This is a genomic window from Embleya sp. NPDC050154, from assembly GCF_044460165.1.
Lineage (GTDB): Bacteria > Actinomycetota > Actinomycetes > Streptomycetales > Streptomycetaceae > Embleya.
In genome coordinates, this window is the sequence record NZ_JBITJP010000012.1 from 1 (window position 1) to 56324 (window position 56324).

Consider the following 56324-nt stretch of genomic DNA (forward strand, 5'->3'; position numbering starts at 1 on the left):
ACGCCCGGTCTCATTCCGAACCCGGAAGCTAAGCTCTCCAGCGCCGATGGTACTGCACTCGAAGGGGTGTGGGAGAGTAGGACGCCGCCGGAATCTACGTGTGAAAGGCCCGCCCCCTTTTCGGGGGGCGGGCCTTTTGCGTTTTTCGAGTGCGGCGGTATGGTCGTGCGCATGCCTGACAACGAGATGGATCCCGCAGCCAGCACTCAGATGTTCCGGGCTTTCGTCAACGAGGACCGCCCCGCGGCCCCCGGCGAACCGGCCCGACGCAGCACCCCGCCGGTGTTGTTGATCGCCGGTGTCGTGGTCGCGATCATCGTGGTCGCGATTGCCGTGCTCATTGCCGTGAGCTGACATACCGACGGGCGGGCCCCAATTGTTCGGGGTCCCGCCCGAGGTACGCGGTATGCGGTGAATCGATATTCATCGCATTGATGTTCACCGCCCGAAATGGCGCGTCAATGCGTCAAGGGGTCACGCCGAGGGCCAGAGTGCGACGACGCAACCGTCGTCCTCGCGCAGGCGAAGACCCTCGTCCACGTCGCGCAGGTAGTCGAACAGCGATGGCGGAGTACGCCAATCCTCGGCGAGGCGTGGGGCGAGCCCGGCCGTCGGTTGACCGAGAGCTTCGGCGAAGCCGCCGGTCATCATGACCAGGACGTCGGTCGGACGCCAGGTGGTCCGGCAGATGCGCAGCTGATCGTCGCCCGCCTGGTCGGGGATGGCGGCCGGGGCGGTCTCCGCCGTCGTGTCCCGGATTCCCAGCGGCGCGCGCCAGCCCCCCTGGGCCAGGCGGAGCACGGTGCTGTCGCCGAGCACGGCCATGTCGACCCGGTCGTCCTCCAGGGGATCCGCGGCGGTGACCAATATCGCCAGGCGCGTCGCGGGTTCGGAGCGGCCCAGCTCGTGCGCCCGGTCCGCGGTGGCGGCGAGTCGGGTGCGCAGGTCGTCCTCGACCTCGGCCTGCACGCCGGCCCAGTCCCAGTTCTCGTGTCGCTCGCGGGCGACCATCCTGGCGACGGTGCGGTAGGCGCTGCGGACCGCGATCTGGGCGGCGAGTTCGGACGCGTGCGCGTTGTCGACCCCGTCGCAGACGATCGCGATGGTCCAGCGCGCGCTGGGGTCCGGGCCGACCGCGAAGCAGTTCTGCCGCGGCAGGCCCTGTTGCTGGTGCAGTTCGCCGCGGACGCCGGCGGCGCGGACGTTCAACCGGCCGAGCCGGCCACCGTCGACGACCATGCCGCCGCCGTCGGCGAGGGCGGGTGGGGGCAACATGCGCAGCATCCTTCGCGGTACTTCGTCCCCGGCACTCTCGGCCGCCGGCCCGGGGCGGTAGGGGACGCGGGGGGCATCGGGCACCGGGATGAACGAGGTTCCCGGCTCGTCGTCGTCGTCCGATTCCGGTGCGGTCGCGGAGTCGAGCCGTCGAACATCGTCGGCGTCACCGCGGGGCGGCACCTTGTCGAGGGTGGTCGGCCGGTCGGACTCGGCCGCCGGGGCCGGCCTGTGCTTGGGGATCGGCGGGTAGGCCGGGCGGCGTTCGGACGACGGGCTCGGTCCCGGGTCGAGCGGATCGACCGGGTCCATCGGATCCGCGGGGGCGATGTCGTCTTCGGCGTCGGGCTGCCACCGGGGCGTCGGGTCCTCGCGGCGTCCCGGACGGGTGCTTCCGCGTGACGGCGGGAGTACGCCCTGCGGCCCGCGGTGCAGTCGGTCCGGTGGCATCGTGTCGCCGGGAATGGTGTCCGACATCGGCGTGCCGGGTGACGGCGACGAGCCGAGCATCACGTCTTCCCAGTGCGAGGAGCCGGTCCGCCGCCGAGTGCGTCCCGACGTCGGGGGCGGCGCCGAGTCATAGTCGGTGTCGTAGTCCGGGCCCTGGTCGTACACCCCGGCATCGGCCTCGTACGGATCGCGCCGCCCGAAGCCGGGCCGGCGGTCGTACGGATCCGGCTCGTCCTCCTCGGCCGGTGCGCCGAAGCCGAACCAGTTCGCGACCCGCCGCGCGCGGCCGGATCGGCGGCCGGGCTGATCCGGCGCCGAGTCCGGGTAACCGATCGGGCCCTCGGACGAGGCCCCGTTGCGGTCGTACTCCGAGTCGGGGCGGCGGTCGTAGTCCGGGTCGACCCGGCGGTCGTAGTCCGGATCCGGTCGGCGATCGTAGTCGGGATCGGGACGTTCGCGACCGACCGGTGCGGGACGTCGTGGACCCTGTGCTCGCGGGATGGGCTCGGCCGGCGAACCATCGCCGGGGGTGTGGCGCTTGCTGGTACCGTCCGGCACGGCTTCCTCCTTCGCCTCGGGCCGGCCGGCGAGCCGGTCCCGTCGTGTCGCCGGTGGGCGTGCGTCCTCCCACCCGTGCGACAAGTATCAACAGGTATAGCGTGCACGGCCCGTGCCCGTGTGCCCACGCGCGCGCATTGGTCCCCACTTTGCCCCAGGGTCGTCCCGACCACCGTGCGGACGGCGGGCTCCTACCCGGAATCCCGGTGCTCGGTACCTATTTGACGGCGTATCAGGGAAACTCCCGAGCACCGTGTCGGCGTTCCCCGTCCTGGCCGCGGATGTCCCGGATGCGGCGGTTGCGTCGGCCGCGTCACCAAGTGGGCGGGAAATACGGTCGGTTGGAGATCCCCGTGGCCGCCGGCAGCGACGAGCCGGCGGTGCCGGCGATGATGCGTTCGTCTCTCCATACGCCACCGTCTGGAGTGGGTGACCCGTCCTCACTACAGTGGTGCCCGGCGCGCGGTAGCAACGACCGGTTGTTTTCCAGGTGGTTCCCGCGCGCTTACGAGCACTTCCTCTTCGGGAGCACAACCGCATGCGCATACGCACCACCCGCCTCGCGACCATCGCCGTCACGGCGGCTCTCACGCTCGGCGGCTCCGTCGCGGTCACCTCGGCCCAGGCCTCGGCCGGCACGGGCGACAGCGACGCCAACGTCTCGGCCCGAGGCGGCCTCGGCATCGTCACGAGTGCGTCGGCCACGGCCAACGCGGACGGTACGTACACGGTCACCTGGACCGACCGCCGGCCCGGCCCGATGCACGTGTACGCGTCCACCGACGTGGACCGCTTCACCTCGCTCGTCGGGACCACCAACGGCAACTCGTTGACCGTGTCCGGCCTGGACCCGGCCAAGCGCTGGTACTTCAACATCACCCCGACCGGCCCGTTCGTAGGCATGGTCACCGCACCGCGCTCGCTCGGCCTGCAGAGCGCGCCGAACGCCCGCGACATCGGCGGCTACCGCACGAGCCGGGGCCTGACCGTCAAGTACGGCCAGGTCTTCCGCACCGACGCGCTCGGCAAGGCGACCGACGCGGACGTGGCCCGCCTCGCGAGCCTGGGCCTGGACGTGTCCGCGGACTTCCGTACGGACACCGAGATCGCCGCCAACGGCGTGAACAAGCTGCCCGCCGGCACCGTGGTCGAGAACCTGCCGATCGCCGACGGCAACCTGACCAACATCACCAACGCCGCGGTGGGCAGCCGGGATCCGATCAAGCAGCAGGAACTGCTGGGCAACGGCAAGGCCGCGGCCGCGCTGGAGAACATCTATCGGGGCTTCGTCGACGACCCGGCCCAGCGCGCGCAGTTCGCCACCGTGCTCCGGGACATCGCGGACGGAAAGTCGGTGATCTACAACTGCACGGCGGGCAAGGACCGCACCGGCTGGATGACCGCGGTCGTCCTGAAGGCGCTGGGTGTCGACGACGCCACCGTCTACGGCGACTACCTGGCCAGCAACGACAACCTCCGGGCCCGCAACGAGGGTACGAAGGCAGGTCTGAAGGCCGCCGGTCTGATGCAGGACCCGACCCTGATGGACCCGCTCCTGTACGTGCAGAAGTCGTACCTGGACACGGCGTTCGGCCAGGTGCGGAAGAAGTACGGCTCGTTCGACAACTACCTGCGCAAGGGTCTGAACATCGACCCGATCACGGAATACAAGCTCCGGGCCCGGCTCCTCGCCCTCTGAGCGACGCGACGCGACGCCCGGGCGGGTCCGAGCCCCCGGCCTCCGGGCTCGAGCCGGCGCCCGGCAAGGCCGCTGACGGATCGTCAGTGGCCTTGCCGGGCATCGGTCGAGGCGCGGGTCGAGGTCGGGACCGCTCAGGCGGACAGATCGGCGCGCAGGCGCGCCAGCGCGCGGGCCAGCAGGCGGGAGACGTGCATCTGCGAGATGCCGAGCCGCTCGCCGATCTGTGACTGCGTCATGTTGCCGAAGAAGCGCAGCATGATGATCTGCCGGTCGCGCGGACTCATCCGGGCGAGCAGCGGTCGCAGCGCCTCGCGGTACTCGACGCCGTCGAGCGCCTCGTCCTCCTGGCCGAGCCGGGCGATCAGCGCGTTGTCGCGATCGTCGTCGAGGTCGTGTGCGTCCAGCGACGCGGGGGAGTAGGCGTTCGCCGCCTCCATGCCCTCGAGGATCTCCTCGACCGTCAGGTTCAGGTGCTTGGCCAGCTCGACCACCGTCGGGGCACGGTCGTACTTGTGGTTGAACTGCTCGGTGGCCTCGGCCAGGGCCAGGCGCAGCTCCTGGAGCCGGCGGGGCACCCGCACGCTCCACGAGGTGTCCCGGAAGAAGCGCTTGATCTCGCCGATGATGGTCGGCACGGCGTAGGTGGGGAACTCGACGCCGCGATGCGGGTCGAAGCGGTCTATCGCCTTGATCAGCCCGATGGTGCCCACCTGGAGCACGTCCTCGTACTGGTCCGTGCGACTGCGGAAGCGGTTGGCCGCGAAGCGCACCAGGGGCAGGTTCAGCTCGACCAGGGTGCTGCGCACGTAGGCGTGCTCGGCCGATCCCTCGACGACATCGGTGAGGCGGAGCAGGAGGGTTCGGGACAGCGTGCGCGTGTCCTGAGGGGTGTCGGTGCCGGAACCCCTGACCGCGCGGGCGCGGGGGATGCCGGTACGGGGAAGGCGCGCGGGCGCGGCGCGGTCGGCGGTCGAGCCGGCCGTGCCCTCGTGGGAAGCATCTCGCAGCAGCACTGGAGAGCCCACCTCCTCGTCGGTCCTGGAGCGGAACCTGGCCGCTGCCGGCCATGGTGGAACGGCAGCCGTCGTTCGGTAGCCCCTTACCGGCGAGGGGAACCGCCCCAAACCCCTTGCGACATCCCCGATTTGTCAGGTGATGCGGGTGTATCTAGCGGCATGTCGACAGTACGAAAGCCGCGAATCACCGCAAAGAAAATTCGAGGTTTTACCAGCCGTTTCGCGTTACTCGCCGGTTCTGCCGATTAGTCGACACCGGGATCGACGCCGGGACCGAACAGCTGATCGCACACTTTGAGGTAGACCGCGTCGGGTCGGGGGACGAACCCGACCTCCTTGAGAGGTTGATCCTGCCCGGCCGACTCCATCACGAACGTCCCGTGCCCGAGTATTCGGCCGCCCGGTGTGCGCCGGTAGCTCATGTCGGTCACCTTGGTCAGCGGCATCATGTTGACCTTCTTGGCGATCAGCCCGGTGGTCAGGATGATCCGCTTGTCGGTCACGATGAAGTAGTCGTTGCGCCAGGTGAGCACGTGTACCGAGCACCACAGCAGGAGCCCGGCCCCGATCGGCCACACGCCGTAGTGCACGGCCAGGTTCTCGGCCGGGAAGTACACGAGCAGCGCGATGAGCAGGATCAGTCCGAGCGCGGTGGTCGCCAGCGGGCGCAGGATGATCGCCCAGTGCCGGCGCACGGCTATCGCGCAGATCTCGGTCGGCAGCAGGTAGCGACGTATCGCGTGCGGGTCGATGGTGGAGCCGGTGACCGGCCCCGCCCCCACCTCTCGACGTGCGCGCCTCAGCTCGCCCAGCCGCTGATCGTGTCGCCGCACCACTTGGCGGCGGACGACATCGCCTGGAACCACTGCGCGACGAGGTCGGAGGCCTTTTCCGGCGTGGCGATGATCGTGTAGATGACGAAAACGATCAGGAGCAGCGTCAGGATCCTCTTGGTCTGCGCCTGCATGTCCTCGCCTCCCCGATTGAGGTATCGGGGAGAAACAATAGGGGAGAGGGAGCGGCCGCGGGGGGACCGGCCACTCTCTCTCCCCTGTGGGACCCCCGCCGGAGCAAAGGTGGGTCGTACCTTCGCAGCATCGGCAAACAGTCCCGGGGTGCCTGCGGGGCTCCTGCCCAGCCCCGGGCACACCTCCAGCATGCGCCGAGGCATGCCGCCGCGCATCCGGCGTTCGGCCTGACGGGGAAGGGCCTTGCTCCCGTGCGGGAACCGCGAGCGGGATCGACCTCGGACGGCGGTATGCCAGGCCGGTGCCGCTCTAGCCGGCGGTGCCGTACAGCCGGTCGCCGGCGTCGCCGAGGCCCGGCACGATGTAGCCGTGCTCGTTGAGGCGTTCGTCGATCGAGGCGGTCACGACGGTGACGTTGGCCTGCGTGTCCTGGAACGCCTCCTGCATCACCTTGACCCCCTCGGGGGCGGCGAGCAGGCAGATCGCGGTCACGTCGTGCGCGCCGCGCTCCAGGAGGAGCTTGGTGGCCGCGATCAGCGTGCCGCCGGTGGCCAGCATCGGGTCCAGTACGTACGCCTGCCGGCCGCTGAGGTCGTCGGGCATCCGGGTGGCGTAGGTCGACGGTTCGAGGGTGTCCTCGTTGCGGATCATGCCGAGGAAACCGACCTCGGCGGTGGGCAGCAGCCGCACCATGCCGTCGAGCATGCCCAGGCCGGCCCGCAGGATCGGCACCACCAGGGGCCGCGGGTAGGAGAGCTTGACGCCGGTGGTCTCGCTGACCGGCGTGCTGATCGCCACCGGATCGACGCGTACCCCGCGGGTCGCCTCGTAGGCGAGCAGCGTGACCAGTTCGTCGGCGAGCCTCCGGAAGGTCGGCGAGTCGGTGCGCCGGTCGCGCAGGGTGGAGAGCTTGTGGGCCACCAGAGGATGGTCGACGACGTGAATCCGCATGCTGCGACATTAGCCGTTTGGCCTGCCCGGCGGCCCTGCGGGGTTGTCGGATTCGGGCTGTCTTCGGCGGCATTCGTCGGCCGTGCGGACGGTCCGACTCGGGTGCATGCGGGAATGTCGGGCGAATTGTGATTGTTACACCCATTTGTGAATGCCCTTCCGGTGTGGTCTGCCGGAGGGATGACTGAGCCGGCGTGTCCCGGGAACTACAGCCACGTCGGTTTCGGCGGCCTTTCGAGTCCTGGGGCGTGGTGATGGAGAGTCGGGAACCTCGAACGACGGCGGCCCAGCGTCGCGAGGAGGAGGCGGCCCGGCGGCGCCGCCGCACGCTTTTCCTGCGCGAACTGGCCGAGGCGCGCGAGTTGCGAGCCCGCATCCAGCCGCGACGCGCGCGCAACGAGCGGCTACGACAGATGATGCGGATGCGTACGTTCCGTTACTGAATGCGAGCGATCCTCGATCGTCTCGGCGACCTTGTTCGGCAACGTGCGCCAATTCCCGTCGTCGTGGTCCGGTATCTGCCACGATGCGAGGGACAACGCCGAAGCGAACGATCTTGGAGAGTCCCGTGGCGTACTTCGCCGCAGTGCTCGTACGTACAGACGAGCAGTGGGAGGCCCGTGAAGCCGACCTCGACGATGTCGAGGACTCGGCGGGGATGACCGCGCTGGCACGGTCGGCGGCGGTGGACGACGAACCGGTGCTTCTGTTCGTCGAACAGGAGGACACCTGGTTCGCGGTCGTCCGAGTGGACGGTGAGGAGGACCCGCGAATCTACGTCTCCGACGTGGCCGCGGTCTCCCGCAGCGCCTACGCGGACGCGTTGCTGACGGCCGACGTGCTGGACGGCCTGGAGGAGGACGACGAGGCCGTGCTGCCGCCCGGCCCCGCGGGCGACGAGACGGTGCTCGTGGACCTGGGGGTGTCGGCCCAGTTGCTGGCCGACCTCGCGGGCGAGGCGGGTCTGCCGGCGGACGCGATCGCGGTGATAGCGGAACGTCTGGGCTGCGCGGACGAGTTGGAGACGGTCCGCTGAGCACGATGCCCCTGCCGGTGCCCGAGCCCCCGTTCGACCCCGCGCTTCGTCGGTACGAGCCCGCCATGCGGCTGGCCCTGGCCGAGGCGGCCCTGGCGGTCGACACCGGGGATGTGCCGGTGGGGTGCGTGGTGCTCGGCCCGGACGGCGCGGTGCTCGGCCGCGGCCGCAACGAACGCGAGGCGCACGGCGACCCGACGGCGCACGCGGAGATCCTCGCCCTGCGCGAGGCCGCCAAGGCCGTCGGGGAATGGCGCCTGTCCGGCTGCACCCTGGTGGTCACCCTGGAGCCCTGCACGATGTGCGCGGGCGCGATCGTGCTGGCCCGGGTGGACCGGGTGGTCTTCGGCGCCTGGGACCCCAAGGCCGGCGCCGCAGGCTCGCTGTGGGACGTGCTGCGCGACCGGGGCCTGAACCACCACCCCGAGGTGGTCGGCGGCGTCGCGGCGGCGGACTGCACCGCCGTCCTGCGCGACTTCTTCACCCACACCCGCTCCCCGGAATCCGGTGACGAAGCACAGCCCGGCATCCGGTAAGCTCTCTCTCGGTAGCGTGTCCGAGTGGCCTAAGGAGCACGCCTCGAAAGCGTGTGATGGTGCAAGCTATCCGTGGGTTCAAATCCCACCGCTACCGCTCTTGAGCAGGACATACGAAGGACCCGACCGCACGCGGTCGGGTCCTTCGTCGTTCGTGGTCCCGGGTTTGGGCTCGGTTCGTCCTCGTGGGCCTGCGGTCAGGCGGGGACGGACTCCAGGTCGGTGCCGTCGAAGGGTGGGTAGTTCTCGTCGCCCGTTCGCTCGGCCGCGTCGATGTAGGCGGCGAGCGCGTCGCGGGACTGGGCGAGTCGGTCCATCTGATCCTCCAGGCGCCGCAGCCGGGACCGCATCGCGGTCAGCAGTTCCATACACCCGGGCAGCTCCGGGGCCTCGCCGACCGCGCAGGGCAGCAGGTACGCGATGTCCTCGGAGGACAGACCGGCGCCGAGCAGGTGGCGGATCTGCTTCACCCGCAGCAGGGCGTTCTCGTCGTACTCGCGGTAGCCGTTCGCGCGGCGGTCCGCTTCCAGCAGGCCCTGGGCCTCGTAGTAGCGCAACTGATGGGCGTGGACGCCTGTGCGGCGACTCAGTTCTCCGATCCGCATGAACACCTCACTTGACCTTCACACCGGTATCAACGTTGACGATGCTGCCATGAACAACGAAACCGCTGCCCCCGTGACCGTCATCGGACTCGGCCTGATGGGCCGGGCACTCGCCGGCGCGTTCCTGAAGGCCGGCCATCCCACCACCGTGTGGAACCGTACGACCGCCAAGGCCGAGACGTTGGTCGCCGAGGGTGCCCGCCTGGCGCCGACCGTCGGCGACGCGCTCGGGGCGAGCCCCCTGACGATCGTCTGCGTCACCGACTACCCGGCCATGTACGAACTGCTCGGCGCGAACGAGGCCGCGTTGCGCGGCACGATGTTGATCAACCTCACCTCGGGCGACTCGGCCCAGGCCCGGGAGGCCGCCCGGTGGGCCGAGTCGCGTGGCGCCCGATACCTGGACGGCGCCATCATGGCCATCCCGTCGGGGATCGGGACCGCCGAGGCGATGATCTTGCACAGCGGGCCGCAGGCGGACTTCGAGGCGCACGAGACGACGCTCGGGGCGCTCGGCACGGTCACCCACCTGGGCGCGGACCACGGGTTGGCGTCCCTGTACGACGTGGCCGGCCTGGCCATGATGTGGAGTGTCCTGAACGCCTGGCTCCAGGGCACCGCGATGCTCAGGACGGCCGGTGTCGACGCCGCGACGTACGCGCCGTTCGCGCGGCAGATAGCCGCCGGGGTGGCCGAATGGTTGCCCGGGTACGCCGAGCAGATCGACCGCGGCTCCTTCCCGGCCGAGGTGTCGGCCCTGGAGACCGACGCGCGGGCGATGACCCACCTGATCGAGGAGAGCGAGGCGCTGGGCGTCAACGCCGAGCTGCCGAAGTTGTTCAAGGCGATGGCAGACCGCTCGATCGCCGCCGGACACGGCGGGGAGCAGTATCCCGTGCTGATCGAAGAGTTCGGCAAGCCCGGCAACGGCTGACCGACGCCGGCCCCGGCGCGCCGCTGCCGCCCTCGTCGGGTGCGGGGCGGCAGCGGGTGAGGCCCTCGGACGGGGCCTTCGGGTGTCGTCGGGTGGTCAGCAGCCCGGCGGGGCGCTCGCGGGCGGTGGGGGCGGCGGGGCCAGGATCGCGGCGGCCTGCTCCGGGGTGGCCAGGTCGGTCCACCCGTCACCGATCACCAGGTCGACCGAGCCGTCGGTGCGCTGGTCCTCCTTGTCGGTGCTCGCCGCCACCTGGGCCGCGACCACCTTCGCCGGGGTGGCGCCGGGGAAGCCGTGGCGGATCTCGGCGGTCGCGGCGATCGGCTGGTTCAGCGGATCGTTGGTCACCTTGCCGATGGTGAAGCCGCGTACCTTGAGCGCGTCGGAGACGGTCTTGGCCAGGCCCGTGCGCTTGGTCGCGTTGTAGACGTTCACCGTGATCGTCTTGGGCTCGGGCAGCGCCTCGGGCGGGGCGGTCGGCGGGGCCGAAGCCGTCGGGGACGGGCAGGCGGCAGCCTTGGTGTCCTTGTCGTCGGACGTGAAGTGGTACACGCCCCAGCCGGCCGTGGCCAGTACGACCAGCCCGACCACGATCGCGATGACGACGGGCATGCGTCGCCTGCGCCGCGTCATGCGCGGATACAGCTTGCCAGTGATCTTGTACTGGCCTCCCATGCCGCGGGGAGTGAGCATGCTCATCGATGTGCCCCCGTCCTCCTCCTGCACGGCATGGCCGTGATCCCGGTCGCCATGGAGTCGAGGTTAGCGCCGACCTGGCGCCTTGCGTATCGGGGCAGGGCCGTACGCGCGACGACCACCTGATCGGGCCGCCGAGGTTGCGCGCTCAGCCGAGTTCGAGCACGCGCGCGTGCAGCACCTGGCGCTGTTGTAGGGCGGCCCGGACCGCGCGATGGAGTCCGTCCTCCAGGTACAGGTCGCCCTCCCATTTCACGACGTGCGCGAAGAGATCGCCGTAGAAGGTCGAGTCCTCGGCGAGCAGCGTGTCGAGGTCGAGTTGCCGCTTCGTCGTGATGAGTTGGTCCAGACGCACGGGCCGCGGGGCGATGTCGGCCCATTGCCGGGCACCCGACCTCCCGTGGTCCGGGTACGGTTTGCCGTCACCGATCCGCTTGAAGATCACAGGCTCAGCCTACCGGGATCGAGGTCCCCGAACCCCCACCCGGCGCCGATGAGAGGGATGGAGGGTGCGGATCGGGCCGGCTCGGATGGCCGATCGGCAGGGGCAATCGGGATATTTCTTGTCCTATCGGTGTATTCGCCTTCCGCATCTCGGCGAGCGGAGGAGCGGATGAGCGAGCAGGACGACACGATCGCGACCATCGCGGCGGGGTACACCTTCACCGGACCCGCGCTGGAACTGGGCGCGGCCGTCGTCGAGGGCGTCGCGCACGCGCAGGCTCCGGTACGCGTCCCGCTCGCGGTGCTCAATCGGCACGGCCTGGTCGCGGGCGCGACCGGCACCGGCAAGACGAAGACGCTGCAACTGATCGCGGAGCAACTGTCCGCACAGGGCGTGCCGGTCTTCCTCGCCGACATCAAGGGCGACCTCTCCGGCATCTCCGCGCCGGGCGAGCCGAGCGACCGGACCGCCGCGCGCGCGGCCGAGGTCGGCCAGGACTGGCAACCCGCCGGATGCCCGGCCGAGTTCTACGCGCTCGGCGGGATCGGACCGGGAGTGCCGATCCGGGCCACCATCACCGACTTCGGGCCGACCCTGCTGGCCAAGGTGCTGGACCTGAACGAGACGCAGGAGTCCTCGCTCGGCCTGATCTTCCACTTCGCCGATCAGCGGGGGCTGGAACTGGTCGACCTCAAGGACCTGCGCGCGGTGATCCAGTACCTGACGGACGATCAGGGCAAGGCCGAGCTCAAGGCGATCGGTGGGCTGTCCGCCGCCACCGCCGGGGTGATCCTGCGCGCGCTGATCACGTTGGACAACAACGGCGGCGGGGCGTTCTTCGGCGAACCGGACTTCGACACGGCCGATCTGCTGCGCACCACCCCCGACGGGCGCGGTCTGGTCTCGGTGCTCGAACTCGCCGCGGTGCAGGACAAGCCGCAGTTGTTCTCCACGTTCCTGATGTGGCTGCTCGCCGACTTGTTCCACGATCTGCCGGAGGTCGGCGACCCGGATCGGCCGCGCCTGGTGTTCTTCTTCGACGAGGCGCACCTGCTGTTCACCGGTGCCTCGAAGGCGTTCCTGACCGCGATCACCCAGACCGTACGGCTGATCCGGTCCAAGGGGGTGGGCATCTTCTTCGTCACCCAGACGCCGCGGGACGTGCCCGGCGACGTGTTGTCCCAGTTGGGCAACCGGGTACAACACGCGCTGCGCGCGTTCACTCCCGAGGACGCCAAGGCGCTCAAGGCCACCGTGTCCACGTTCCCGCGCTCGGGCTACGACCTGGACGCGGTGCTGACCCAGGCGGGCACCGGCGAGGCCGTGGTCACCGTGCTCGGCGAGAAGGGCGCGCCGACGCCGGTGGCCTGGACCCGGCTGCGGGCCCCGGTGTCCTTGATGGCCCCGATCCCGGCGGAGGCCCTGCGGGCGGTCGTCGACAAATCGCCGCTGTTCGCCAAGTACGGTACGGCGGTCGATCGGGAGTCGGCGTACGAGAAGTTGACGGCAGCTCAGGCGCCGCCGGCCGAACCGGAGTCGGCGGCGGTGCCCGAACGGGCGGCCGAGTCCGAGCCGGAGGGCCGGCGCGGGCGCGGGGAGAAGCCCAAGTCCGGGATGGTCGAGCAGGTGATGGGCAACTCGGTGGTGAAGTCCGTGCTGCGCTCGATGGGCACGCAGATCGGCCGGGAAATCACCCGCAGCCTGTTCGGCACCGCCCGCCGCAAGCGCTGACGGGCGGGCCGGGGCTCGGCCGATCCCGCTTCTCGGGACCGCTTTTCAGGGACCGGATCTCCGAGACCGCTTTTCCCGGGTCTACTTCCTCGGCATCTTCGCGAACGCCTCGATCCAGAACCGCTGCTTGTCCACGGACTGGCCGACCAGGTAGCTCGAGCGCAGCTTGGGCGGCAGGCCGGCCAGCAACTGCGCCACGGTGTCCAGGTGTTCGCGGAGCTGGCTCAACTCGGCGTTGGCCAGTACCTGGTGCACGATGTCGGTGTCGTCGGTGCCCTCGCCCGACTCCTCGTTGGCCGCCTCCAACCGCCGCACCCACTCGGCCAGATTGGCCGAGATGTCACCCAGGCCGGTGGCCGGGTTCTCCGCGAAGCGGGCCTCCAGGGCGTTCAGCGGCACCGGCGCGTACTCGCCGTCGCCGAGGTAGACCTTGGCCATCTCCAACGGCAGATCGCGCTTGTGCAGCTTGATCAACCGCTCCAGGGTGCGCTTGGTGATCCAGTCCCGGCCCTCGTCGTCGATGTCGTTCTTCCACCACTCCAGGACCGTCTCGGCGACCGGACCGTAGGTGCTGATCAACCACTCGTTGGCCGGGATGTCCTCGGGACGGATGGTCAGCGACGCGGTGAACCGGGTCGCCTGCGCGATGTTGTTGCGCGAGACGAGCATCTTGCGGCCGAGGTGGTACGGCGGGTTCTGCAACGCGATCTGGGCGCGCAGGCCGGGGATCGGGCGGCCCGCGATGGACCACTCCTGGGTCACCTCCATCAGCTTGGCGAAGGTCGACTTGTCCTTGGGCCGGTTGTACTCGTCCCAGACGATCACCTTGGCGCCGGGATCGGTGAACTTGGCCGCGAGCAGGTTCTCCAGCGAGCCGTCCGGGGTGGGCACCGGCGCGCACAGGTCCTCGACGTTGGTCACCGGCAGGGAGAAGTAGAGCGGGTCGTGGCCGAGTTCGGCGCGCACCACGTCGCGCACCACCTCGGTCTTGCCGCACCCGGGCGGGCCCTGGATCAGCACCGACCAGCGGCGGTGGATCGCCTCGCGGACGATCCGGCGCACCGCGTCCGGTGTCTGGTCGGGGTTGCGCACGTTCAGGCCCGCGGCGATCCGGTCGAGCACCTCGTCGGTGCGGTCCGGGCCGGGCGAGCCGTCCTTCTTGGTCTCGGTCAGCGCGAGCCGGTCGCCGTTGACCAACGGCAGCCCCCACACCAGCGGGAAGCCGGCCAGCGCGCAGTCGATCACGTGCTCCAGGGTGCGCGGGGACACCAGTTGGCGCAGTGCCGGGGACAGGCTCGTCCAGACCTGGAACACCGGGGTCAGGTCGGTGCCGGCGAAGCGCTCGGCGAGCTTGAACCGCCACGCGGTGTCGGTCGCGGTGATCTTGACCGTGACCATCCGGTCCAGGATGGCCAGGTCGGTGCGCCGGGTCGCGGTCTCGGCCAGCGACTCGTTGTCGGTGAGGAAGACGCCCACGCAGCCCAGTTCGCGCAGGTCGTGTTCGCCGAGCGTCCAGTTGCAGGCTATTTGCATCAGTTGCGACTGGATCGTCTCGCCCGCCTGCAACGCGTCGTCGATCAGCAGCACGAACCGCTTACCGGGCCGCAGTTGACGCATGATCAACTGACGCAGCACCAGTTCCCCGGTGCGCTCGTCCCGGACGGGCGCGTTGATCAGCAGATCGTCGGGGGTCAGGTTGGCGGCGGGTACGAAGACCAGGACCGTGTCGTCGTGCCGGTCGGGGATGTGGCTGAAGAACGTCGCCGTCTTGCCGATTCCGTGCTCGCCGAAGATCTGGCCGGTCTGGCCGAGGTCGATCATCGCGTCGATGAACTCCTCCAGCTTGGACACGCCCTTCCAGCCCTTGGGGCGTTCGGGGTAGGTGGCGGTGGCCTTCCACTTGGGCTCGGCCGCGGGGCGTCCGGCGCGCGTGGTGTCGGCGGTGATCGTCATGGTTCCTTCCGGGTGCTGCGCACGGCGTGCTGCGGAGGGCTCTTCGGCGAGGCGCGTCGGCATCGACGGACCCCGGATCAGTGGTCGCCGGTGACGACGCGATGACAGTCCATGGGCGGGTGGTGCCGCTCCGGCCAGTCGTCCCCGCCCTCGGTGATCAACCAGATCCATTTGTCCGGGTCGGCGGGGGTGATCGGCGGCGCGTAACCGTCGGTGAGCATCACCACCGCGTCGACCGATTCCTCGAAGCGGCCCGATCCCTCGATCGCCAGTCGGCCCTCGACGTAGTCGGCCACGTTCTGGAAGTTGGTGCCGCCGCCGCCCAGCACCCGCTCGCCCGGCTTGAACGGCATCACCGTGCCGTCGAAGCTGAGCCAGTGCGTCTCGACGCCTTCGGCCTTGCCGACCAGCTCGGTCAGCCAGCTCACCACCTGGTCGGGCATCGAACCCGAGGTGTCGTAGGCGATCACCACGACCTTGGTGCGCTCCAGGCCGCGCCGGGCGAGCATCGGGTCGTGGCCGAGGGCGGCGAGCAGGGCGCCGCGCTTCTTCGGATAGACCAGGCGCTCGCCCTCACGCAGCTTGGACGCCAGTACGTCCACCAGCCACTGCTGCCACCACTCGACCCGGCGAGTGCGCTGGGTCTCGCCGCGCAGGAAGCCCGCGCCCAAATCGCCCCACAGCTTGGAGGCCCGGTCGGTGGCGCCGTCGGTGCGCGCGAGCAGGTCGAGCAACTCCTGTCGGGCCAGCCGCTCGCCTCGACGGGCGGCGAGCAGGACGCTGCGCAGCACCTCCGAGGCCACCCGGCCGACCGTCTCGCCGTCCATGCCGTCGCCGTTTCCGGTGCCCTCGCCCAGGATCACGTGCACACACAGCGGGGGCGGCACCGGCGGGTGCTTCATCCGCTTGAGCTCGGCGTAGACCGTCGCGTCGGTGTCCACGAAGTCGTCGTAGGACAGCGCCTCCAGGCCCTGGTCGGTGAGGTCCTCGACGTACGAGCGGTGGACCTTGCGCGGGTCGACGCCGGTGGGGTCCTCGATCGAGGCGCCGGTGTCCGGGTCGGTCCGGCGCAGGATCGGCAGCGTGCTGCGGCCCAGACGGGTCATCGCGACGTGGTTGATGGTCACCTCGGCCGCGAGCGTGAACACCGGGTCGGCACGCAGCTCGGACTCGGCGAACAGGTGTCGCTGGATCAGGTGCCGGGCCTCGTGGAAGAGCACGAACTTCACGCCGTCCAGGCCCAGATCGCAGAAGAACTGGGGGTTGTACAGGAGCAGGCAGGTGCCGTCGCCGGAGGCCATCACGGCCGCGGTGTCGATCGCGGTGGTCGGGATGTGGTGGTGGCACTTGGTGTACAACCACGAGGCGATGACCGACAGTTCCATGCCGAAGTCGAGCAGCGCCTCTTCCTTGAGCTTGCGGGCCCGCGCGATCACCTCGTCGTCGGCCGGTCGCCAGGCCTCCAGCGCCCGGCGGTCGGTCAGGCTCACGATCGGCGCCTGCGGGGCGCGTTCGCCGTACGCCACGTTCGTCACCTCCCCTCGGTGTCGTTCGATGATCCCAGTGCCGACCGACAGTCGCTCGGCCGGTCCGGGGCGCCGCCGGCGGCCGCAGACGAGGTCGCGGCCAGTTCGATCAGGGTCGGCTCCACGTCGCCCCGGGCCAAATGTGCGGCCACCACCCACGCCCGGGTGTCGGTGCCCAGGTGTTCGCGCAGGTGCCTGGCCACCACCCGGGCCAGCCGCGGCCAACCGGGCGCGGCGTCGAGCACCTCGACGGCGGGTGTCTCGGCGAGCAGGCGCTCGACGGTCAGCGCGCCGCTGTCGAGTAGTGCGATCACGTGCGGCCGGTACGGGTGGGTCCGACCGGGCGCGCCGGCGGGCACGTCGTGGTGTGGCGAAAGGTGACGTCCGGTCGGGTCCCGCTCGGCCACGGCCCGGGCGAACGGCTCGCTCACGTCGGGGCGTCGGCCGAGCGCCCCGCGGATCCACGCGCACAACCGGCCGGCCCGCACGGCTTCGGTCAAGGCCGGCCAGTCCGGGGCCGGATCGATCAGGGCGGCGGTGAGCTCCGACTTGGGCAGCCGGCTGTGCTGTTCCCACTCCCGGACCGACTCCAGCGCGCGCAGGCTCGTCTGGGCCGACTCGGCGAGCGCGGCGCGCAGCGGATCCGTGCGTCCGGTGCGCAACGCGTCGGTGATCTCCGGATTCTCGGGCAGCGACGCGAGCGCCGGCACGCCCGAGGTCTCGGCCAGGCGCAGCGCCGCGTGCAGGCGCAGCACCCGGCCGGCGAGCGTGCGCGCGTCCTGGGTGCGGATGTTCGTGCGGTCGAGGGGTGGGTCGTCGCGCAGCGCGAGCGCGCGCAACAGCCCCGGATCGTGAGCCGCGAGCAGGGTGCGCAGCAGGACCGGATCGTCGGTGGACAGCAGTTCCCGACGCAGTGTCGGGTCCAACTCCGGCGCGGCGAGCACGAGTCGGCGCTGCGCGTCGGTCGCGCGTGAGTTGCGGTACACGGCGGCCGTGATCGCCGGGTCGGCGTGGCCGGCGAGTCGGTCCAGGATGGCGCGCGGGGTGTGCGGGTTGCCCGCGAGCACGCGCAGGGTGATCGGGCCGCCGATCCCGGCGAGCCGCTCGGCGAGGAACGCGGGCAGCGTCCCGGTGCCGGCGAGCGGGGCGAGGTGGGCGTCGTCGAGGAAGGCGGTGGCGTCGTCGGCGGTGCCGGCCAGGTCGATCAGGACGGTGTAGGCCCAGGCGGCTTGGCGTCCGGGGCGGGGGAGGGGCGTGGGGGTGGGTGCGGCGGCTGCCGTTGCTGCCTTTCGTGTTTTCGCTTCTGCTTTCGTCTCCGCCGTCGCCGTCGCTGTTGCTTCGGCTTCGGCGAACAGCTCGTGGATCGGCGCGTTCAGGGTGGGCAGTGCGGTGTACAGGGCAGGCCACAGCGCCGGTCCGGTGCGGTCCAGGTGCGCGCGCAGCGTCCGGCCGAGCACGTACGCGAGTTCGGCCTGGGTCGCGACGGCCGACACCGGGCCCTGGTCGAGCGCGGTGAGCAACAGCCGGGCCGGGCGTACCGCGAGCAGTTCGCCGAGGTCGGCGGTGCTCGTCGCGAGCCGGCGCAGCAGCACGGTCTTGGTCCGGCTGTCACTGCCCTCGGCGACGCACGCGGCCAGCAGTTCGGCCGGCGGCACCGGGATCACCTCGATCGTCTGCGGGTACTTCCCGGTGAACTCCATGAGCAGTTCCGGGGGGCAGCGCGGGTGCTCGGCGAACACGGCCACGGCGTGCCACGGCAGCGGTTCGGCCCGATGCGCGGCGGCGACCGCGGACCAGTCCGGGACCGGCACGCCGGCCACCACGCTCCGGGCCCGACCGACGGTGGTGGTGCCGCGTGCCCGGCGTACCAGCGTTTCGGGGGAGAGTTGCTTCGCCAGGTACTTCGGGAGGTCCCGGAGCATGTGCGCGCCGCCGAGTTCGCGCCGCAGCGCGGGAGACAGGTCTGCCGGCAGCGGGTGTCGGGTCAGTCGGGACACGGTGCGCAGCCGGGCGGTCTGGCCGGCCTTCAGGAGGGTGATCCTGGCCGCGAGCGCGGCGAGCGGTTCGGGGTTCGGGTGGGCGAGCAGGGCCCACAGGGCGAGGTCGGGGTCGCGCGCCCACAGGGCGGGTTCGAGGTGGGCGTAGTGGGTGGTGGTGGTCAGCTCGGTACGCAGCGTGGGATCCAGCGGGACCAGCGCGTCGGCGGGGGCGCCGGGGCGGTGCGCCCGTTGGCTCAGGATCGCGCGGCGCAGGCCGGCCCACTCGCTCTCCCGGTACAGGGTCGCGTTGAGCTCGGGATCGTCGCGTTCGAGCAGCCGCAGCAGCAGTTCGGGGTTGCCGGGTCGACGGCCCTTCCCGTGTCGTCCGACCAGGCCGGCCGCGACGCCGTGGCGCAGCCGGTACGCGATCAGCGGCGGAGGTGTCGCACCTTGGGCCCGAGGCCCGGTGTCGGGTGAGTCGGGCGCCGGGGCCCCGAGCCGGTCGATCAGCTCGGCGCCGACCTCGGGACCGGTATGCCACAGCAGATCGTGCACCGCGTCGCCCATGTCGTCACCCCCGTCGCCCGGTCGGTCCGGGTTTCACATTGTGGGTCGCGACAGGCTGCGGGGTCTGCGGGTTTTCCCGCGATCGGCCCGGCGACGAGGCGTTCGCGGGTGGATCGGGTCGGCGCCCGGCCGCGCGGGTGGCCCCGACCGGGTGGTCGACCGAAGCGGACCACCCGGCTCGGCGGGAGCGGACTCGGATGCCGCGCGGAGCGGGCTCGAATACCTCACCGGGCGGGCTCGGACGCCTCACCGGGCGGGCCCGGACGCCTCACGCGGCGGAGACGAAGTCGCGCACGTGCGCGACGAACTCCTCCTGCTTCTCGAACATCACCACGTGCCCCGAGTCGATCTCGACGTAGGCGCTGTGCGCGATCGCGGTGTGCAGCGTGCGGCTGTGCTCCACCGGCACGGCGAGGGTGTGATCAGCGGGCCAGCAGCGCGTTCAGGTCGCCGTAGGGGATCGTGTCGGTGAGCGAGCTGTACGTGCCGGTCTCGAACAGTTCGCGGGCCGAGCGGCGGACCACGGCGTAGGCGGCCTCGGCGATGGCCGAGCCGAGGCTGACCCGGGCCACGCCGAGTTTGCCGAGTTCGGCCACGGAGGGTGCGCCGGGGCCGACCAGCACGTTCAGCGGGGCGGGCAGGGTCTCGGCGAGGGTGGCCACGGTGGCCGGGTCGGTGACGCCGGGGACGAAGATGCCGTCGGCGCCGGCCGCGAGATAGGCGGTCGCCCGATCGAGCGTCTCGCGCAGTCGCTCGGCCGGGCCGTCGCCGACGCCGCGGAGGTAGGTGTCCAGCCGGGCATTGATGAACAGTGGTACGCCCGCCGCGTCCGCGGCGGCCCGCGCGGCGGCGATCCGCTCGGCCTGGTCGACCGGCGTCCGCAGCGGTACGGAACCGGTGTGCAGCGCGTCCTCCAGGTTGACCCCGACGGCGCCCGCGGCCAGCACCCCGCGAATGGTCTCGGCGACGCCTTCCGGGTCCTCGCCGAAGCCGCTCTCGATGTCGGCGGTGACCGGGACGTCGACCGCGGCCACCACGCGTGCGATCAGTTCGAGGGCCCGTTCGCGGCCGAGCCGATCGCCGTCGGCCGCGCCCAGGCCCCAGGCGACCCCGGCGCTGGTGGTGGCGACCGCGCTCGCTCCGGCGTCGGCCACGAGTCGGGCGCCGGCCGCGTCCCAGACGTTGGCGAGGGCAAGGGGCGCGGCACTGGTGTGCAGAGCGCGGAAGGTCAAGGCGGTGTCACGCAGACTCGTCATGGCCCTACTCCATCACCCGCCCACCGATCGGGCCGGCGGTTTTGCGCCGGCATCACCGGCCGATCGGCGACGGCCCCGGCGCGGTGCGAAATTGCGCCGCCGTGCGCTCGGCGAGAGGCTGGATGGGTAAGCCCTGCGGCGTTCGGCCGGCCTGCAGGCCACAGCGACGCCGGGGTAGTGGCGCACGATTGCTTACCGAGGGTCGGCCAGGGCAAGGCCGGGCGGGTTTGCGGTCCGCGTCCCGTCAGGGAGATGCTCATGGACGGCAACACCCTCGAAGACATGCGCGGCGCGCTGCGCGGCCCGGTCATCGATCCACAGGACCCCGACTACGACCCGGCACGCCGGATCTACAACGCGATGATCGATCGGCGCCCGGCCGCCATCGTGCGGTGCGCGGACGCGGGGGATGTGATGGCCGCGGTCGACTTCGTCCGCGAGCACGACCTCGAACTCGCGGTCCGCGGCGGCGGGCACAGCGGTGGTGGCCTGTGCGTGGTCGACGACGCGGTGACCCTGGATCTGACGCCGATGCGCTGGGTACGTGTGGACCCCGTGGCCCGGACGGCCCGGGTCGGCGGCGGCAGTCTGCTCGCCGACCTCGACCACGCCACGCACGCCTTCGGATTGGGCATACCCGCCGGAATCATGTCCACGACCGGCGTCGGGGGCCTGACCCTCGGCGGCGGGCACGGCCACCTCACCCGCAAGTACGGCTTGACGATGGACAGTCTGGTGGCCGCGGACGTGGTGCTGGCGGACGGCAGCTTCCTGACCGCGAGCGAGTCCGAGCACCCGGACCTGTTCTGGGCCCTGCGCGGCGGTGGCGGCAACTTCGGCGTCGTCACCTCGTTCCGCTTCCGCCTGCACCCGGTGGACACCGTGGTCGTCGGGGTCACCCTGTGGCCGGTCGAGCGCACAGGCGAAGTGCTGCGCTGGTACCGCGAGTTCCTGCCACAGGCGGCCGATGACCTGAACGGGTTCTTCGCGGCGCTCACGGTCCCGCCGGGTCCTCCGTTCCCGGAGGAGATCCACGGCCGCAAGATGTGCGGCGTCGTGTGGTGCTGGACCGGGGATCCGGAGGCCGCCGAGAAGGCCCTCGCACCGGTCCACGAACCGGGCCCGCCCGCCTTCCACTTCACCGCGCCGATGCCCTACCCCGCGTTGCAGAGCATGTTCGACGAACTGATGCCCGCCGGTCTGCAGTGGTACTGGCGCGGCGACTTCTTCGACGCGATCTCGGACGACGCGATCGACGTACACGCCAAGCACGCGGAGAACCTGCCCACCGCGCTGTCCACGATGCACCTCTACCCGGTCGACGGGGCCGCCCATCGGGTCGACGCCGAGGACACCGCGTGGGGTTACCGGGACGCCCGGTGGTCCGGCGTGATCGCCGGCATCGATCCGGACCCGGCCAACGCCGAGACCGTCCGGCGGTGGTGCGTCGACTACTGGCAGGACCTGCACCCGCACTCGATGGGCGGTGCGTACGTCAACTTCATCGGCGCGGACGAGAGCCGTGACCGGGTGGAGGCGACGTATCGCGACCACTACGAGCGGCTGGGCGGGATCAAGCACAGGTACGACCCGCACAACCTGTTCCACGCCAACCAGAACATCAAGCCGGCGGGCTGAGGCGACGAGCCGACCGGCCGAGGTATCGAGCCGGCTCGTCGAGCCACACCGTTCGGAGGCCGGTCCCGCGCCTCGTGCGTCGGCGTGGCCGGTCGCGTGTGGGGGTGTGCCCTACCCTCGGCGTCGGGAATACCGGGTGGGCGCGGTCGTCCGGGGTGGGCAGGATGGGCTCATGATCGAGTCGACCGCATCCTTCGAGCCGACGGCCACTCCGGCGGTGGCCGGCCGCGGTGCCGGGCGGTTCGGCCGGCAACTGGGCTTTGTACTCTCCGGGTTGCCGATCGGACTGGCGGCGTTCGTCGTCCTACTGGCCGGATTCGCGGCGGGAGCGGTGACCTTCGTGGTCCTGCTCGGCGTACCGATCCTGGTCGCGACGCTCGCGGCGGCACGGCACTTCGCCGAGATCGAGCGCCGGCGGGTGGCGGCGGTCACCGGCCGGGTGTTGCCGCCGCACGCATACCGGGAACCGGCGGGCGAGGGGTTCAAGGCCGGACTGCGCGCGCTGCGCGACCCGCAGTCCTGGCGGGACCTGGCACACGCACTGGTGTCGTTCCCGCTGCGCGTGGTGAGTTTCTGTCTCGCGGTGACCTGGACGGTGGGCGGCCTCGGCGAACTGCTCTACGTCGTGTGGTCGTGGTCGATTCCGCGCGACCCGGACACCACGGGACTCCTGGATCTGATGTTCGGCATCTCCTCGCGGGCGGCCGACATCGCCTTCAACACCGGGATCGGCGTGTTGTTGCTCGCCTCGGCGGTGCCGCTGGTGCGCGCGCTCGTGGCGGTCCAGGCCGGGCTCGCGCGCGGGCTGTTGACCGACGAGACGGCCGCCTTGCAGGTTCGGACCGAACAACTCGCGCTCGGACGCCGCAGCGCGGTCGCGGCCGAGGCACAGACGCTGCGCCGGCTGGAGCGGGACCTACACGACGGCCCGCAGCAGCGCCTGGTGCGGCTCACCATGGACCTGGAGACGGTGGCGCGTCGGCTGGACGACGATCCGGATCGGGCCAGGCCGTTGGTGGCCGAGATGATCTCGCAGAGCCACGAGGCGTTGTCCGAACTGCGTGCCCTCTCCCGCGGGATCGCGCCGCCGATCCTGGCCGACCGGGGCCTGGCCCCGGCGCTGACCGCGGCGGCGGCGCGTTGTCCGGTGCCGGTCGAGCTGACCACCGAGTTGCCCCGGGGACGACGGTTCGCCGCGGCGGTGGAGAACACCGCGTACTTCGTGGTCACCGAGGCCCTGACCAACGTCGCCAAGCACGCCCGGGCCGACCGCTGTGAGGTGACGGTGACGGTGGACGAACGAGCCCTGTTCATCAGCGTCCGCGACGACGGGTGTGGCGGGGCACACCCCGGCAAGGGGCACGGCCTGGCCGGCCTGATCGACCGGCTGGCCGCGGTCGAGGGCCGACTGGACGTACACAGCCCGCCGGGCGGACCGACCACGCTCACCGCCGAGGTCCCCCTGAGCGGAGTCGGGGAACACTGACCGGGGAGCCTCGACACGAGTGGTCGCGACCGGGGATCGGGCGGTCGGGCCGGTTGATCCTCGGCACGGCCGGGGCCTTGTCGAGTGGAGTCCGGGAACGTTGATCAGGGAGCATCGGCGCGAGTGGTCGCGACCGATGATCGGGCGGTCGGGCGGGTCGACCCCGGCACAACCGGGGTCTTGGCGAGTGGAGCGGGGGAGTATTGATGCGGGTGGTGTTGGCCGAGGACTCGATGTTGTTGCGGGAGGGCCTGGTCCGGCTGCTCGAGGAGATCGGCGCCGAGGTGGTCGCGGCGGTCGGCGACGGTCCCGCGCTGGTCGAGGCGGTCACCGCGCATCGCCCGGATGTCGCCGTGGTCGACGTGCGGATGCCGCCGACCTTCACCGACGAGGGCCTGCGCGCGGCCCTGCGGATCCGCCGCGAAGTACCCGGCACCGCCATCCTGGTCCTGTCCCAGTACGTCGAGGAGTCCTACGCCGAAGACCTGCTCGCCGACGGCGGCGGTGTCGGCTATCTGCTCAAGGACCGCGTCTCCCGCCTCGACGATCTCTCCGACGCCCTGACCCGCGTCGCGGCCGGCGGCACCGTCCTCGACTCCGAGGTCGTCTCCGCCCTCTTCACCCGCCGCCACCGCCGCGACCCGCTGGCCGCCCTCACCCCCCGCGAACGCGAAGTCCTCGCCCTCATGGCCGAAGGCCATCGCAACAGCGCCATCGGGCAAACCCTGTCCCTCACCCCCGGCACCGTCGAGAAACACATCACCGCCATCTTCGACAAGCTCGGCCTCCCCCCATCCCCCACCAACCACCGCCGAGTCCTGGCAGTCCTGACCTGGCTCCGTACGACGAACACCTGAGCCACGCAGGCGGGTACGACGGACCGAGTGAGGGGATCCCGGCGGACCGTGGGGGTGCGGTGCGATGAAATGATCGCCTGCCGGGGGTGCTTCGGTTTCCTTGGAGCCCTGGATCCCCTGGCAGACTGCGCGCGTCGCCGACGGGCGGGAACGCTGAAGCCTATGGGGGAACGGGCATGTGGGGTTCGGGCACGGTGCTGGGCGGCCGGTACGCACTCGCCGAGTTGCTGGGCGGCGGGGCCATGGGCGAGGTGTGGCGGGCCGAGGACCGCGTGCTCGAACGGTCGGTCGCGGTGAAGATCCTGCTGCCCTCGCTGTTGGCCGATGCCAAGTTCGCCGAGCGGTTTCGGCGTGAGGCGAAGGTTCTGGCCGCGCTCGACCACCCCGGCATCGTCGATGTGCACGACTATGGGGAGAGCGGGTCGGATCCGCGCGTCGCGTACATCGTCATGGAACTCGTCGGTGGTCGCCCGTTGGACGTGGTCCTGGCCGACAGCGATGCCGAGGAGATGCCCGTCGATCGGGTGCTCGGCATCGCCGCCCAAGCCTTGGACGCACTGCACGCGGCACATCTGCGCGACATCGTGCACCGGGACGTCAAGCCGTCCAACCTGATGATCGGCGCCGACGACCGGGTGACCGTCACCGATTTCGGGATCGCGCAGTCCACGGCCGACACCAGGCTCACCGCGTCGCACTCGGTGCTCGGCACGGCTCGGTACATAGCTCCCGAGCAGGCCCGGGGGAGCGGCGCGGTGCCGGCGTCCGACCAGTATGCGATCGGCGTCGTCTGCTATGAACTCATAGCCGGGAAAGCGCTGTTCACCGGGGACGCGGTCTTCGAAGTGGTGCTCAAGCACATCAGGGACCCGGCGCCGGAGTTGTCGGAGGAGTTCCCCGAGGCGGTCCGCGCTTTCGTCGCGAAGGCGTTGGCCAAGGATCCGCAGGATCGATACGCCGACGCGGCGGCGATGGCGGTGGCGGCTCGCGCGGCGATGACGGGTGGGTCGGCTGCCGCGGTGGTGGCCGCCGGTGCCGCGGCGGTCAGTGGGGCGGCTGGGAGCGGGGCGGCTGGGAGCGGAGCGGTCGGCGGTGGAAGTGCCGGTGCCGCGAGCAAGGCTCTCGAGGTCGACCCGACTCGGAGTGACGAGGCGACCGACGAGGCGACCGACGAGGGGGACGCGGAGAGCAGTTCGGCGGAGCAGGTCACGCCGGTGAAACAGGTCCCGCCCACGGCCGAGCCCTCGACACCCGACGCGGTTCCCGACGCCGTTCCGGAGACCGCTCCCGACGCCGTTCGCGACGCGGTTCCCGATGCCGTCGCCATCGACGCGAATCCTCCGACACCCCCGCCGTCGGCCACCGACACCCCCGACGCGACAGCGACCCCCGCGAACGGCGGGTCCTGGAAGCGGCACGGTATAGCCGCCGCGCTCCTGGTCCTGGGTGTCATAGCCGGCGTCGTCGCCACCGTCCTGTACGTCAAGCCCTTCGGCGGCGGGTCCGACCCGAGCTACGACACCCCGAACGCGAAACCGGTCGTATCCGGAGTCCAGGTCCCGGCCGGAGCGCAGGGCGATCCGGGCGCAACGTCGGTGCCGCCCACAGGCGCCGCCACCGGCACCCCGAGTACGAACACCGCCGGCACCCAGGCGCCGGGCACCGCACAGGGCGGGACCGGCGCATCCCAGGGCACCGCCGGCCCGGGCGGCGCCGTGCCGCCCCCCGGGCCCGGCAACGGCGGCGCCAACGGCTCCGCGTCCGGTGGCGCCGGATCGCCCGGCGGCGGAGGCAACAGCGGCGGCAACCAACAGAAGCCGCCCGCGTCCACTCCGCCCCCGGCCCAGAGCGTCCCCCAGGGTTGCGGTGGCGAACGCTGGGGCGCCATCACCAGCGTCGCCGACGGCCAACGGATCGGCCTCGTCGCCGACGGCCCGGGCGGCGGCAAGGAGGTGGTCATGGGCGGCCACCCGCAGTACGGCTGGGTGCACACGGTCTCCACCTGGGACACCTTCAGCACCTGCAACCTCGACGGCCCCGCCCTCGGCCAGCCGTACGGCAACGCCGAACGTCCCGAACTCGCCGTCGGCTTTGGCTACTCCACCAACTGGCGCCTCGCCGGGGCCCCCACCGCGGGCGCGGTCTACATCAAGGACTACATGGGCCAGAACTGCCTGACCAACAACGGCGCGGGCAAGGCCCTCTCGGTCGTCGCCTGCACTCCCGGCAACAAATACCAACAGTGGCGAATCCCGTAACGAGCCCGGTCCACCGCGCAATACGTCAAACCGTCGGCACCACCAGAGGCGTCCCCGTCACGGGATCCGGCACGACAAGGCTGGGCAGGCCGAACACGTCCGCCATCAGGGCGGCGTCCACGATGTCGGCGGGCGACCCCTCGGCGCGGACCCGGCCGTCCTTCATCGCCACGATGTGATCCGCGAACCGGCAGGCCTGGTTGATGTCGTGGAGCACCGCGACGATGGTTCGGCCGTCGTCGCGGAGCGCGGCCAGCAGGCGGAGCAACTGGTACTGGTGGGCCAGGTCGAGGAAGGTCGTCGGTTCGTCCAGGAGCACGTAGGGCGTCTGTTGCGCGAGCACCATCGCGACCCAGACCCGTTGGCGCTGTCCGCCGGAGAGCCGTGCGACCTGCCGGTCCGCGAGGTCGCCCACGCCGGCGGCGGCCATCGCCTCCTCGACCGCCCGCGTGTCGGCCGCGGTGCGCACCGAGAGCAGCGAGCGGTGCGGGAAGCGTCCGCGGTCCACCAGTTGGCGGACCATGATGTTCTCCGGGGCGGCCAAATCCTGTGGCAGAAAAGCGATTTCCTGCGCGATGTCCCTGGGGCGGTAGCCGTGGACGTCGCGTCCGTCGAGCAGGACCGTTCCGGCGGACGGCCGCAACAGCCGCACGAACGCCCGCAATAGCGTCGACTTCCCCGAGGCGTTGGCGCCGATGATCGCGGTGAAGGCACCGTCGGGTATGTCGAGGCTGAGGTTCGCCGACACCGTGCGGTCGCCGTACGTGAGGGTGATGTCCTGCGCGGTCAGGCGTGCGGTCACGGTCGTTTGACTTCCTTGAGGAGCAACAGCAGGAGATACGCGCCGCCGATCGCCGTGGTCACCACGCCGACCGGTAGCGTCACCGGCGCGAGCAGGCTCTGCGCGATCAGGTCGGCGCTCAGGAGCAGTACGGAGCCGGTGAGCGCGGCGGGGACGAAGTGGATGCCCGGGGACCGGGTGGCCGCACGGCCCAGGTGCGGAGCGGCGAGCGCGACGAACGCGATCGGTCCCGTGATCGCGGTGACCGTGGCCGTGCAGCCGGCTCCGGCCACGACCGCCAGCAGACGGTGTTGCCGCAGACGGACGCCCGACGTCACGGCGATCGCGTCACCGAGCGCGGCCTGCTGTGTCGCCCGCGAATTCAGGACGAGCAACACCGCGAGTATCGCGGCGGCGACGAACGCCACGTTCAGGTCGGCCCAGTCCACGCCGTTGAGCGAACCGACGTTCCACATCTCGGCGGCGATCGCCACGTCCAGGTCGGCACGCAGGATGATCCACGAATTGACCGCGGTGAGCATCGCGTTCACGGCGATGCCGATGACGATGAGCCGATGGCCGCCGAATCCGGATCGGGTGGAGAGGGTGAGTACCACCACGGCGGTCAGCAGCCCGCCGACGACGGATCCGAGGGCGGTGGGGGTGGTCGTTCCGCCGATGACGACCATCACGATGAGCGCGCCGGTGTACGAACCGACATCGAGGCCGATCACGTCCGGGCTGCCCAGTTCGTTGCGGGTCAGGTTCTGGAACACCGCGCCGGCGCAACCCAGCAGCGCACCGAACAGGACTGCCGCGACGACGCGCGGCAGGCGCCACTCGCGTACGACGACGGAGAGATCGCCGTGGCCGGTGAGGCCGTCGGCCGCCGCCTGTGGGCTGCTCCAGGTGTCGCCCCGGCACAGGCCCGCCCCCGCGAACAGCAGAAGCAGCAGGAGCAGTACGGCGTTGCCGGCCACGGCACGCGGCTCCAGGCCGAGAGCACGACGGGTCCGGTCAAGGGCATGACAGGCGCGGCCGAAGGCGGTTCGCCGGGACGACGGCTCCGCTCTCGGCGCCGACGGGACGGTGCCGGTGGTCGGCGGGCGGGTCCTCGTCGTCTCGGACACGAGGTGGTCCCCTGTCACCGGGCTGCCCCCGTCACCGGACCGGCCCCCGTCACAACGTGATCCATCGTCACAACGTGGTCCCTTCGTAGCGCCGCACGGCCCAGATGAGCACCGGCGCACCGAAGAAGGCGGTGACGACCGCCACCGGGACCTCGCCGGTGGGCAGCAGCAGTCGACCCGTGATGTCGGAGGCCAGCAGCAGGATCGGCCCCAGCAGCGCGCTGTACGCCAGGAGCCAAGGCACCGAACCGCCCGCCGCGCGCCGCACGATGTGCGGAACCATCAGGCCCAGAAAGGCGATCGGTCCCGCGACGGCGGTTGCGGTGCCGGCCAGCAGCGTGACGACGGCCAGCACCGCGACGCGGGTTCGGTTCACCCGGGCGCCGAGGCCGTGCGCCACGTCCTCCCCCAGGGCCAGCGTGTTCAGCGCTCCGGTCAGCGCCGACGCGCCGACCAGGGCAAGCAGGATCAGCAGCACCGGCAGCAGGAGCGGGGCCTGTTCGCGGCCCGCGAGGGAGCCGACGCTCCAGAACCGGTAGTGGTCGAACGCGTCCGGATCCAGGATGCGCAGCGACATGGACACACCCGTGAGCACGGAGGCCAGCGCGACACCGGCCAACACCAGGCGCAGGGGCGACGTACGGCCGACCGCGTACACCAGGACGCCGGCGATCAGCGCGCCGACGAGGGCGAGGGACACCTGTACGCCCTGGTTTCCGGTCAGCCCGGTCGTGGTGCCCACGGTGACGGCGAACCCGGCGCCCGACGTGATCCCCAGCAGGCCCGGTTCGGCCAATGGGTTGCGGGTCAGCGTCTGGGTCAGCGCGCCGGCCGTCGCGAGCGCCGCACCCACGCAGATCGCCAGGATCGTGCGGGGGACCCGGATCTCTCGGATCGTCAGGTCGGTATCGGCGCCGGAGGGGTCGGTGAGGGCCCGCCAGACGTCGCCGGGTGGGATCGCCCTGGCCCCGAGGGCCAGGCTCAGGCCGCAGACCAGGGCGAGCAGGGCGACCGCCCCGACGAGCAGCAGGACCTGGGGCGCGGCAGGCTTCGAGACCGGAGACTCGGTCTTCGAGACCGGCGACTCAGTCTTCGAGACCGGCGACACCGCGCCTCCAGTAACCGGTGAACAGGGCGTCGAGGCGACCTTTGGCCCACGCGCGGAGCGGCTTGATGTCGTCGGCCTCGCCGGCGGCGAACAGGAAGGTCCGTCCGGCGGGAAGCGGCAAGGCGCGTACGGTCTCGGCGAGCCGGGACGCACCACCCCCCTGCGCCAGCCACGTCACCCGTACGCCGTCGCGCGCGGCGAGCGGATAGCGGTGCTCGTCGGCGTGCGCCGTTTCGACGACCAGGTGCGCCGAGACGTCCCGCGGCGACTCCTCCAGCCAGCGCGCCGCCGCCGGCAGCGCGGTCGTGTCGACCGCGAAGACGTAGTGGTCGTAGTTGTGCGGGAACGACTTCGCCCCGGGTGGCCCGGCGATCACGACATCCGCGCCCGGTGCGGCGGCGACCGCCCAGTCCGAGGCCACGCCACCCGGGTGGATGACCAGGTCGATGTCGAGTTCGCGCGCCTGGGCGTCGTAGCGTCGCGCGGTGTAGCGGCGGCTGGTCGGCGACGGGCGCGGCCAGGTCAGCGACTGTTCGTCGTCGGGGACGGGCAGCCGCATCGTGCCGTCGGCGTCCGGGAAGACGATCTTGAAGTGGTCGTCGGCCTGGTAGGTGTGGAAGCCGTCCAGGCCCGGGCCGCCGACCGTCAGGCGCAGCACCGACGTGGTCACGTAGTGCTTGCGCAGCAGCGTGACGGTGCGGATGGCGATCGGGTAGCCGATCTTGGCGATGCCTTCGCCGTTCGCGTGGTGGGCGGCGACGCGCGGGGCGGGGTTGTCTCGTTCGATGCGCACGGGGTTCCGATCACTGGGCCGGGAGGGACGCGGGGGTTCCGATCACCGGGCCGAGGGGGTTTTCGATCACCGGTCCACGAGGGGCGAGGGTTCCGTCACCGGGCCAGGAGCGGGGCGAGCGCCTGGTCGACGGCGTCGAGTGTGCGCTGGGCCTGTGCGTACGTCACCGCCGCCGTGTAGCGGATCGGGAAGGCCTTCCCGGCCTTGACCGCGGGCAGGTTCTTCCACAGGGGCGAGTCGAGGACGTACTGCACGCCCGCGCTCGGGGTGCCGTCGTCCTGGACGGTGTAGGTGATCACGTCGGCCTCGCCCAGGCTCGCCGGCAGTTCCTCGATGGACGGCGTCTCCGAGACGTCGGAGGAGCCGCCGCTCTTCTTCTTGACCGTGCCGTAGTAGTCGAGGCCGATGTCCTGCGCGATGTTCGTGCCCCACGAGCCGGCGAATTCGCGCTGGAAGGTGCCCTGGGAGTTCTCGTTGTACGCGCCGAGGTGGCCGACCCTGAGGCCGCCGACGGCAGCCGCGTACTTGGCCTTCAGCTCGTCGGCCCGCTTCCGGTACGTGTTCCGGGTCTCCTCGGTGTGGCCCGCACGGCCCGCGGCGTCGGCCTGGCGTGCCGACAACTCGCGCCACGCGGATGGCAGGCTGGGGCCGATGGCGACCACGGGCGCGATCGATCCCAGCCGCTTGAGGTCCAACTCGCCGAGCACCGGCCTGGGTACGCCGATGATGATGATGTCGGGCTTCGCGGCGGCGATGGCCTCGTAGTTGGTCTCCTTGGCGGTCGCGCCGCCGATCTTGTGCAGCTTGTCGTACGTCGTGCGCTCGGGCCCGGTCATCAGGCCCAGACCGCGCGGCCAGGTGGATATGCCGACCAGGGGAGCGTTCGCCTCGATCAGCACCGGCACCGCGTAACCGGTCGCGACGACGCGCTTGGGGCTCACGGGGACGGTGATCTGTCCGTTGTCGGCGGCGATCACCCTCGTGGCGCCGCTCTTTCCACCCGTGCCGCTGTCGGAATCGGAGCCGCAGCCCGCCAGGAGGGCGGTCGCGGTCACGGCCGCCAGGCCGGCCGAGACGAGGCGGAGTAGCGGACGAACGGACATAAGCATTCCTTCGGGTCGAACAGGTCTTGGCGCCCCAATCGGTCGGCGCGGCGAACTTAGGCTAGCCTCACCTGAGTCTTGATGGTTGTCCGGAAAGGTCACCCGATGTCGATCAGAGGACAGGATGTGGGCGGAGACCCGATCGCCTGCGACGCGTTCGGGTATGGGCTCGGGCAACCCGCGGGCATCCTCGTCCTGCACTACCGCACGGCCGGTCCCCTGGGGTTCGGGGCCGTCCGCAACGACCTCGTGCACCAGCTCTACTGGTCACCGGACGGCATGCTCTCGGCCGTACACGGGGGCCGGTCCTGGTTCACGGCGCCCGGCGAGGGCTTCTGGGCCGAACAGGCGGTGAGCCACGAGGTACGCGCCGCCGACCGGCAGACCGTCTACCGGATCTGCCTGCGCGAAGTGCCCGAATCCCTGGCCGGGTTGCGCACCGGCCACGTCGCGATCGGCCCGGAGGCGGAGCGCCTCGTCCAGGAGATCGCCACTCCCGGCTACGACGAGCGCCGAGCGTTGGAGGCCCGCACCCGCATCCTGCGCGACCTGGCCCCGCTCGCCGCGGACATCGCCGACGAGTGCGCGAACGGCAAGGGCTTCGCCCGGGCCGTCGCCCGCGCGATGTCCCACAACCCCGCGGACCCGACGCGCCTCGACGAGTGGGCGGCACGCCTGCACATCAGCCCCAAGACCCTCCAGCGGGACTTCGTACGCGAGTTCGGCATGTCCTTCACCCGACGCCGCACGCTGCTCCGTCTCGGCGTCGCCCGCGCCCTGCTCGTCGCCGAACCGGTCTCCGTGGTGGCCCGCCGGGTCGGCTACTCCAGCGTCTCCGCCTTCGTCCTCGCCTTCGCCAAGGAATACGGCTGCCCACCCGGCCAATACGCCCGCACCCGGTTGGCCACGCTTGCCTGACCGACCCCGTCGTGCTCCGGGCGGACGCGGCCGTACGGTGATGCCGGCCACGCGCGGCTGCGCGATTGTGGCGAGGCACCTCGCCGGAGGGGAGCCGGCTCCGCCGTCGAGCGAGACCGCGACCCGATCGGTGAGGCTCCGCCGGTCGCCGGTCGCCGGTCGCCGGTCGCCGGTCGTCGGCCTGCCGGACGGCACACGATCGGCGCGGTGCCGGCATACCGTCCGGGCGCGGGTCAGGCGTCCGGATCGGGTGTGGGGGTGCCGCGGGGGCGACGACGTCGGATGAGCAGAGCCGCGGCCACCAGTAGTGCTCCGACCACGCCCACCACGATGGGCAGGATGGTACCGACGAGCATGATGGCGTCGTGGCCGTCATCGGCGTCGTCCGCGGCGTCCTTCACGGACTCGGGGGTTTGCTGGTAGAAGACGTCGGAGACCGGCAGCAGCGGGAGGAAGGCGCCGTTGCTCGGGGCGATGACGCCGGCCACGCGCTGCTGGGACCGCCGCGTATCGATCACACTGCCGGTCTCGGGTTCGATCCAGAACGTGTCGGCGCTCGCCAGCGTGTAGGAGAGCGGCACCGGGTCGCTCAACGTCGGTAGCAGTGCGGCGAGTTGCTCCTTGGCCGCGGCAGAGAGAGTACCGAGTTGGGCGACCAGCGCCAGGGTCGTCCGCGGGACGGCCGGCGGCAGACCGGCGAGCACCTGGGGGTCGGTGATCCGGGTGGGCGGCAGGTTCGCTTCGTACACGTATGTACTGAGGCTTGACCTGTTCTCCGTACGCGCGTACGTCAGCGGCGTCGTGGTCCCGGTCTCCGGCCGCCAGCCGGTGTACGTCTTCTTCTTCGCGCCGAGCGGCCAACTGACCGTCAGGCCCTGGGCGTCGACCACCGTCCAGCCGGCGGGATGGCTGCCGGACGGCTCGAGCGTCTTGCGGTTGACGGCGTACTTCCAGTCCGTCTTCTCGACCGGGTTGCCCGCGGCGGTCGTCGTCCGGCTGTCGCTGACCAGGGCCGTGTTGCCCGAGGTCTCCTCGACCTTCACGGTCCGTTCGACGGCGAGGGGTACGTTCCGCTTGACGGCCGTCGCAAGGCTGCCCTTCGCCACCTCCTGGGCGTCGAGCAGGGTCCTGAAGGTACCGGTATAGGAGCGCTTGGCATCGGTGTCGTCGGGCAGCCGGACCACATAGTTCGGCGTGATGACGTACGCGAGCACGAACGCGCAGGCGATCAGGACCAGACCCACCACGACGCCGACGCTGCGGAGCACCATGTTCGTCCGCATGATCCGCTCTCCCACTGAACTAGACCCGAGATCACGCTCCGTCTGAGCCAAGTGTTCCCGAGACACCCCGCCACCGCGCCCGCCGACGACCATCCGTGTGACGACACCCCATCCCAGACAGGGTTCGAGCAATCCGGCCCTGCCGCGGCACGTCACACGCCGCCGCGCCCCGGATCCACGGTCGACACCCGCAGGCCACCATCACCTCCCGGCCGACACCTGGACATGGGTCGGGTCTCGGGCCCACCAGGACTGCCCCCGGACAGACCAGGGGATCCGCGCAATCCGGGGCCGTGACGGGTCGCCCGACTCCGGAAGGCCGGCCGGAGGACGCATGACGGTGGGGACGCACATCGGCACGAACGCTTGAGACGGAACACTTGAAGTGCTTCCACGAGGTGCAGGGTTGGGACAGCAGGTCCGGGACCGCCCACGAGCGCGCCGCACGATTCGGCCCACGCTTAGGCGAAGCAGTCCGGCGCTCAGCCCCCTGTCGGGTGTCGAAGTCCCACGGGAGACGGACGACGACGAACGCCCCGACCGCATGGCGATCGGGGCGTTCGTTTGCCTGTTCAGGCTGGCGGAGGATACGAGATTCGAATTCGTGAGGGTGTGAACCCAACACGCTTTCCAAGGGGTCATCCGCTGATCCGGCGACGCTCGCCAACGTCCTGACGTGCGGTGGAGTACGCGGCCGTCAGCCTTGCGAATCGGTGTACGCCGGTGAATGCAACCAGAACTGCAACCAGGGTGGTGGCTCTTGATTGCAGTTGATCAGGCTGACAACCTCTCCTGCGCCCTTGGGGTTCTCGGGCCCGCGCCTTACGACTCGGTGGTGCTGCGGGCGGTCTGTGGCAGCTCTGGGATGAAGGCGTGTACAGCGCCACTGCCGGCGGGTGAAAACGGCCGCCCCGCCCAGCGGCTCGAGTCTCCCCATCCCCGTCGCGGACAACCCCACACCGGTACACGTGAGAGCGCATCCGGCTCGATCACGTCGCCTGGGCGAGTCGGACGGCGTCGGGGCCGGCCGGGAAGCGCAGTTGGCCGGTCGTGTCGTGGGCGGCGCGCCAGACCGTCTCGGCGACGTCGCTCTCCTGGGTGAACAGATCCTGGCCGGTGAAGTCGGCCATGGCCTTCCTTGCGAACGGCGCGTAGGGCGGCGGGACCAGTTCGTCCAGCGGCCCGCCGTCCATGGCCTTGCCAGCGAAGTTCGTCGTCAGACAGGCGCCCGGCTGGACCGTCTTGGCCCGTACGCCGAAGGGCGCGAGTTCGAGCGCGAGGGACGAGGTGAACCCCTCGACGGCCGCCTTGCTCGCCTTGTAAACGGCCGAGAGGGGCATGGGGCCCAGCACCACGCTGGAGGTCACGTTGACCACCACGCCGGATCCGCGATCGCGGAACTGGGGCAGCACCGCCTGCGTTGTGGCCATCACGCCGAACGTATTGGTCTCGAAGACCTCCCGCACGCGGGCCATCGGGGTGCCCTCGAACACGCTGATCGAGGGGACACCCGCGTTGTTGACCAGGGCGTCGATCGGACCGGCGAGCTCGAGCGCGGCGGTGATCGTGTCGGGCTTGGTCACGTCCAGTTCGACGATGCGCAGCCGGTCCGACTCGGGCAGGACATCCGGGCGCCGGCCGCGCATGGTCGCGATGACGTTCCACCCCTGCGCGTGGAAGTGGAGGGCGGTCGCGCGGCCGTAGCCGGACGAGGTCCCGGTGATCAGAACGGTGTTCATGCTGTGCCCCTTGCGATGTGGTGGGATCCGCGGACTGGAATGTTCATTCCTGCTCGGCGGTGGTTTCAGTGATCCCATTGAATCGCTCTGAACTGGGAAAACAGTAGAACTATCCTCGCCCTTCCTTGCACGATTCTCCCTTTCTATCCGACCGTGCTTACAGTGTGATGCTTGCCGGGGTGCGGGCGGCGTCCCGCAGGCGGACCGCGTCCCGGCCCGGGGGCGCGCCGAACCGGCGGCGGTACTCGCGGCTGAACTGCGACGGGTTGTCGTAGCCGACGCGCCGGCCGACCCCGGCGACGTCGCCCGGGTGGGTGGCCAGCAGCAGTCGTGCCTCCTGGAGCCGGATCTGCTTCTGGAACTGGATGGGGCTCATCGCGGTCACCGCCTGGAAGTTGCGGTAGAACGCGGAGGCGCTCATGCCGGAGAGGCGGGCCACGTTCTCGACCCGGAAGGGCTCGGCGTAATGCTCACGGATCCAGCGTGCGGCACGTGAGACATGACTGAGACCGCTGTCGGCGATGCCCAGTTGGCGCACCGTCGCACCCTGCTCGCCGGTGATCACGCGCCACAGGATCTCGCGTTTGACCAGCGGGGCCAGTACGGCGCGGTCGCGGGGTTCGTCGAGCAGGCGCAGCAGCCGGACCACCGCGTCCAGGAGGGCGGGCGGGGCGTTGCTGACGGCGATCCCCGACGGCGGGCCTCCGCCGGTGCGGGGCATGTCTCCGGGGCCGGCCTGCAGCAGGAGCTCGGCAACGGCGGACGGTTCGAGAATGAGCCCGAAGCCCAGTGCAGGGCGGCCCGGGTCGGCCTGGGTGAACTGTCCGGTGACCGGCAGGTCGACGGAGGCGACCAGGTACTGCCCCGGTCCGTACTCGTAGACCCGATCGCCCAGCGCGAGCCGTTTGGCGCCCTGGGCGATGACCGCCAGGATCGTGCCGGACATGGAGGGCGCGGGCGGGTCGGGCCGGTCGACCTTCGAGATCAGGACGCCGTCGACGGCGGTGGTCCAGTCGGGGCGGGCGTGCCGGGCCAGGAGGTCGCGGAACTCATCGAGGGACATGCGCCCATTTCAGCAGCAATGCGCGAAAGCACTCCCGGGTTCGCGAGGATCGTGCAAGAACGAGAGAGAATCGTTCTTACGTTTCCGCAGGTCAGGGGCATTGAATGGAGGCAGTCCACTCCACCGAAACGAAGAAGGCTCCCCATGATTGCCAACTACGGATTCAACGCCACTCTGACCGCCGCTCCCGGGATGGGCGGCAGGCTGATCGATCTGCTGTGACCGGCCTGGACGAGGGCAGCCCCGGCGCGAGCGAGCACTGCGTCGTCTACCTGGTCTCGCGTTCCGCCTCCGACCCCGACGTCGTCCACGTCACCGAGGGATGGACCAGCGAGGAAGACCACCACCGGACGTTCGCCGGCGAGGCCGCCCAGGCGATCGTGGCGCGGATCGGCGAACTGCTGGCCAAGGAGGCGGAGAACACCGACTACGTCCCGGTCTGCGGCAAGGCCGCCTTCTAGGCCCTGGGGAGGCCGCCCCCGGCGCCTGCCGAGGCGGCCCTCGCTCCACCCGGAATCCCGCCGAACGCCCCCGCACCATCCCGCGAAAGGCCGACGACCATGACCACAGCGCGCCCCGCCCTGGACCCCGAACTTCGCGTCCTCCTCTCCGACATGCCGCTGATGTCCGAGCTCAACCCGGAATTGCTCGCACAACTGCGGCAGTACCCCTCGACGCCGGTCGAGTCCCTGCTCGCCGACCGGTGGGTCGACCGGCGCGAGGTCACCGTGCCCGCCAAGGACGGCACTGCGATACCCCTGTCGGTCTTCACCCCCGGGGGCGCCGACCGCACCACCGCCGCGCCTTGCGTGTACTGGATCCACGGCGGCGGAATGGTGATGGGCGACCGTTTCTCGCAGATCGACATCCCGCTGGAGTGGCTCGACGAGTTCGGCGCGGTCGTGGTGTCCGTGGACTACCGGCTGGCGCCCGAGGCCACCGGCACCGTCCCCGTCGACGACTGCTACCAGGGACTGCTCTGGGTCGCCGAACACGCCGAGGAACTGGGCGTCGATCCCGCCCGGATCATCGTCGCGGGAGCCAGCGCGGGCGGTGGCCTGGCGGCCGGCGTCACCCTGCTGGCCCGCGACCTCGGCACTCCGGCGATCGCCGCGCAGATACTGACCTGCCCCATGCTCGACCACCGCAACACCAGCACCTCCAGCCGCCAGTACTCCGGCGGGCCCGGCGTCTGGACCCGCGCGATGAACGACTTCGGCTGGCGCTGCGTTCTCGGCGACCTCACCGATGACGACGTACCCGCGTACGTCTCACCCTCGCTGGCCGACGATCTCTCGAACCTGCCGACCACCTACATCGACACCGGCTCCGCCGAAGTGTTCCGCGACGAGGACACCGACTACGCCACCCGGATCTGGGCGGCCGGCGGACAGGCCGAACTCCACGTCTGGGCAGGCGGTTTCCACGGCTTCGACGCCCTGTACCCGCAGGCGCACATCTCGGCCACGGCCCGCCGCACCCGCACCGACTGGCTCGCCCGGCTCCTACACGCCGCATGACGCCGCAACCCGCGGTGCCGCCGGCACGCCCGGCGCCGGCTCGGCACACGAAGGCCGGGGACGGGAGCGAGGGGCTGATGCGCTGCAACCGAGACCAGAACTGAGACCGACAACGACGTTGCCCCCGGCCGCGATGCGACCGGGGGCAACGTTTTGCCTGTTCAGGCTGGCGGAGGATACGAGATTCGAACTCGTGAGGGTGTGAACCCAACACGCTTTCCAAGCGTGCGCCCTAGGCCACTAGGCGAATCCTCCGTGCGGAAGCTTACAGGAGGTCGGTGGGTGCTCGCGCACCCCTATTCGAAGGGGGCGGAGGGGTGGGGCCAGGGGGGTGGGGGAAACTGTGAACCCCCCGTGCACCCGGTAGAGCCTCCCTATCCTTGCTGCCTTCCGGCCCTGGGGAGGTTCAGGAGGATACCGCCGCACGGGGGGTCCGGGGCCTACAGTACCCGACCGTGGTCGGTGATCGGGCACCCGGTGGGTGATGAGGGTCCGCGTCTGTCGTTCGGCCCGGCTATCGTCGGGGGCGTGTCGCTCGCCCTCTACCGTCGCTACCGCCCCGAGACCTACGCAGAGGTCATCGGGCAGGAGCACGTGACGGAACCCCTCATGCAGGCCCTGCGGAACAACCGCGTCAATCACGCCTACCTGTTCAGTGGGCCGCGAGGGTGTGGCAAGACCACCAGCGCGCGCATTCTCGCCCGGTGTCTCAACTGTGAGCAGGGGCCCACGCCCACGCCGTGCGGCGAGTGTCAGTCGTGTCGGGACCTCGGTCTCGGCGGGCCCGGCAGCATCGACGTGATCGAGATCGATGCCGCGTCGCACGGTGGTGTGGACGACGCGCGCGATCTGCGGGAGAAGGCGCACTTCTCGCCGGTGAGTTCGCGCTACAAGATCTACATCATCGACGAGGCCCACATGGTCACGTCGGCGGGCTTCAACGCGTTGCTCAAGGTGGTCGAGGAGCCGCCGGAGCACCTGAAGTTCATCTTCGCGACGACCGAGCCGGAGAAGGTGATCGGGACCATCCGGTCCCGCACGCACCACTACCCGTTCCGGCTGGTGCCGCCCGGCGTGCTGCGCGACCACCTCGCGTCGGTGTGCGAGACCGAGGGCATCAAGGTCGAGCCGGCCGTGCTGCCGCTGGTCGTACGGGCCGGAGCCGGGTCGGTGCGGGACTCGATGTCGGTGATGGACCAGTTGCTCGCGGGCGCCACCGACGACGGTGTCACCTATGCGATGGCCACCTCGCTGCTCGGGTTCACCGACCGGTCGCTGCTGGACGACGTCGTCGAGGCGTTCGTCGCGCAGGACGGCGCGGCCACCTTCGAGTTGGTCGACCGGGTGATCGAGGGGGGCTACGACCCGCGTCGGTTCGTGGCCGACCTGCTGGAGCGGCTGCGCGACCTGGTGATCCTGGCCGCCGTGCCGGACGCGGCCGACAAGGGCCTGATCGACGTGCCGGCCGATCAGTTGGAGCGCATGGTCCGGCACGCCGCCGAGTTCGGCCGGGCCGGGCTCACCCGCGCCGCGGACATCGTCAACACCGGCCTCACCGAGATGCGTGGCGCCACCGCGCCCCGGCTCCAGTTGGAGCTGATCTGCGCGCGGGTACTGCTGCCCGCCGTCGACTCCGGTGAGCAGGGTTTGCAGACTCGGCTGGAACGGCTGGAGCGCCGGGTGTCCGTCGGCGGCCTCCCCGCCGGGCCCGCCGCACCGGACCACGCCCGCGCCGACGCGCCGCCCCCCGCGGCGACCCGGCCGCAGCAGGCCGCCCCGGCCCAGGTCCAAGCCCCGGTTGCGGCGCCGACTCAGGCTCCCGTACCGCCTCCCACGGCACCGCAGCCGCAGCAACACCGGCAGCCCCAGACCCAGCAGCCCCCCGCGCCGGCCCCCGGTGCCTGGCCCCAGGCCCGCACCGCCGGCTCCGGCCCGCCCCCGTCCGCCGCACCACAACACCAGGCCCAACAGGCCCAACCAGGCCGACAGGCCCAACAGCAGCACGCCCAGGCAACACCCTCGCCCGCCGCCACCCCCGCCCAAGGCACCGGCGACCTCACCCGCGTGCACGAGATGTGGCCGCAGATCCTGGACGCCGTCCGCGGCCGCAACCGGGTGGCCTGGATGATGCTCCAGACCGTGACCGTGGCCGGATTCGACGGCGCCACGCTGACCCTCGCGTTCGAGCAGGCCGGCGCCCGCGAGGGCTTCCGCAGCAGCGGCCGGGACGAGATCGTGCGTCAGGCCGTCCAGGACGCGTTCGGCTTCGACTGGCGGATCGATTGCGTCGTCGCCGGCGAGGGCGCCGCGGCGCCCGCCCGCCGCCCCGCCACGCCGGCTCCGGTCCCGGTCCCGACCACGACGCCCCAGACCGGCAGCCCCGTCACGCACCCCACACCCGCCGCCGCCCCGCCCCCCGGCGCGTGGCCCGGCGCTCCGACGCCCCCTGCGGCCACGCCCCCGCCGGCCCCCGCCCAACCCCGCCCCGCCACCGGCGCCCCGCCGCAGGCAGCGCCGCCCGCCCGACCGCAACCGCAGCAGGCACCGCCCCCGCCGCCGCCCGAGCCGGACTACGACATCCCCGAGGACATCGGCCGGTACGACGACGAGGACCTCGCGGACGACGGCGGCCTGTCCACCCACGAACTGCTCGCCCGCGAGCTGGGCGCCACGATCATCGACGAGTCGCCCACCACCTGACCCACCCACCACCCGCCCCACCACCGGACCCGCCGATGCGTGCCGCCGCCGCGCATCGGCCCCGCCCGGAGCCGTAGGCTCGACCGCAGGACGGCCGCCGAGCAGGGCCGCCCCGAGGCGGTGCGAAGCCGCGTCCGAGCGACGAAGGGTGTCCAGGTGTTTCCCGGTGGTGGCCAGCCCGACATGCAGCAGTTGCTGCAGCAGGCGCAGAAGATGCAGCAGGACCTCATGGCGGCGCAGGACGAACTCGCCCGCACCCAGGTGACCGGGAGCGCCGGCGGCGGCCTGGTGACCGCGACCGTCTCCGGTGCCGGCGAACTGCTGGCTCTGGAGATCTCGCCGTCCGCGGTGGATCCTGAGGACACGGAGACCCTCGGCGACCTCATCGTCGCCGCGGTGCGCGACGCCAACCGCGCGGCCTTGGAGATGCAGTCCCGGTTGATGGGCCCGCTGGCCCAGGGCATGGGCGGTGGCGGCCCACTGGGGTTGCCCGGCATGTGAGCCGGGTCCACACGACCGAAAGCCGAGCCCACCCGGAAGCCGACAAGGCCGAAGCCCAAGGCTGAAGCGCAAGGCCCAAGACCCCAGGCCAAGCGCCACCGACAAAGCCCAAGCCCAGCCACGAGCCCACCGACCACCAACCACCGACCACCGACCACCAACCCCACCAATAAGCCCACGAAGAACCAGAGCGAGCAGGGAGACGGTAGGTGTACGAAGGCGTCGTACAGGACCTCATCGACGAGCTGGGCCGACTGCCCGGTGTAGGGCCGAAGAGCGCGCAACGCATCGCCTTCCACCTCCTGGCGGCCGACCCGGCCGACGTCCGGCGCCTCGTGCACGCGCTCACCGAGGTCAAGGACAAGGTGCGCTTCTGCGCCACATGCGGCAACGTGGCGGAGTCGGAGCAGTGCCGCATCTGCCTCGATCCGCGACGCGACGTCGCGGTGATCTGCGTGGTCGAGGAGTCCAAGGATGTCGTGGCGATCGAGAAGACCCGCGAGTTCCGAGGCCGCTACCACGTGCTCGGCGGCGCGATCAGCCCGATCGAGGGCGTGGGACCCGACGACCTGCGGATCCGTGAACTGATGACCCGGCTCGCGGACGGTGTGGTGACCGAGTTGATCCTGGCCACCGATCCGAACCTGGAAGGAGAGGCGACCGCGACGTATCTGGCTCGCCTGTGCAAGCCGATGGGTCTGCGAGTGACCCGGTTGGCCAGCGGGCTGCCGGTGGGGGGCGACCTGGAGTACGCCGACGAGGTCACGCTCGGGCGTGCCTTCGAGGGGAGACGACTGCTCGATGTCTGACGACCTGAACGAATTCACCGGAGAGATCGCCGACCAGATCGACAGCTTCGTCCTGGCCGTCACCGAGGTGGCCAAGGGCGAGGAGCCGGAGCAGGCGGTGTCGATGCTGCTCCTGGAGGTCTCGCAGTTGATGCTCGCGGGCGGCCGGCTCGGCGCGATCGCCGACATCGTGCCCGACGACCGCTTCGAGCCCGACTCGGGCCCCGATCCGGATGTCGACGCGCTGCGTTCGGCGCTGTCCCGGCTGCTGGAGCCGATCGACGTCTACTACGAGGTCTTCGACCCGTACGTGCCCAAGTCCAAGCCGGTCGCCGCGCGGCTGTCGGACGACGTCGCCGACGTGGTCGCCGACCTCGCGCACGGGCTGGCCCACCATCGGGCCGGACGCAGCCGCGAGGCGCTGTGGTGGTGGCAGTTCTCGTACCTGTCCAACTGGGGCGCGACCGCCAGCGCCGTGCTGCGCGCGCTGCAGTCGGTGGTGTCGCACGCCCGCCTGGACGATCCGATCATGGAGAGTCTGGACCCGGCCGGCCAGGCACTGGCCGACGAGTTGGTCGACGAGCTCGCCGAGCAGCTCGACGAGGCCGTGGTACTGGGCGGCCCGCACACCTGAGTCGTCGCCCGATCCCACCGGGATTCGGTATCAACGGAATTCGGGCGAAAGGCGAGCGGGGTACGGACCCGGTACGGCCCCGGTGCGGCCCGTCCCGGCGCCGACATGGGCGTTCGGTTCCGACTGCCCGCTTAGTGATACGTACGTCTCACAATGTGAATAAAGCTTTGACCACTGTACGGCCTAGTTAGACTGTGCCGACCGCACAGATATCAAGCGAGGAGCGCACGTGGGCCTTGTCGTGCAGAAGTACGGCGGCTCCTCCGTCGCCGATGCCGAAGGCATCAAGCGCGTGGCCAAGCGAATCGTCGACACCAAGAAGCAGGGCCACGAAGTGGTCGTGGTGGTGTCCGCGATGGGCGACACGACGGACGAGCTGATCGATCTGGCGCAGCAGGTGAGTCCCATCCCTTCCGGGCGCGAGCTCGACATGCTGCTCACCGCGGGTGAGCGGATGTCGATGGCGCTGTTGGCGATGGCGATCAAAAACCTGGGCGTCGACGCACGGTCGTTCACCGGCAGCCAAGCCGGTGTGATCACCGACGCGGTCCACAACAAAGCGCGCATCATCGATGTGACGCCGGGTCGGATCCGCTCCGCGCTCGACGAGGGCGCGATCGCGATCGTGGCCGGTTTCCAGGGTGTGTCCCAGGACACGAAGGACATCACCACGCTCGGCCGCGGCGGCTCGGACACCACCGCCGTCGCGCTGGCCGCCGCGCTCAGCGCCGAGGTCTGCGAGATCTACACGGACGTGGACGGCATCTTCACCGCCGACCCCCGTGTGGTGAAGAAGGCCCGGAAGATCTCCCGGATCAGCTACCAGGAGATGCTGGAGCTGGCCGCGAGCGGATCCAAGGTGCTGCACCTGCGGTGCGTCGAGTACGCCCGCCGCTACGACATGCCCGTGCACGTGCGGTCGTCCTTCTCGGGACTCGTCGGCACTTGGGTGACGGATGAACCCGAAGGGGACGACATGGAGCACGCGATCATCTCCGGGGTCGCCCACGACACCAGCGAAGCGAAGATCACGGTGGTCGGGGTCCCGGACAAGCCGGGCGAGGCGGCCAAGATCTTCCGCCTGGTGGCGGACAACGAGATCAACATCGACATGATCGTGCAGAACGTCTCCGCGGCCTCCACGGGCCGTACCGACATCTCCTTCACGCTGCCGATGTCCGACGGGCAGAGCGCGATGACCGCGCTGACCAAGGCCCAGGCCGAGATCGGCTTCGAGTCGCTGCGCTACGACGACCAGATCGGCAAGATCTCGCTGGTCGGCGCCGGCATGCGCTCGCACCCCGGCGTGACCGCCAAGTTCTTCGAATCCCTCACCGGCGCGGGGGTGAACATCGAGCTGATCTCGACATCCGAGATCCGGATCTCGGTGGTCTGTCGCGCCGACGGCGTTCCGGCCGCCGTACAGGCCGTGCACACCGCGTTCGGCCTGGACGACCAGTCCGGCGAAGCCGTCGTCTACGGAGGTACCGGCCGATGACCCGCAAGGACAAGCCCACCCTGGCCGTGGTCGGCGCCACCGGCGCGGTCGGCACGGTGATGCTCGAACTGCTCTCCACCCGCCAGGACGTGTGGGGCGAGATCCGGCTGATCGCCTCGGCGCGCTCCGCGGGCAAGAAGCTCGTCGTACGCGGCGAGGAGGTCGAGGTCATCGCGCTGAGCGAGGAGTGCTTCGAGGGCGTGGACGTCGCGATGTTCGACGTGCCCGACGAGGTCTCCGCGCACTGGGCGCCGATCGCCGCGAGCAAGGGCGCGATCGCGGTGGACAACTCCGGCGCGTTCCGGATGGACCCCGAGGTCCCGCTCGTGGTGCCCGAGGTCAACGCCGCCGCGGCGCGGGTGCGTCCGCGCGGCATCATCGCCAACCCCAACTGCACGACGCTGACCATGGTCGTCGCGCTGGGCGCGCTGCACGCCGAGCTCGGGCTCAAGGAGCTCGTCGTCGCGTCGTACCAGGCCGCCTCCGGTGCCGGTCAGCCCGGCGTCGACGCGCTGCGCGAGCAGATCGGCAAGGTCGCGGGCAGCCAGACACTGGGCACCCAGCCCGGCGATGTGCGCCGCGCGGTGGGCGACTTCGGGCCGTTCCCGGCCCCGCTGGCGCTCAACGTGGTGCCGTGGGCCGGCTCGCTCAAGGACGACGGCTGGTCGTCCGAGGAGCTCAAGGTTCGCAACGAGTCCCGCAAGATCCTCGGACTGCCGGACCTGAAGGTGCACACGACCTGTGTGCGCGTCCCGGTGATCACCACGCACTCGCTCGCGGTGCACGCCGTGTTCGAGAACGAGGTCTCGGTCGCCCGGGCACACGAGATCCTCGACGGTGCCCCCGGCGTCGTGCTGTGCGACGATCCGGAGAACGGCGAGTTCCCGACGCCGGCCGACGTGGTCGGCACCGACCCGACCTGGGTCGGCCGGGTGCGCCGCTCGATCGACGACCCGTTCGCGCTCGACATGTTCATGTGCGGGGACAACCTGCGCAAGGGCGCGGCGCTGAACACGGCCCAGATCGCCGAAGTCGTCGCCGCCGAGCTGACCGAGCGCGACTAGGCCCCGACCGGCCCGCCCGGCCGCCCCGGACAGGGTCCGGACCCGGGCCGCGAACCGTCGCGGCAGCCGGTGTTCCCCAGGTGGGGACACCGGCTGCCGCGCGTGCGCGGCCGTTTCCCGGCCCCGAGTGGCTGACTGCACGTCACCCTGCCCACTACGGTGGGCGCACGTGTGTCTGAGCCGACGACCGTCCCCGGATCGCAGGCGTATACAACCTTCCCGGGGGGTCGGGTGTCCAACAGTCGTGGCAGAAATGGTCGTGAGGGCGGAACCGGCGCTGCGCCCGGTCCGAATGCCCGTGGTCGGCGCGCTGGATCTGGGCGTTTCGGGAGTTTCCGTGTCCTCTGACGCGGGCGTCTCCATCGACGTCCTCACCGAGACCTACCGCGCGCACTATGGTTCGTTGTTGCGCTTGGCTTCCCTGTTGCTCGACGACACCGATTCGTGTGAGGACGTGGTGCAGGAGTCGTTCGTACGGGTGCACACCGCCCGGCACCGATTGCGCGAGGCCGACAAGACCCTCGCCTACCTGCGGCAGACCGTGGTCAACCTGTCCCGGTCGACACTGCGCCGTCGGATCATGGGCATGCGACTACTGTCGAAACCCGAGCCGGAATCGACGAGTACCGAGGACGGTTCGCGCCACGTGGCGGAACGCGACGTGTTGGTAAGGGCGTTGCGCGAATTGCAACGGCGGCAGCGAGAAGTGATCGTGCTGCGCTATTACGCTGATCTGACAGAGGCTCAGGTGGCCGATCTGCTCGGACTGTCGGTCGGCTCGGTGAAGGCGTACGCCTCACGCGGACTGGAAGCCCTCCGGGCCCGGATGGAGACGCCGTGACGAACACCCCGGGGACTCTCGGTCCCGACCCCGACGACCTCGAGGCAGAGGTGCGCCGGCGGCTGCACGCGGCGGTCGCCGACGTGCTGCCCGCGTCGGACGCGCTGGATCGGCTGCGCGTCGCCGTGCCGGCCCGGCGCCGGCAGCGGCGGGTGGCCACACTCGGGGCCGCCGGGCTGGCGGCCGCGCTGCTGATCGGCACACCGGTGCTGCGCACCGTGGTGGACGGCGGCGACGGCTCGAAGTCGAACGTCGGCGGCGTCCGGTCCTCGTCCTCAGCGGTCAACGCCACCGAGCCGTTGCCGGGGCCGAGCGAGGGGATGAGCGCCGGTATCCCGGGCGGGGCCGGCCAGTCGCACCCGGCGACCCGCGGCGGCACGCCCACCAGTGGGTCCGGCGCCTCGATCGCGCCCACCAGCGGGCAGAGCGCGGGCGTGGGCCAGACCGTGCCGCCCGCCACCAGCGCGCCGCCGAGCGGGAGCACGCCACCGGCCAAGCCGACGCCGGCGTGCGCGACCACCGACCTGTCCGGGGAGGACGCCCGTCTGGGACCGATCGGCGCCGACGGCCTGGCGTACGGCGTGCTCCAGGTGCGCAGCAACGCGGCCAAGGACTGCCAGGTGACCGGGCCCGGCGTGGTCTCGGTGGTCTCGCCGCCGGGGAACCCGATCGTGCAGGTGACCGTGCTCCAGCACAAGGCCGGCGACGACGCGGCCGCGCTGCCGGTGCTGCCCGAGACCTCGGGCACGGTCGTCGTGCTCCGGCCGGGCCAGGAGTACGAGTTCCAGTTCGCGTGGAAGCCGCAGGCGCCGGGCGCGGACGGCACCTGCGCCGCCGACTCGCCCAAGGCGCCGGTGCCCGCGCTCGGTTACGCGCTGATCGCCAACGACTTCAACGTGGCCAAGGTGACCCTGACGCCCACGTGCGGCGGCACGGTGTACCGCACCGACATCTATCGGACGGGGGCGTACCCGCGGGTGGGGTGACACCCGCGCTCGGGCGCCGTCGGTCGACGGTTACCGTTGGGGGGTGTACCGGTTCCTGCTCCAGCCGCGCTGGCTGGTCTTCCACATGATCGTGCTCGTCGCGGTCCCGGTGTGCGCGGCGCTGGGGTTGTGGCAGTTCCATCGCTACGGCGAGCACAAGGGGGGCGGGAGCACCGGGGAGAAGGTGTCCTCGGCCCCCGCGGTGCCGATCGGTGAACTCGTGCCGCTCGGCGGCCGGGTGGAGGGATCCGACCGCGGCCGCTCGGTCACCGTCACCGGCAGCTATGACGCGGCGCGGCAACTGGTGGTGCCCGGGCGCCGACTCGACGGACGCACGGGGTCGTACGTGGTCACCCCGCTGCTGGTCGACGGCGCCCCGGCGGTCGTGGTCAACCGGGGCTGGGTCGAGGGTACGAGCGTGCCGGCGCCGCCCGCCGGACCGGTCACCGTCACCGGTCGGCTGGAGTGGTCGGAGGCCGAGCACACCTCGAACGCGGACCGGGCCACCGACCTGCGAGCCGGTCAGCTCTCGATGATCAGCACACCCGAACTGGTCAACGTGCTGCCCTATCCGCTCACCGACGGTTTCGTCGCGCTGACCGCGCAGACCCCGGCCGCCGACTCGGCCGCGCTCGCGCCGATGCCGCCGAGCAAGGAGTCCGCGAGCGGCGGCATTTCCGGGCGCGCGTGGCAGAACCTCGGCTATACCGCACAGTGGTTCGTCTTCGCGGGCGCCGCGGTGTTCGTCTGGTGGCGGGTGGTCCGCCGGGAGGCGGATGACCGGGCCGAGGAGCGGGAAGCGGAGTTGCTGGCGGAGTTGGGCGTCAAGACCTGAGGTCGGCGGGGCGGGGTGTTCGGGTCCGGCGCTCGCGGAGCCGGGCGTCGAGGATGCGACGCCCGGGCCCGCGGTCCGACACGCCGGCCCCGTCCTCCACTACGCCGGGTTCGGGATCGGCAGGCCGATCACGCTGTCCACGAAGGCGAACTCCTTGCGCATCTGCCGGATGCGCTCCTCGACCACCAGCGAGCCGTGGCCCGCGTCGTAGCGGTAGACCTCGTGCGGCTTGCCGAGCTGCTCCAGACGCTCGACGTAGTTCTCGATCTGCTTGATCGGGCAGCGCGGGTCGTTCTCGCCGGCGCTGATGTACACCGGCACCCGCACCTGTTCGACGTAGGTCAGCGGCGAGGAGGCGGCCCAGCGCTCGGGAACCTCCTCGGGTGTACCGCCCAGCAGTGTGCGGTCCATCGCCTTGAGTACGTCCATCTCGTCGTGGTACGCCGTGACGTAGTCCGCGACCGGCACCGCGGCCAGACCCAGCGCCCACGCCTGGGGCTGCACACCCAGGCCGAGCAGGGTCAGGTAGCCGCCCCACGAACCGCCGGAGAGCACGATCCGCTCGGGGTCGGCCAGGCCCGATTCGACCGCCCACGCCCGGACCGCGCCGATGTCCTCGAGCTCGATCAGGCCGATTCGCACCCGCAGCGCGTCGGTCCAGTCCTTGCCGTAGCCGGTCGAGCCCCGGTAGTTGACCCGGACCACCGCGAAGCCGTGGTCGACCCAGGCCGCGACGTCCGCCGCGAAGTGGTCGCCGTCGTGCGCGGTGGGTCCGCCGTGGATGTTGAACACGGTCGGGAACGGACCCTCGCCGGCGGGCTTGGACACCAGCGCGTGCACCTTGCCGCCCGGTCCTTCGACCCACGCGTCGGAGACCGGGACCGAGCCGGGCGGCCGCTCGCCGGGCGGGGTCAGCAGCACGTCGCCGGCGGTCGAGCGCAGTTCGGCCGGGGTCGCGCCGTTGGACCAGTGGTACTCGACGCTGCCGTCGGGCCGCGCACCGGCGGCGCCGATGGTGCCGGGCGGGGTGTCGATCCGGGTGAGCTCCCCGCTCGCCAGGTCGTAGCGGTAGAGCTCGGAGCGCCCGTGCTGCTCGTGGTCGATCAGCAGCGCCCGGCCGTCCGGGTACCAGTCGGCGGACAGGTCGCCGGGCAGGCCGAGGTCGAGTTCGGTCTCGACGCCGGTCAGCGGCTCCCACAGCAGCGGCTCGTCCCGGCCGCGGCGCTGGTGGATCACCAGCATGCGCTGGTCGCCGGCGACCGGGGAGAAGCCCATCGCGGACAGGTCCGAGTCCGGTTGGCCGCCCTCGGGGCCGTCGTGCAGGTCGGCCACCGGCGTGCCGTCCAGGCGCAGGACGCGCAACGACGAGTGCATCGCGTCGCCGTGCTCGTTGTGCGCGATGGCCAGGTAGGTGCCGTCCTCGGACAGCGCGGACAACCACGCCGACTCGGTGTGGCGGTACACGGTCACCGGCTCGGCGCCCGGGCGCGCGACGTGGATCGTGGAGCCCTCGTCGTCGGTCATCCGGCCGACCACCACGGTGCCGTCGTTCGCCAGGCCGAGGCCGCCGGGGTAGGACGGTTCGAGGCCGGGAACCGCGACCTCGTCCGGGCCGCCGTCGAACGGCTGGCGCATCCACACGCCCAGCTCGTCGCCGTCGGTGTCCGCGAACCACCAGATCCAGCGCCCGTCCGGGCTGATCCGGGAGGACGCGGTGCCGTTGGGCCGATCGGTCACCTGGCGTTGTGCGCCGCTGACCCGGTCCCACGCGTACACCTCGAAGGTGCCGGAGGCATTGGAGACGAAGACGGACTTGGCCGGCGCGTGGTCGGCCCAGCGCGGCAGGCCGATCCGAGCCGCCCGATAGCGGCGTTCCCACGCCGGGACAGCGGGCGGGGGCGAGCCGGCCGGGGATGGGTCCCCGGTGGTCGCGGCGGTGTCCAGGGCGGCGTTGCGGGTCGGATCCGGGGCGGCGTTCGGGGTGCTGTTCTCGCGAGCGGGCATGTCGCAATTCAACTACGGGAGGGGCTGCTTCTGTTCCGTCCTCGGACGGCACCGCTTGATTCCGAACAGACGTGCGTATCGCGGGCGGGCGGCGAATTGCGCGTACGACCAGATCGCGGGCCGGCCGATCTCTTGGCACAGGTGCAGGACCCGATCCGGGCCCAGGTGTACCCCGATGTGCGCCGCGTAGCCCGGATCCCGGTCCGGGCGCGGTCCTGCGTCGAACAGGAGCAGGTCCAGCGGCTCGGGTTCGCCCACCACCCGGACGGTCGCGGTGTCGTCGGCCCACAGGTCGGACGAGTGCAACGGCGGCACGCGCAGGCCGTGGTGGGCGAGGAAGGCGTAGGCGTAGAGCTGACAGTTGGCCCCCGCGGCCAGGTTGCCGGGCGCGACGGCCTGCGGGTGTCGGGCGTAGACGTACGGGACGTCCCGAAAGCGTGCGGGCAGGACGGACAGTGACGGGTCGTCGCGAGCGTCGGTCGTCGCCGGCGAGTCGTCGGTGGGGTGGGTTCGCGGTGACAGCGCGTCAGGGGTGTCGGGCATGCTTGGGATTCAATCCGAGGCAGACCACGAGTTCCACCAGCGTCATCGCGAACAGCACGCCGAACACCGCCGTGTACTCGCCGGTCGCGTCGTGGATCGTGCCGAAGACGATCTGCAACGCGGCGGCGATCGGGTAGCCGATCAGGAACGTCATCGCGGACAGCCGACCGGCCGCCGCCGGGCTCGGCGCGAAGCGCACGAGCATCACCAGCATCAACGGGAACGCGCCGCCGAGGGTGAGGCCGAGCAGCGCGATGGTGGGCCACGGTGCCAGATCCGGCGCGAACGCGAGCAGCCCCATGCCGGCCACCGCACCCGCGACGGTGACCGCGAACAGCGGCCTGGGGTCGGTGAAGCGGTCCGCGAGCAGCGGGATCACCAGGCCGGAGACGATGCCGGTGAGGCCGAACACGGACAGCAACAGGCCCGCGCGCTCGGCACTCCAGCCCTGCTCCTCGTAGGCGGCGGGGACCCAGCCGACCACGCCGTAGTAGGCGGTGGTCTGCATGACGAGGAAGACGGCGAGGATCCAGGCTACGGGGCGACGCCACGGCGAGGCGTCCGCGACCGGTCGGGTGGCGGGTCCACCACTCGGGGCGACCGCCACCGGCTTCGCGTCGCCCCGCGGGTCCGCCGCGGGCGCCTTCCTCACCGGCGCGGTCCGCCGGATCACCGGGTACCACGCGAGCAGCCCGAGCACCGCCGGGATCGCGACCACGCCGAGGGAGAGCCGCCAGGACCCGAACGCCTCCGACAGCGGTACGGCCAGTGCGCTCGCACCCGCCGCGCCGACCCCTACCGCCGCGCTGTACAGCCCGGTGACCGCCCCCGCGCGCTCGGCGAAGTGCGTCTTGACCACACCCGGCAGCGCCGCGCCCAGGACCGCGATCCCGGCACCGGCCACCAACGTGCCCAGGAAGAGCAACACGACAGAGGCCCCACCCAGCCGGATCAGCACCCCCACGAGCAGCACGACCACCGACGCGGCCACGGTGCGCTCGTACCCGTACCGAGCGGCCCCACGGTGCGCGAGCGGCGCGAACACCCCCATCGACACCACCGGGATAGCCGTCAACACCCCGGCCGCGGCCCCCGACAGTCCGAGGTCCTCCCGAATCGAGGTAAGCAGCGGCGGCACATCGGTGATCGCCCCACGCAGATTGATCGCCACCAGGAACAGCGCGACCAACGTCAGGACGGCCCCGGGCGCCCGCTCGGCTCGCCCACTCGGCACAGACTCGGCGACAAGATCACGACGCACCTGCGCACGGGCTGACGGCATGGCTGTACTACCTCGTTCGTAAAGACGACAACGGCCGCGCTCGCCGACACCCGGCGGAGCGAACCGAAGCGGACCAACCGACCAACCATAGACATGGGCCGCTTGATTCCCGCCGGCCGGAGCCCGTGCACGGCTCGGACCTCGACCGCGGCTCCACCGGGCGTTACACGGCGTGCGCCAACCGTGCCCACCTACGCAGATGCGCCATCGCCTAACGCCGTACGTTGAAGAACGTCAAGCCCTGCTGATCCGAGTCCTGCGCCTGGCCGCTCGCCGCCACGATCGCGAGTTGGACGCCGACTTTCCTGATCCAATCGTCGTCCGGGATGACGACCTTTCCGGAGAACGAGCCATCCGCGGCCGCGCGGAACTCGCCGAGCTGCGGATTCATCGGATCCTGGCAGATCACCTGAACGATTTTGCCCGGCTGGAACCCGGTGCCCGAGATCCGGATGGGCGTCCCCGGAGGACCCGAACTCGGCTCGATGGTGATCTCGGTATTGGCAGAGGTCGCGGCCGGCGTTTTGCCGTTGTCCTCGGTCACGCGCCCGACGAGCCACGCCACGGCGACGATCGCGGCCACGGCGACCGTGACCAGCATGACCAGCGTGAGGGGCCCCAACTGCTTGACGATGCTCTTGTTGTTTTGGGTGCGTGAACTGTTGTCCACGGTCATGTCGTGGCCGGCCTGGTACGCCGAGGCGTGATCGTTCACCGAAGAGTGCATGTCCGACCGACTGGGGTGCTCGCCCGGGGACGGCGGCGGTGGCTGCGTCATGACGAGGTCTTCTTGACCGTCATGTCGCGACCGGCCAGATAGGCCTTTCCGTGGCCGGAGACGTTGGCGCTCATCCGGATGTTGGTGATGCCGGCGCGAGCGGCGTCGGGCAGCAACGGAGTCAGCTCTTCATCGAGGACACGCTGCAACTCGGCCCGCAGCGAAGGGTCCTCGGACAGGAGCCGCCTGAGCTTGCGCTGCCAGTCGCCGATCAGGGCCTCTTCGACGGAACCGTCTCCGACCGCCCGTGCCTCGGTTACCTCGGTGCGGCAGTGCGCCAGTTCCGCCTCGATGGCCGGGACCTCCTCGGCCCGGCGTTGCCGCCAGAACGCCACCACGGCCTGGCGTGCCTGCTCCCAGGTCTGCGTCGCCATAGCCCCAACCACTGCGGATGCCGCAGCAAGTGTCAACGGATCCACGCGATTTCCCCCTCGCGTCCGAAATGCCACCCTCAACGGTAGCCGGCAGAGAGGCACTCCGCGCGTGTTCGCGACTATTCCGCGCCAGGAGTTCGGTTTGTTGACGAATCGCTCGACCTATCGCGGTCGCGGAGGAATCGGCGTCGTGGGATCGTCCGCCGCGCGAGCTTCGCGAGACAACGGGCATCGGGCGCGGAGCCGTTGCGCCCGGCGGCCTCGCCTCGACGGTGGCCGACTGCCTGGCCACCGTCGCGGTACTCAGCCCCGGTTGCCTGCCGTGTGCGCGGTGAAGCGGGACCACGCGGTGGGCGAGACGACGAGGGCCTGGGTGCGTACGTCCTTGGAGTCTCGGACATGGATCATCTCGGGGAGCACGGCGACCTCGACGCAGTTGTCGCCGGAGCTGCCGCTGTAGCTGCTTTTGGACCATGTCGACTCTGGGGTACTCATAGCGCTCCTCGCATCTCCTCCAACAGGCTCACCGTGGCATCGTGGCCGAGGGCCTGCGAGCGCAGCCTGCCATAGCGTTGGAGCATTGCGCTTACGTCTTTCGGACTTGTGATCAGAACGCTGGATTGTTGGCCCTCGGAGTATCCGACCCAGTTGTGCTCGGTGGTCTCGGCCAGATAAATGAGACCATCAATGCCCGCGTGGTCCTCCTTACGCAAAGGCATGACCTGAATCTCCACGTTGCGCAGCTTGGTGTGTGCAAGGAGGTGGTCCAGCAGGGCACGAGTGACTCCCGTGCCTCCCAAGCGCCTTTCAAGCAGGGCTTGTTCGATGATGAAGCTGAATGCCGTGTTCGGTCGTTCGATCAGTAGGCGCTGTCGTTCGAGTCGAGCGACCACCTGCTGTTCGATTTGGTCTTCGGACAGCGGAGGCAGCCTACGCTCGAAGATGGTTCGGACATACGTCTCTGGTTGCAGTAGTCCGGGAACCGCCCGGCACTCGTATGTGCACAGCGATACCGCGTCCTCCTCGATCCCCGCCCACTGCCGGAACCACGACGCCAATCCCGCCTTGCGCGACAAGCTCTGCGCCGCCGCCTTCAGCACGCGCCCCGCGGTCGGGCCGAGCGCCGCTTCGGAGCGTGTCACCAGGTCCTTGGGCGGGAAGCGTTTGCCCTGTTCGATCTTGGCGACGTAGTGCCCCGAGTAGCCCACGAGTGGCGCGAACTCTTCTTGCGTCAGCCCGGCTTCGTCTCGAAGAGCCTTGAGCACCACGCCGAACGTCTTGAGACTGTCCGACAACTCGGGCTCACCGCACCTGCCAACATTCTCCGCCGTCATCCCTGCCACCCTCCGTTCCCGAGCCCCGGCAACGTGGTTCATTGTCACGGTGGGTTACTCACCCAGTCCATATGGTCAACCAGTACAGATCCGGTTGTACTGGCACAATCCCTGTTCTCGACCCCGTCGAGCTGCGAACTCTGGGGGATGACCTTTCCACTGATGCAAGTCGGCGCCACCGCACGCGTGTTCACCCGGTGCTTCGCGGCGACCGGGAGCGGTGCGCGCCAGGCACGTCGTTTCGCCACGTACCAGCTGGCGACCTGGGGCATCCCGTACGGCAGCAGGGCATCCGAAACGGTGGCCCTGGTGGTCGGAGAACTCGCCGCGAATGCCGTGCTGCACGGACGTGTTCCGGACACCGACTTCGTGCTACGACTCGCCTACGACAGCGCGACCGGCGTTGTGCGAGTCGAGGTCGCCGACGCCCACCCCGCCCGACCCGTGTGTGCGCCTGCCACGCTCGGAGACGCCGAAAGCGGTCGCGGCCTGCTCATCATCCACTCCGTCGCGACCTGTTGGGGAGTAGCCGAGCAACCAGGACCGGGCAAGATCGTCTTCGCGGAAATGAACACTCACGAAGCGGAAGCCCCCGGGCCCGGATGAGTCGACGGCCCGGCGACCTCGCAAGCGGTCGTCAGCCCGGGTTGCCGCCGACTTCGCTGCAAGCCGATCCCCTCGGTCATGGTGAAGGCGTCCCATGCGCCCGACCTCACCGTCGGCGCCGGGATCCGACCTTGGTCGCGGACCTGCGCAGCCGCTTGGCCAGCGCCTTGTCCCGAGTCCTCAGGTGTCGCCCCGCCGCATCCAGGACGGCGCCGGTGGCCGGGTGGTCGCAGCGCCACAGGTCGTCGGCGATCTCATCGAGGAGGGGCAGCAGCGAGTCCCCCTCCTGGTCCAGGAATGTGGCCAGTGCCTCGTCGGCGACGCCGAGTGGACCCCACAGATGGTCCACGAGCCACCAGAGTTGGAGTTCCGTGCCGTGTCCTTCGGGAAGCTCGCCGCGACCGGCCAGCGTGATCGCCGCGATCTGGGCGCAGCCGGGGACCTGGGAGGCCGCGGCTTTGCGTAGGACCCTGAGCGCTGTGGGCTCGTCGAGCTGCGCAAGCACCGCTGTCGCGCTCAGCCGGCGCAGGGCCGCGTCGGCGTCCAGTCCGGCGCAGGAGTCGATGAGTTGGACCGCGGCCGGGCCCTGACCCCGGTGGCTGATCCAGCCGGCGATCTCGGCGCGCGCGGCGTCCTCGTCGTAGTCGAGCAGGCCGTTCAACAGGGTCGGGGCGTCCGCGGTGGCCAGTTCGCCGATCAGCGGAGCGGGGACTCCCTCGGTGAGCAGGTACTCGCGCAGGCCGTGGCGTCCCAGCGGGGTCAGCCTGAGCCGGATCCCGGGCAGGGCGAGGTCGATGCCGCCGGCGGTGACTCCTTGGAGGCCGGGCACGTGCAAGCGGATGTGATCGAGCTCCCCATCCGTCTTCTCCTCCACCTCTGCCGCCCGGTACTCGGCGAGGACCACGGCCGCTTGGTCGAGGATCCGCCGGAGGAGCAGTTCGACCAATCCGGCTTCCTGTTCGGAGAGGCCGTCGTCAAGAGCGCTGTCGCGAAGAGCCTCGGCGAGCAGCGCGGTGTCCAGCCATTCGCCGTCGGAAACCTCGTACAGCGCCCGCAGCACCACGGCCGCCAGGCCGGAGCCGTAGCCGTCCTTGTCCTCGTGCTCCAGGCCGAGCGCGACCGACAACATCGGGGGCAGGCCGAGGCTTTCGAGGTCGTCGAGGATGTCGAGTTCGCCGTCGAGCGACCGGCTCCAGAACTCCACGACTCCTTCGTCCTCCGCCGTGGCGGCCAGATCGGGGCCGGGACGTGCGGTGCCTGCGCCGATCCGCAGCAGACCCGTGTACAGGGCAAGCTGCCAGGGGTCGTCCAGGCAGGGCAGGTCGCCGGAGCTGCGCAGGCGCCCGAGCCGCTTGTCGCGCTCCGCCGGCTGGAGTGCGCCCAGTTCGTCGTCCAGTGACCACAGTTCGAGTTCCTGGACGGCCCGGCGGCCGAGTGCGGGTTTGAGCACGTCCCGGGACGTGACGGCTCGTCCGCCCTCGCACCAGTGGGCAAGGCGGAGCGCGGCGTCGATCAGCGGCACCTGCCGTGCGGCGTCGGCGAGGTCCGCGAGCGGCGCCAGGGAGACCGGGCGCACCGGGGCGAACTCCACGTCGAGGTCCTCGTCGTCGTGGATCTCTCCGCAGGAGCAGCGCCGCCCGTCGGGGGTGTCCTTGGCCGACCCGGATGCCGGGGTGGCCTTGGGCCGCCTCGGCT

General features: G+C 70.8%; 52 protein-coding genes, 2 tRNA genes, 1 rRNA gene, 1 other RNA gene and 1 pseudogene (1 of these 57 running past the window's edge). 26 read left to right on the forward strand and 31 right to left on the reverse strand.

What is annotated here, in order from left to right; translation table 11 throughout:
* Positions 1–93: ribosomal RNA gene (gene rrf, locus ACIBSV_RS24745) — 5S ribosomal RNA — on the forward strand; the annotation flags it as partial.
* Between the two features lie 78 nt (positions 94–171).
* Complete coding sequence (locus ACIBSV_RS24750; RefSeq protein ID WP_395866537.1) at positions 172–354, forward strand: hypothetical protein; 183 nt, start codon at positions 172–174, stop codon at positions 352–354.
* 120 nt (positions 355–474) lie between these two features.
* Here ACIBSV_RS24750 and ACIBSV_RS24755 read toward each other — a convergent pair whose 3' ends face one another.
* Positions 475–2283 (reverse strand): protein phosphatase 2C domain-containing protein, encoded by a 1809-nt coding sequence (locus ACIBSV_RS24755; RefSeq protein ID WP_395866539.1) that lies wholly within the window; start codon positions 2281–2283, stop codon positions 475–477.
* A gap of 538 nt (positions 2284–2821) precedes the next feature.
* On the opposite strand from ACIBSV_RS24755, the gene ACIBSV_RS24760 reads away from it, so the two are divergent.
* Positions 2822–3982 (forward strand): tyrosine-protein phosphatase, encoded by a 1161-nt coding sequence (locus tag ACIBSV_RS24760; RefSeq protein WP_395866541.1) that lies wholly within the window; start codon positions 2822–2824, stop codon positions 3980–3982.
* A 134-nt stretch (positions 3983–4116) separates the two neighbouring features.
* Here the strand turns inward: ACIBSV_RS24760 and ACIBSV_RS24765 are convergent, their stop codons facing one another.
* The 4 genes from ACIBSV_RS24765 to upp all read right to left on the reverse strand — a co-directional run bounded on the left by ACIBSV_RS24765 (position 4117) and on the right by upp (position 6920).
* Entirely contained in the window at positions 4117–4998 is an 882-nt protein-coding gene (locus ACIBSV_RS24765) for a SigB/SigF/SigG family RNA polymerase sigma factor (RefSeq protein WP_161362103.1), read from the reverse strand.
* A 248-nt stretch (positions 4999–5246) separates the two neighbouring features.
* Positions 5247–5783, reverse strand: coding sequence for a PH domain-containing protein (locus ACIBSV_RS24770; RefSeq protein WP_395866543.1), 537 nt, complete (start codon positions 5781–5783; stop codon positions 5247–5249).
* A gap of 17 nt (positions 5784–5800) precedes the next feature.
* Entirely contained in the window at positions 5801–5968 is a 168-nt protein-coding gene (locus ACIBSV_RS24775) for a hypothetical protein (protein WP_395866545.1), read from the reverse strand.
* A gap of 310 nt (positions 5969–6278) precedes the next feature.
* Positions 6279–6920: a uracil phosphoribosyltransferase gene (upp, locus tag ACIBSV_RS24780; protein WP_395866547.1), complete on the reverse strand. Its 642-nt coding sequence runs from the start codon at positions 6918–6920 to the stop codon at positions 6279–6281.
* Positions 6921–7174: 254 nt separating this feature from the next.
* On the opposite strand from upp, the gene ACIBSV_RS24785 reads away from it, so the two are divergent.
* From ACIBSV_RS24785 to ACIBSV_RS24800, 4 genes are all read left to right on the forward strand, one after another.
* A complete protein-coding gene (locus ACIBSV_RS24785) occupies positions 7175–7363 on the forward strand; it encodes a hypothetical protein (RefSeq protein ID WP_395866549.1) in 189 nt (62 codons plus the stop codon).
* Positions 7364–7488: 125 nt separating this feature from the next.
* Complete coding sequence (locus ACIBSV_RS24790) at positions 7489–7956, forward strand: tRNA adenosine deaminase-associated protein (RefSeq protein ID WP_355534957.1); 468 nt, start codon at positions 7489–7491, stop codon at positions 7954–7956.
* A 5-nt stretch (positions 7957–7961) separates the two neighbouring features.
* Positions 7962–8492 carry a tRNA adenosine(34) deaminase TadA gene (gene tadA / locus ACIBSV_RS24795; protein WP_395866551.1) on the forward strand — a complete coding sequence of 177 codons (531 nt, stop codon included), beginning with the start codon at positions 7962–7964 and terminating at the stop codon, positions 8490–8492.
* A 10-nt stretch (positions 8493–8502) separates the two neighbouring features.
* Positions 8503–8589: transfer RNA gene (locus tag ACIBSV_RS24800), tRNA-Ser, on the forward strand.
* 100 nt (positions 8590–8689) lie between these two features.
* Here the strand turns inward: ACIBSV_RS24800 and ACIBSV_RS24805 are convergent.
* Positions 8690–9097 (reverse strand): MerR family transcriptional regulator, encoded by a 408-nt coding sequence (locus ACIBSV_RS24805; RefSeq protein WP_395866553.1) that lies wholly within the window; start codon positions 9095–9097, stop codon positions 8690–8692.
* A 49-nt stretch (positions 9098–9146) separates the two neighbouring features.
* On the opposite strand from ACIBSV_RS24805, the gene ACIBSV_RS24810 reads away from it, so the two are divergent.
* Positions 9147–10031 carry an NAD(P)-dependent oxidoreductase gene (locus ACIBSV_RS24810; RefSeq protein WP_395866555.1) on the forward strand — a complete coding sequence of 295 codons (885 nt, stop codon included), beginning with the start codon at positions 9147–9149 and terminating at the stop codon, positions 10029–10031.
* Between the two features lie 96 nt (positions 10032–10127).
* Here ACIBSV_RS24810 and ACIBSV_RS24815 read toward each other — a convergent pair whose 3' ends face one another.
* A complete protein-coding gene (locus ACIBSV_RS24815; protein WP_395866556.1) occupies positions 10128–10730 on the reverse strand; it encodes a LytR C-terminal domain-containing protein in 603 nt (200 codons plus the stop codon).
* A 145-nt stretch (positions 10731–10875) separates the two neighbouring features.
* Entirely contained in the window at positions 10876–11172 is a 297-nt protein-coding gene (locus ACIBSV_RS24820; protein WP_395866557.1) for a type II toxin-antitoxin system VapB family antitoxin, read from the reverse strand.
* A gap of 168 nt (positions 11173–11340) precedes the next feature.
* On the opposite strand from ACIBSV_RS24820, the gene ACIBSV_RS24825 reads away from it, so the two are divergent.
* On the forward strand, positions 11341–12903 hold the full coding sequence (locus tag ACIBSV_RS24825; RefSeq protein ID WP_395866558.1) for a helicase HerA-like domain-containing protein: 1563 nt from the start codon (positions 11341–11343) through the stop codon (positions 12901–12903).
* 81 nt (positions 12904–12984) lie between these two features.
* Here the strand turns inward: ACIBSV_RS24825 and ACIBSV_RS24830 are convergent, their stop codons facing one another.
* The 5 genes from ACIBSV_RS24830 to ACIBSV_RS24850 form a co-directional block, all read right to left on the reverse strand.
* The gene (locus tag ACIBSV_RS24830; protein ID WP_395866560.1) at positions 12985–14856 is read right to left on the reverse strand and encodes an AAA family ATPase; all 1872 of its coding nucleotides are present in this window, start codon (positions 14854–14856) and stop codon (positions 12985–12987) included.
* A 77-nt stretch (positions 14857–14933) separates the two neighbouring features.
* Positions 14934–16382 (reverse strand): hypothetical protein, encoded by a 1449-nt coding sequence (locus tag ACIBSV_RS24835; protein WP_395867024.1) that lies wholly within the window; start codon positions 16380–16382, stop codon positions 14934–14936.
* 5 nt (positions 16383–16387) lie between these two features.
* Complete coding sequence (locus ACIBSV_RS24840; RefSeq protein WP_395866562.1) at positions 16388–18928, reverse strand: hypothetical protein; 2541 nt, start codon at positions 18926–18928, stop codon at positions 16388–16390.
* A gap of 268 nt (positions 18929–19196) precedes the next feature.
* On the reverse strand, positions 19197–19337 hold the full coding sequence (locus ACIBSV_RS24845) for an alpha/beta fold hydrolase (RefSeq protein WP_395866564.1): 141 nt from the start codon (positions 19335–19337) through the stop codon (positions 19197–19199).
* 13 nt (positions 19338–19350) lie between these two features.
* Positions 19351–20184, reverse strand: a complete 834-nt coding sequence (locus ACIBSV_RS24850; RefSeq protein ID WP_395866566.1) for an isocitrate lyase/phosphoenolpyruvate mutase family protein — start codon at positions 20182–20184, stop codon at positions 19351–19353.
* Between the two features lie 258 nt (positions 20185–20442).
* Here ACIBSV_RS24850 and ACIBSV_RS24855 point away from each other — a divergent pair, with 258 nt between their 5' ends.
* The 4 genes from ACIBSV_RS24855 to ACIBSV_RS24870 all read left to right on the forward strand — a co-directional run bounded on the left by ACIBSV_RS24855 (position 20443) and on the right by ACIBSV_RS24870 (position 26423).
* Positions 20443–21822, forward strand: coding sequence for an FAD-binding oxidoreductase (locus ACIBSV_RS24855; protein WP_395866567.1), 1380 nt, complete (start codon positions 20443–20445; stop codon positions 21820–21822).
* Between the two features lie 172 nt (positions 21823–21994).
* Complete coding sequence (locus ACIBSV_RS24860; RefSeq protein WP_395866569.1) at positions 21995–23308, forward strand: sensor histidine kinase; 1314 nt, start codon at positions 21995–21997, stop codon at positions 23306–23308.
* Positions 23309–23514: 206 nt separating this feature from the next.
* Positions 23515–24165 carry a response regulator gene (locus ACIBSV_RS24865; protein WP_395866571.1) on the forward strand — a complete coding sequence of 217 codons (651 nt, stop codon included), beginning with the start codon at positions 23515–23517 and terminating at the stop codon, positions 24163–24165.
* 176 nt (positions 24166–24341) lie between these two features.
* Complete coding sequence (locus tag ACIBSV_RS24870) at positions 24342–26423, forward strand: protein kinase (protein ID WP_395866572.1); 2082 nt, start codon at positions 24342–24344, stop codon at positions 26421–26423.
* 25 nt (positions 26424–26448) lie between these two features.
* Here the strand turns inward: ACIBSV_RS24870 and ACIBSV_RS24875 are convergent, their stop codons facing one another.
* The 5 genes from ACIBSV_RS24875 to ACIBSV_RS24895 form a co-directional block, all read right to left on the reverse strand.
* Positions 26449–27225, reverse strand: a complete 777-nt coding sequence (locus ACIBSV_RS24875) for an ABC transporter ATP-binding protein (protein ID WP_395866574.1) — start codon at positions 27223–27225, stop codon at positions 26449–26451.
* Complete coding sequence (locus ACIBSV_RS24880; RefSeq protein WP_395866576.1) at positions 27222–28184, reverse strand: FecCD family ABC transporter permease; 963 nt, start codon at positions 28182–28184, stop codon at positions 27222–27224. Before ACIBSV_RS24880 ends, ACIBSV_RS24875 begins: the two co-directional genes overlap by 4 nt.
* A gap of 217 nt (positions 28185–28401) precedes the next feature.
* Positions 28402–29442, reverse strand: a complete 1041-nt coding sequence (locus ACIBSV_RS24885) for a FecCD family ABC transporter permease (RefSeq protein ID WP_395866578.1) — start codon at positions 29440–29442, stop codon at positions 28402–28404.
* A complete protein-coding gene (locus tag ACIBSV_RS24890; RefSeq protein ID WP_395866580.1) occupies positions 29420–30235 on the reverse strand; it encodes a siderophore-interacting protein in 816 nt (271 codons plus the stop codon). The genes ACIBSV_RS24885 and ACIBSV_RS24890 overlap by 23 nt, the downstream gene beginning before the upstream one ends.
* A gap of 95 nt (positions 30236–30330) precedes the next feature.
* On the reverse strand, positions 30331–31338 hold the full coding sequence (locus ACIBSV_RS24895; RefSeq protein WP_395866582.1) for an ABC transporter substrate-binding protein: 1008 nt from the start codon (positions 31336–31338) through the stop codon (positions 30331–30333).
* A 105-nt stretch (positions 31339–31443) separates the two neighbouring features.
* On the opposite strand from ACIBSV_RS24895, the gene ACIBSV_RS24900 reads away from it, so the two are divergent.
* Positions 31444–32256, forward strand: coding sequence for a helix-turn-helix domain-containing protein (locus ACIBSV_RS24900; protein ID WP_395866584.1), 813 nt, complete (start codon positions 31444–31446; stop codon positions 32254–32256).
* A 233-nt stretch (positions 32257–32489) separates the two neighbouring features.
* On the opposite strand, the gene ACIBSV_RS24905 is transcribed toward ACIBSV_RS24900, so the two are convergent.
* From ACIBSV_RS24905 to ACIBSV_RS24915, 3 genes are all read right to left on the reverse strand, one after another.
* Positions 32490–33539: a porin PorA family protein gene (locus ACIBSV_RS24905; protein WP_395866586.1), complete on the reverse strand. Its 1050-nt coding sequence runs from the start codon at positions 33537–33539 to the stop codon at positions 32490–32492.
* A gap of 989 nt (positions 33540–34528) precedes the next feature.
* Positions 34529–35278, reverse strand: a complete 750-nt coding sequence (locus ACIBSV_RS24910; protein ID WP_395866588.1) for an SDR family oxidoreductase — start codon at positions 35276–35278, stop codon at positions 34529–34531.
* 157 nt (positions 35279–35435) lie between these two features.
* A complete protein-coding gene (locus ACIBSV_RS24915) occupies positions 35436–36341 on the reverse strand; it encodes an AraC family transcriptional regulator N-terminal domain-containing protein (protein ID WP_395866590.1) in 906 nt (301 codons plus the stop codon).
* A 144-nt stretch (positions 36342–36485) separates the two neighbouring features.
* Between ACIBSV_RS24915 and ACIBSV_RS24920 the strand changes: the two are divergent.
* A pseudogene (locus ACIBSV_RS24920) lies at positions 36486–36802 on the forward strand (putative quinol monooxygenase).
* A gap of 99 nt (positions 36803–36901) precedes the next feature.
* Positions 36902–37861 carry an alpha/beta hydrolase gene (locus ACIBSV_RS24925; protein WP_395866592.1) on the forward strand — a complete coding sequence of 320 codons (960 nt, stop codon included), beginning with the start codon at positions 36902–36904 and terminating at the stop codon, positions 37859–37861.
* A gap of 167 nt (positions 37862–38028) precedes the next feature.
* Here the strand turns inward: ACIBSV_RS24925 and ACIBSV_RS24930 are convergent.
* Positions 38029–38116 (reverse strand) — tRNA-Ser (locus ACIBSV_RS24930).
* 84 nt (positions 38117–38200) lie between these two features.
* Positions 38201–38299: signal recognition particle sRNA small type (gene ffs, locus ACIBSV_RS24935), an RNA gene on the reverse strand.
* 90 nt (positions 38300–38389) lie between these two features.
* Between ffs and ACIBSV_RS24940 the strand changes: the two genes are divergently transcribed.
* The 9 genes from ACIBSV_RS24940 to ACIBSV_RS24980 all read left to right on the forward strand — a co-directional run bounded on the left by ACIBSV_RS24940 (position 38390) and on the right by ACIBSV_RS24980 (position 47708).
* The gene (locus ACIBSV_RS24940) at positions 38390–40561 is read left to right on the forward strand and encodes a DNA polymerase III subunit gamma and tau (protein WP_395866594.1); all 2172 of its coding nucleotides are present in this window, start codon (positions 38390–38392) and stop codon (positions 40559–40561) included.
* 156 nt (positions 40562–40717) lie between these two features.
* On the forward strand, positions 40718–41062 hold the full coding sequence (locus ACIBSV_RS24945) for a YbaB/EbfC family nucleoid-associated protein (RefSeq protein ID WP_395866596.1): 345 nt from the start codon (positions 40718–40720) through the stop codon (positions 41060–41062).
* A gap of 209 nt (positions 41063–41271) precedes the next feature.
* Entirely contained in the window at positions 41272–41871 is a 600-nt protein-coding gene (recR, locus tag ACIBSV_RS24950) for a recombination mediator RecR (RefSeq protein ID WP_391586320.1), read from the forward strand.
* Positions 41864–42484, forward strand: a complete 621-nt coding sequence (locus tag ACIBSV_RS24955) for a DUF5063 domain-containing protein (RefSeq protein WP_395866598.1) — start codon at positions 41864–41866, stop codon at positions 42482–42484. Before recR ends, ACIBSV_RS24955 begins: the two co-directional genes overlap by 8 nt.
* Positions 42485–42713: 229 nt before the next feature.
* On the forward strand, positions 42714–43982 hold the full coding sequence (locus tag ACIBSV_RS24960; protein WP_355530902.1) for an aspartate kinase: 1269 nt from the start codon (positions 42714–42716) through the stop codon (positions 43980–43982).
* A complete protein-coding gene (locus ACIBSV_RS24965) occupies positions 43979–45046 on the forward strand; it encodes an aspartate-semialdehyde dehydrogenase (protein WP_395866600.1) in 1068 nt (355 codons plus the stop codon). The genes ACIBSV_RS24960 and ACIBSV_RS24965 overlap by 4 nt, the downstream gene beginning before the upstream one ends.
* A 253-nt stretch (positions 45047–45299) precedes the next feature.
* Positions 45300–45887, forward strand: a complete 588-nt coding sequence (locus ACIBSV_RS24970) for a SigE family RNA polymerase sigma factor (RefSeq protein ID WP_395867026.1) — start codon at positions 45300–45302, stop codon at positions 45885–45887.
* The gene (locus ACIBSV_RS24975; protein WP_395866602.1) at positions 45884–46873 is read left to right on the forward strand and encodes a DUF4232 domain-containing protein; all 990 of its coding nucleotides are present in this window, start codon (positions 45884–45886) and stop codon (positions 46871–46873) included. The genes ACIBSV_RS24970 and ACIBSV_RS24975 overlap by 4 nt, the downstream gene beginning before the upstream one ends.
* A gap of 43 nt (positions 46874–46916) precedes the next feature.
* Positions 46917–47708, forward strand: coding sequence for an SURF1 family protein (locus ACIBSV_RS24980; protein WP_395866604.1), 792 nt, complete (start codon positions 46917–46919; stop codon positions 47706–47708).
* A gap of 99 nt (positions 47709–47807) precedes the next feature.
* On the opposite strand, the gene ACIBSV_RS24985 is transcribed toward ACIBSV_RS24980, so the two are convergent.
* The 7 genes from ACIBSV_RS24985 to ACIBSV_RS25015 form a co-directional block, all read right to left on the reverse strand.
* Positions 47808–49712: a prolyl oligopeptidase family serine peptidase gene (locus ACIBSV_RS24985; protein ID WP_395866606.1), complete on the reverse strand. Its 1905-nt coding sequence runs from the start codon at positions 49710–49712 to the stop codon at positions 47808–47810.
* A 12-nt stretch (positions 49713–49724) separates the two neighbouring features.
* Entirely contained in the window at positions 49725–50255 is a 531-nt protein-coding gene (locus ACIBSV_RS24990; RefSeq protein ID WP_395866608.1) for a cell wall hydrolase, read from the reverse strand.
* Positions 50239–51537 (reverse strand): CynX/NimT family MFS transporter, encoded by a 1299-nt coding sequence (locus ACIBSV_RS24995; protein WP_395866610.1) that lies wholly within the window; start codon positions 51535–51537, stop codon positions 50239–50241. The genes ACIBSV_RS24990 and ACIBSV_RS24995 overlap by 17 nt, the downstream gene beginning before the upstream one ends.
* Positions 51538–51748: 211 nt before the next feature.
* Entirely contained in the window at positions 51749–52252 is a 504-nt protein-coding gene (locus tag ACIBSV_RS25000) for a hypothetical protein (protein ID WP_395866612.1), read from the reverse strand.
* Between the two features lie 59 nt (positions 52253–52311).
* A complete protein-coding gene (locus ACIBSV_RS25005; protein ID WP_395866614.1) occupies positions 52312–52689 on the reverse strand; it encodes a hypothetical protein in 378 nt (125 codons plus the stop codon).
* A 303-nt stretch (positions 52690–52992) separates the two neighbouring features.
* The gene (locus ACIBSV_RS25010) at positions 52993–53184 is read right to left on the reverse strand and encodes a DUF397 domain-containing protein (RefSeq protein ID WP_395866616.1); all 192 of its coding nucleotides are present in this window, start codon (positions 53182–53184) and stop codon (positions 52993–52995) included.
* On the reverse strand, positions 53181–54023 hold the full coding sequence (locus tag ACIBSV_RS25015; RefSeq protein ID WP_395866618.1) for a helix-turn-helix domain-containing protein: 843 nt from the start codon (positions 54021–54023) through the stop codon (positions 53181–53183). Before ACIBSV_RS25015 ends, ACIBSV_RS25010 begins: the two co-directional genes overlap by 4 nt.
* A 147-nt stretch (positions 54024–54170) precedes the next feature.
* On the opposite strand from ACIBSV_RS25015, the gene ACIBSV_RS25020 reads away from it, so the two are divergent.
* Positions 54171–54629 carry an ATP-binding protein gene (locus tag ACIBSV_RS25020; RefSeq protein WP_395866620.1) on the forward strand — a complete coding sequence of 153 codons (459 nt, stop codon included), beginning with the start codon at positions 54171–54173 and terminating at the stop codon, positions 54627–54629.
* A 106-nt stretch (positions 54630–54735) separates the two neighbouring features.
* Here the strand turns inward: ACIBSV_RS25020 and ACIBSV_RS25025 are convergent, their stop codons facing one another.
* Positions 54736–56324, reverse strand: partial view of a plasmid pRiA4b ORF-3 family protein gene (locus ACIBSV_RS25025; protein WP_395866622.1) — the 3' portion only. It continues 583 nt past the right edge of the window; the window shows 1589 of its 2172 coding nt (coding positions 584–2172); its start codon lies beyond the right edge, outside the window; it ends in the stop codon at positions 54736–54738.

Bases quoted from the DNA above. Each gene is read 5' to 3' on its own strand.
- ACIBSV_RS24995 (WP_395866610.1), bottom strand. From the start codon at position 51,537: ATGCCGTCAGCCCGTGCGCAGGTGCGTCGTGATCTTGTCGCCGAGTCT.
- ACIBSV_RS24955 (WP_395866598.1), top strand. From the start codon at position 41,864: ATGTCTGACGACCTGAACGAATTCACCGGAGAGATCGCCGACCAGATC.
- ACIBSV_RS25010 (WP_395866616.1), bottom strand. From the start codon at position 53,184: ATGAGTACCCCAGAGTCGACATGGTCCAAAAGCAGCTACAGCGGCAGC.
- ACIBSV_RS24985 (WP_395866606.1), bottom strand. From the start codon at position 49,712: ATGCCCGCTCGCGAGAACAGCACCCCGAACGCCGCCCCGGATCCGACC.
- ACIBSV_RS24760 (WP_395866541.1), top strand. From the start codon at position 2,822: ATGCGCATACGCACCACCCGCCTCGCGACCATCGCCGTCACGGCGGCT.
- ACIBSV_RS24815 (WP_395866556.1), bottom strand. From the start codon at position 10,730: ATGAGCATGCTCACTCCCCGCGGCATGGGAGGCCAGTACAAGATCACT.
- ACIBSV_RS24925 (WP_395866592.1), top strand. From the start codon at position 36,902: ATGACCACAGCGCGCCCCGCCCTGGACCCCGAACTTCGCGTCCTCCTC.
- ACIBSV_RS24750 (WP_395866537.1), top strand. From the start codon at position 172: ATGCCTGACAACGAGATGGATCCCGCAGCCAGCACTCAGATGTTCCGG.
- ACIBSV_RS24915 (WP_395866590.1), bottom strand. From the start codon at position 36,341: ATGTCCCTCGATGAGTTCCGCGACCTCCTGGCCCGGCACGCCCGCCCC.
- ACIBSV_RS24840 (WP_395866562.1), bottom strand. From the start codon at position 18,928: ATGGGCGACGCGGTGCACGATCTGCTGTGGCATACCGGTCCCGAGGTC.
- ACIBSV_RS24830 (WP_395866560.1), bottom strand. From the start codon at position 14,856: ATGACGATCACCGCCGACACCACGCGCGCCGGACGCCCCGCGGCCGAG.
- ACIBSV_RS25020 (WP_395866620.1), top strand. From the start codon at position 54,171: ATGACCTTTCCACTGATGCAAGTCGGCGCCACCGCACGCGTGTTCACC.
- ACIBSV_RS25015 (WP_395866618.1), bottom strand. From the start codon at position 54,023: ATGACGGCGGAGAATGTTGGCAGGTGCGGTGAGCCCGAGTTGTCGGAC.
- ACIBSV_RS24970 (WP_395867026.1), top strand. From the start codon at position 45,300: ATGGTCGTGAGGGCGGAACCGGCGCTGCGCCCGGTCCGAATGCCCGTG.
- ACIBSV_RS25005 (WP_395866614.1), bottom strand. From the start codon at position 52,689: ATGGCGACGCAGACCTGGGAGCAGGCACGCCAGGCCGTGGTGGCGTTC.
- ACIBSV_RS24900 (WP_395866584.1), top strand. From the start codon at position 31,444: ATGTCGATCAGAGGACAGGATGTGGGCGGAGACCCGATCGCCTGCGAC.
- ACIBSV_RS24850 (WP_395866566.1), bottom strand. From the start codon at position 20,184: ATGACGAGTCTGCGTGACACCGCCTTGACCTTCCGCGCTCTGCACACC.
- ACIBSV_RS24965 (WP_395866600.1), top strand. From the start codon at position 43,979: ATGACCCGCAAGGACAAGCCCACCCTGGCCGTGGTCGGCGCCACCGGC.
- ACIBSV_RS24990 (WP_395866608.1), bottom strand. From the start codon at position 50,255: ATGCCCGACACCCCTGACGCGCTGTCACCGCGAACCCACCCCACCGAC.
- ACIBSV_RS24860 (WP_395866569.1), top strand. From the start codon at position 21,995: ATGATCGAGTCGACCGCATCCTTCGAGCCGACGGCCACTCCGGCGGTG.
- upp (WP_395866547.1), bottom strand. From the start codon at position 6,920: ATGCGGATTCACGTCGTCGACCATCCTCTGGTGGCCCACAAGCTCTCC.
- ACIBSV_RS24905 (WP_395866586.1), bottom strand. From the start codon at position 33,539: ATGCGGACGAACATGGTGCTCCGCAGCGTCGGCGTCGTGGTGGGTCTG.
- ACIBSV_RS24805 (WP_395866553.1), bottom strand. From the start codon at position 9,097: ATGCGGATCGGAGAACTGAGTCGCCGCACAGGCGTCCACGCCCATCAG.
- ACIBSV_RS24775 (WP_395866545.1), bottom strand. From the start codon at position 5,968: ATGCAGGCGCAGACCAAGAGGATCCTGACGCTGCTCCTGATCGTTTTC.
- tadA (WP_395866551.1), top strand. From the start codon at position 7,962: ATGCCCCTGCCGGTGCCCGAGCCCCCGTTCGACCCCGCGCTTCGTCGG.
- ACIBSV_RS24785 (WP_395866549.1), top strand. From the start codon at position 7,175: ATGGAGAGTCGGGAACCTCGAACGACGGCGGCCCAGCGTCGCGAGGAG.
- ACIBSV_RS24910 (WP_395866588.1), bottom strand. From the start codon at position 35,278: ATGAACACCGTTCTGATCACCGGGACCTCGTCCGGCTACGGCCGCGCG.
- ACIBSV_RS24865 (WP_395866571.1), top strand. From the start codon at position 23,515: ATGCGGGTGGTGTTGGCCGAGGACTCGATGTTGTTGCGGGAGGGCCTG.
- ACIBSV_RS24855 (WP_395866567.1), top strand. From the start codon at position 20,443: ATGGACGGCAACACCCTCGAAGACATGCGCGGCGCGCTGCGCGGCCCG.
- ACIBSV_RS24825 (WP_395866558.1), top strand. From the start codon at position 11,341: ATGAGCGAGCAGGACGACACGATCGCGACCATCGCGGCGGGGTACACC.
- ACIBSV_RS24895 (WP_395866582.1), bottom strand. From the start codon at position 31,338: ATGTCCGTTCGTCCGCTACTCCGCCTCGTCTCGGCCGGCCTGGCGGCC.
- ACIBSV_RS24810 (WP_395866555.1), top strand. From the start codon at position 9,147: ATGAACAACGAAACCGCTGCCCCCGTGACCGTCATCGGACTCGGCCTG.
- ACIBSV_RS24870 (WP_395866572.1), top strand. From the start codon at position 24,342: ATGTGGGGTTCGGGCACGGTGCTGGGCGGCCGGTACGCACTCGCCGAG.